Source organism: Pedobacter caeni, assembly GCF_900129215.1.
Taxonomy (GTDB): domain Bacteria; phylum Bacteroidota; class Bacteroidia; order Sphingobacteriales; family Sphingobacteriaceae; genus Pedobacter; species Pedobacter caeni.
The window spans coordinates 1-57,671 of sequence record NZ_FQUQ01000009.1; the positions used below are offsets into that span (position 1 = coordinate 1).

At 41.3% G+C, this 57,671-nt stretch carries 47 protein-coding genes and 2 tRNA genes (1 of these 49 running past the window's edge); 35 read left to right on the forward strand and 14 right to left on the reverse strand.

Annotation, left to right across the window (positions count from 1 at the left end; all coding sequences use genetic code 11):
- Nucleotides 1–616 precede the first annotated feature (616 nt).
- Nucleotides 617–1,108, forward strand: a complete 492-nt coding sequence (locus tag BUC20_RS31955) for a hypothetical protein (RefSeq protein WP_073238464.1) — start codon at nucleotides 617–619, stop codon at nucleotides 1,106–1,108.
- A gap of 224 nt (nucleotides 1,109–1,332) precedes the next feature.
- Here the strand turns inward: BUC20_RS31955 and amaB are convergent, their stop codons facing one another.
- Nucleotides 1,333–2,871 carry an L-piperidine-6-carboxylate dehydrogenase gene (gene amaB, locus BUC20_RS31960; RefSeq protein ID WP_073238467.1) on the reverse strand — a complete coding sequence of 513 codons (1,539 nt, stop codon included), beginning with the start codon at nucleotides 2,869–2,871 and terminating at the stop codon, nucleotides 1,333–1,335.
- A 379-nt stretch (nucleotides 2,872–3,250) separates the two neighbouring features.
- Between amaB and BUC20_RS31965 the strand changes: the two genes are divergently transcribed.
- From BUC20_RS31965 to BUC20_RS31995, 7 genes are all read left to right on the forward strand, one after another.
- Nucleotides 3,251–4,654, forward strand: coding sequence for a tetratricopeptide repeat protein (locus tag BUC20_RS31965; RefSeq protein ID WP_073238470.1), 1,404 nt, complete (start codon nucleotides 3,251–3,253; stop codon nucleotides 4,652–4,654).
- A 67-nt stretch (nucleotides 4,655–4,721) separates the two neighbouring features.
- Nucleotides 4,722–5,492 (forward strand): phosphosulfolactate synthase, encoded by a 771-nt coding sequence (locus BUC20_RS31970; RefSeq protein ID WP_073238473.1) that lies wholly within the window; start codon nucleotides 4,722–4,724, stop codon nucleotides 5,490–5,492.
- Nucleotides 5,493–5,551: 59 nt separating this feature from the next.
- Complete coding sequence (locus BUC20_RS31975) at nucleotides 5,552–6,295, forward strand: shikimate dehydrogenase family protein (RefSeq protein ID WP_073238476.1); 744 nt, start codon at nucleotides 5,552–5,554, stop codon at nucleotides 6,293–6,295.
- A gap of 3 nt (nucleotides 6,296–6,298) precedes the next feature.
- Entirely contained in the window at nucleotides 6,299–6,883 is a 585-nt protein-coding gene (gldD, locus tag BUC20_RS31980) for a gliding motility lipoprotein GldD (RefSeq protein WP_073238479.1), read from the forward strand.
- A gap of 22 nt (nucleotides 6,884–6,905) precedes the next feature.
- Nucleotides 6,906–7,547 carry an MBL fold metallo-hydrolase gene (locus tag BUC20_RS31985; protein ID WP_073238481.1) on the forward strand — a complete coding sequence of 214 codons (642 nt, stop codon included), beginning with the start codon at nucleotides 6,906–6,908 and terminating at the stop codon, nucleotides 7,545–7,547.
- 14 nt (nucleotides 7,548–7,561) lie between these two features.
- The gene (locus BUC20_RS31990; protein ID WP_073238484.1) at nucleotides 7,562–8,794 is read left to right on the forward strand and encodes an ABC transporter permease; all 1,233 of its coding nucleotides are present in this window, start codon (nucleotides 7,562–7,564) and stop codon (nucleotides 8,792–8,794) included.
- 4 nt (nucleotides 8,795–8,798) lie between these two features.
- A complete protein-coding gene (locus BUC20_RS31995; RefSeq protein WP_073238487.1) occupies nucleotides 8,799–9,176 on the forward strand; it encodes a hypothetical protein in 378 nt (125 codons plus the stop codon).
- A gap of 5 nt (nucleotides 9,177–9,181) precedes the next feature.
- Here BUC20_RS31995 and BUC20_RS32000 read toward each other — a convergent pair whose 3' ends face one another.
- Together BUC20_RS32000 and mqnB are read right to left on the reverse strand one after the other, a co-directional pair.
- Nucleotides 9,182–10,027, reverse strand: a complete 846-nt coding sequence (locus tag BUC20_RS32000; protein WP_073238490.1) for a menaquinone biosynthesis family protein — start codon at nucleotides 10,025–10,027, stop codon at nucleotides 9,182–9,184.
- 51 nt (nucleotides 10,028–10,078) lie between these two features.
- Nucleotides 10,079–10,711, reverse strand: coding sequence for a futalosine hydrolase (gene mqnB / locus BUC20_RS32005; RefSeq protein ID WP_073238493.1), 633 nt, complete (start codon nucleotides 10,709–10,711; stop codon nucleotides 10,079–10,081).
- Nucleotides 10,712–10,783: 72 nt separating this feature from the next.
- On the opposite strand from mqnB, the gene BUC20_RS32010 reads away from it, so the two are divergent.
- The 4 genes from BUC20_RS32010 to BUC20_RS32025 are packed head-to-tail and all read left to right on the forward strand — an operon-like array spanning nucleotide 10,784 to nucleotide 16,484.
- Entirely contained in the window at nucleotides 10,784–11,194 is a 411-nt protein-coding gene (locus BUC20_RS32010) for a 6-pyruvoyl trahydropterin synthase family protein (RefSeq protein WP_073238496.1), read from the forward strand.
- 12 nt (nucleotides 11,195–11,206) lie between these two features.
- Complete coding sequence (gene folE, locus BUC20_RS32015) at nucleotides 11,207–11,845, forward strand: GTP cyclohydrolase I FolE (protein ID WP_073238499.1); 639 nt, start codon at nucleotides 11,207–11,209, stop codon at nucleotides 11,843–11,845.
- Nucleotides 11,846–11,863: 18 nt separating this feature from the next.
- Nucleotides 11,864–12,760: an ACP S-malonyltransferase gene (gene fabD, locus BUC20_RS32020; RefSeq protein ID WP_073238502.1), complete on the forward strand. Its 897-nt coding sequence runs from the start codon at nucleotides 11,864–11,866 to the stop codon at nucleotides 12,758–12,760.
- A gap of 7 nt (nucleotides 12,761–12,767) precedes the next feature.
- Nucleotides 12,768–16,484 carry a sensor histidine kinase gene (locus BUC20_RS32025; RefSeq protein WP_234994637.1) on the forward strand — a complete coding sequence of 1,239 codons (3,717 nt, stop codon included), beginning with the start codon at nucleotides 12,768–12,770 and terminating at the stop codon, nucleotides 16,482–16,484.
- Here BUC20_RS32025 and BUC20_RS32030 read toward each other — a convergent pair.
- A complete protein-coding gene (locus BUC20_RS32030; protein ID WP_073238505.1) occupies nucleotides 16,476–17,384 on the reverse strand; it encodes a hypothetical protein in 909 nt (302 codons plus the stop codon). The genes BUC20_RS32025 and BUC20_RS32030 overlap by 9 nt on opposite strands.
- A gap of 186 nt (nucleotides 17,385–17,570) precedes the next feature.
- Between BUC20_RS32030 and BUC20_RS32035 the strand changes: the two genes are divergently transcribed.
- Nucleotides 17,571–19,127 carry a glycoside hydrolase family 10-like protein gene (locus BUC20_RS32035; RefSeq protein ID WP_073238508.1) on the forward strand — a complete coding sequence of 519 codons (1,557 nt, stop codon included), beginning with the start codon at nucleotides 17,571–17,573 and terminating at the stop codon, nucleotides 19,125–19,127.
- Nucleotides 19,128–19,213: 86 nt separating this feature from the next.
- On the opposite strand, the gene BUC20_RS32040 is transcribed toward BUC20_RS32035, so the two are convergent.
- From BUC20_RS32040 to nagB, 3 genes are all read right to left on the reverse strand, one after another.
- A complete protein-coding gene (locus BUC20_RS32040; RefSeq protein WP_073238511.1) occupies nucleotides 19,214–22,072 on the reverse strand; it encodes a M16 family metallopeptidase in 2,859 nt (952 codons plus the stop codon).
- A 175-nt stretch (nucleotides 22,073–22,247) separates the two neighbouring features.
- Nucleotides 22,248–23,405, reverse strand: coding sequence for an acyltransferase family protein (locus BUC20_RS32045; RefSeq protein ID WP_073238514.1), 1,158 nt, complete (start codon nucleotides 23,403–23,405; stop codon nucleotides 22,248–22,250).
- A gap of 62 nt (nucleotides 23,406–23,467) precedes the next feature.
- The gene (nagB, locus tag BUC20_RS32050) at nucleotides 23,468–25,387 is read right to left on the reverse strand and encodes a glucosamine-6-phosphate deaminase (RefSeq protein ID WP_073238517.1); all 1,920 of its coding nucleotides are present in this window, start codon (nucleotides 25,385–25,387) and stop codon (nucleotides 23,468–23,470) included.
- 309 nt (nucleotides 25,388–25,696) lie between these two features.
- Between nagB and BUC20_RS32055 the strand changes: the two genes are divergently transcribed.
- The 3 genes from BUC20_RS32055 to BUC20_RS32065 all read left to right on the forward strand — a co-directional run bounded on the left by BUC20_RS32055 (nucleotide 25,697) and on the right by BUC20_RS32065 (nucleotide 31,458).
- On the forward strand, nucleotides 25,697–26,896 hold the full coding sequence (locus tag BUC20_RS32055; RefSeq protein WP_073238520.1) for an anhydro-N-acetylmuramic acid kinase: 1,200 nt from the start codon (nucleotides 25,697–25,699) through the stop codon (nucleotides 26,894–26,896).
- Nucleotides 26,897–26,974: 78 nt separating this feature from the next.
- Nucleotides 26,975–30,133: a SusC/RagA family TonB-linked outer membrane protein gene (locus BUC20_RS32060; RefSeq protein ID WP_073238523.1), complete on the forward strand. Its 3,159-nt coding sequence runs from the start codon at nucleotides 26,975–26,977 to the stop codon at nucleotides 30,131–30,133.
- A gap of 17 nt (nucleotides 30,134–30,150) precedes the next feature.
- Nucleotides 30,151–31,458 (forward strand): RagB/SusD family nutrient uptake outer membrane protein, encoded by a 1,308-nt coding sequence (locus BUC20_RS32065; RefSeq protein ID WP_073238526.1) that lies wholly within the window; start codon nucleotides 30,151–30,153, stop codon nucleotides 31,456–31,458.
- 72 nt (nucleotides 31,459–31,530) lie between these two features.
- On the opposite strand, the gene BUC20_RS32070 is transcribed toward BUC20_RS32065, so the two are convergent.
- A complete protein-coding gene (locus BUC20_RS32070) occupies nucleotides 31,531–32,277 on the reverse strand; it encodes a DeoR/GlpR family DNA-binding transcription regulator (protein ID WP_073238529.1) in 747 nt (248 codons plus the stop codon).
- A gap of 233 nt (nucleotides 32,278–32,510) precedes the next feature.
- Between BUC20_RS32070 and BUC20_RS32075 the strand changes: the two genes are divergently transcribed.
- From BUC20_RS32075 to BUC20_RS32095, 5 genes are all read left to right on the forward strand, one after another.
- Nucleotides 32,511–35,606, forward strand: a complete 3,096-nt coding sequence (locus tag BUC20_RS32075) for a SusC/RagA family TonB-linked outer membrane protein (protein ID WP_073238532.1) — start codon at nucleotides 32,511–32,513, stop codon at nucleotides 35,604–35,606.
- Nucleotides 35,607–35,617: 11 nt separating this feature from the next.
- A complete protein-coding gene (locus BUC20_RS32080; protein WP_073238535.1) occupies nucleotides 35,618–37,189 on the forward strand; it encodes a SusD/RagB family nutrient-binding outer membrane lipoprotein in 1,572 nt (523 codons plus the stop codon).
- A gap of 4 nt (nucleotides 37,190–37,193) precedes the next feature.
- Complete coding sequence (locus BUC20_RS32085; protein WP_073238538.1) at nucleotides 37,194–37,976, forward strand: DUF4397 domain-containing protein; 783 nt, start codon at nucleotides 37,194–37,196, stop codon at nucleotides 37,974–37,976.
- Between the two features lie 139 nt (nucleotides 37,977–38,115).
- Nucleotides 38,116–38,331: a hypothetical protein gene (locus tag BUC20_RS32090; protein WP_073238541.1), complete on the forward strand. Its 216-nt coding sequence runs from the start codon at nucleotides 38,116–38,118 to the stop codon at nucleotides 38,329–38,331.
- 64 nt (nucleotides 38,332–38,395) lie between these two features.
- Nucleotides 38,396–40,096, forward strand: a complete 1,701-nt coding sequence (locus BUC20_RS32095; RefSeq protein WP_073238867.1) for a S41 family peptidase — start codon at nucleotides 38,396–38,398, stop codon at nucleotides 40,094–40,096.
- A 3-nt stretch (nucleotides 40,097–40,099) separates the two neighbouring features.
- Here the strand turns inward: BUC20_RS32095 and BUC20_RS32100 are convergent, their stop codons facing one another.
- Nucleotides 40,100–40,429: a 2Fe-2S iron-sulfur cluster-binding protein gene (locus tag BUC20_RS32100; protein WP_073238544.1), complete on the reverse strand. Its 330-nt coding sequence runs from the start codon at nucleotides 40,427–40,429 to the stop codon at nucleotides 40,100–40,102.
- A gap of 1 nt (nucleotide 40,430) precedes the next feature.
- Entirely contained in the window at nucleotides 40,431–41,441 is a 1,011-nt protein-coding gene (locus BUC20_RS32105) for an NAD(P)/FAD-dependent oxidoreductase (protein WP_073238547.1), read from the reverse strand.
- 129 nt (nucleotides 41,442–41,570) lie between these two features.
- Here BUC20_RS32105 and BUC20_RS32110 point away from each other — a divergent pair, with 129 nt between their 5' ends.
- From BUC20_RS32110 to BUC20_RS32125, 4 genes are all read left to right on the forward strand, one after another.
- On the forward strand, nucleotides 41,571–42,314 hold the full coding sequence (locus tag BUC20_RS32110) for a UDP-2,3-diacylglucosamine diphosphatase (RefSeq protein ID WP_073238550.1): 744 nt from the start codon (nucleotides 41,571–41,573) through the stop codon (nucleotides 42,312–42,314).
- 160 nt (nucleotides 42,315–42,474) lie between these two features.
- Complete coding sequence (gene prfA / locus BUC20_RS32115; protein WP_073238553.1) at nucleotides 42,475–43,548, forward strand: peptide chain release factor 1; 1,074 nt, start codon at nucleotides 42,475–42,477, stop codon at nucleotides 43,546–43,548.
- A gap of 77 nt (nucleotides 43,549–43,625) precedes the next feature.
- A tRNA-Asp gene (locus BUC20_RS32120) sits at nucleotides 43,626–43,699 on the forward strand.
- Between the two features lie 76 nt (nucleotides 43,700–43,775).
- Nucleotides 43,776–43,849: transfer RNA gene (locus BUC20_RS32125), tRNA-Asp, on the forward strand.
- A 241-nt stretch (nucleotides 43,850–44,090) separates the two neighbouring features.
- Here the strand turns inward: BUC20_RS32125 and BUC20_RS32130 are convergent.
- Together BUC20_RS32130 and BUC20_RS32135 are read right to left on the reverse strand one after the other, a co-directional pair.
- Entirely contained in the window at nucleotides 44,091–44,600 is a 510-nt protein-coding gene (locus BUC20_RS32130) for a hypothetical protein (RefSeq protein WP_073238556.1), read from the reverse strand.
- A gap of 66 nt (nucleotides 44,601–44,666) precedes the next feature.
- Nucleotides 44,667–45,236 carry a GNAT family N-acetyltransferase gene (locus tag BUC20_RS32135; RefSeq protein ID WP_073238559.1) on the reverse strand — a complete coding sequence of 190 codons (570 nt, stop codon included), beginning with the start codon at nucleotides 45,234–45,236 and terminating at the stop codon, nucleotides 44,667–44,669.
- A 302-nt stretch (nucleotides 45,237–45,538) separates the two neighbouring features.
- Here BUC20_RS32135 and BUC20_RS32140 point away from each other — a divergent pair, with 302 nt between their 5' ends.
- The 3 genes from BUC20_RS32140 to BUC20_RS34140 all read left to right on the forward strand — a co-directional run bounded on the left by BUC20_RS32140 (nucleotide 45,539) and on the right by BUC20_RS34140 (nucleotide 47,438).
- Nucleotides 45,539–46,042: a hypothetical protein gene (locus tag BUC20_RS32140; RefSeq protein WP_073238562.1), complete on the forward strand. Its 504-nt coding sequence runs from the start codon at nucleotides 45,539–45,541 to the stop codon at nucleotides 46,040–46,042.
- An 11-nt stretch (nucleotides 46,043–46,053) separates the two neighbouring features.
- Nucleotides 46,054–46,779: a hypothetical protein gene (locus tag BUC20_RS32145; protein WP_073238565.1), complete on the forward strand. Its 726-nt coding sequence runs from the start codon at nucleotides 46,054–46,056 to the stop codon at nucleotides 46,777–46,779.
- 296 nt (nucleotides 46,780–47,075) lie between these two features.
- Nucleotides 47,076–47,438 (forward strand): hypothetical protein, encoded by a 363-nt coding sequence (locus tag BUC20_RS34140; protein ID WP_200801114.1) that lies wholly within the window; start codon nucleotides 47,076–47,078, stop codon nucleotides 47,436–47,438.
- Here BUC20_RS34140 and BUC20_RS32155 read toward each other — a convergent pair.
- Together BUC20_RS32155 and BUC20_RS32160 are read right to left on the reverse strand one after the other, a co-directional pair.
- Nucleotides 47,435–47,824 carry a hypothetical protein gene (locus BUC20_RS32155; RefSeq protein WP_073238571.1) on the reverse strand — a complete coding sequence of 130 codons (390 nt, stop codon included), beginning with the start codon at nucleotides 47,822–47,824 and terminating at the stop codon, nucleotides 47,435–47,437. The genes BUC20_RS34140 and BUC20_RS32155 overlap by 4 nt on opposite strands.
- 17 nt (nucleotides 47,825–47,841) lie before the next feature.
- Nucleotides 47,842–48,564 carry a hypothetical protein gene (locus BUC20_RS32160; protein WP_073238574.1) on the reverse strand — a complete coding sequence of 241 codons (723 nt, stop codon included), beginning with the start codon at nucleotides 48,562–48,564 and terminating at the stop codon, nucleotides 47,842–47,844.
- A gap of 158 nt (nucleotides 48,565–48,722) precedes the next feature.
- Here BUC20_RS32160 and BUC20_RS32165 point away from each other — a divergent pair, with 158 nt between their 5' ends.
- From BUC20_RS32165 to BUC20_RS32200, 7 genes are all read left to right on the forward strand, one after another.
- A complete protein-coding gene (locus tag BUC20_RS32165; RefSeq protein ID WP_073238577.1) occupies nucleotides 48,723–49,112 on the forward strand; it encodes a DoxX-like family protein in 390 nt (129 codons plus the stop codon).
- A 1-nt stretch (nucleotide 49,113) separates the two neighbouring features.
- A complete protein-coding gene (locus BUC20_RS32170) occupies nucleotides 49,114–49,854 on the forward strand; it encodes a DUF2071 domain-containing protein (protein ID WP_073238579.1) in 741 nt (246 codons plus the stop codon).
- Nucleotides 49,842–50,600, forward strand: coding sequence for a methyltransferase domain-containing protein (locus BUC20_RS32175; protein WP_073238870.1), 759 nt, complete (start codon nucleotides 49,842–49,844; stop codon nucleotides 50,598–50,600). Before BUC20_RS32170 ends, BUC20_RS32175 begins: the two co-directional genes overlap by 13 nt.
- Before the next feature lie 1,561 nt (nucleotides 50,601–52,161).
- Nucleotides 52,162–55,152, forward strand: coding sequence for a SusC/RagA family TonB-linked outer membrane protein (locus BUC20_RS32185; RefSeq protein WP_073238873.1), 2,991 nt, complete (start codon nucleotides 52,162–52,164; stop codon nucleotides 55,150–55,152).
- An 18-nt stretch (nucleotides 55,153–55,170) separates the two neighbouring features.
- The gene (locus BUC20_RS32190; RefSeq protein WP_073238585.1) at nucleotides 55,171–56,736 is read left to right on the forward strand and encodes a RagB/SusD family nutrient uptake outer membrane protein; all 1,566 of its coding nucleotides are present in this window, start codon (nucleotides 55,171–55,173) and stop codon (nucleotides 56,734–56,736) included.
- A 23-nt stretch (nucleotides 56,737–56,759) separates the two neighbouring features.
- Nucleotides 56,760–57,440 (forward strand): fasciclin domain-containing protein, encoded by a 681-nt coding sequence (locus tag BUC20_RS32195; protein ID WP_084529480.1) that lies wholly within the window; start codon nucleotides 56,760–56,762, stop codon nucleotides 57,438–57,440.
- 11 nt (nucleotides 57,441–57,451) lie between these two features.
- Nucleotides 57,452–57,671: the 5' end (the start) of a DUF5007 domain-containing protein gene (locus BUC20_RS32200; RefSeq protein ID WP_073238588.1), read on the forward strand. 815 nt of this gene lie beyond the right edge of the window; only the first 220 of its 1,035 coding nucleotides appear in the window; its start codon is at nucleotides 57,452–57,454; the stop codon falls past the right edge of the window.

A 57,671-nucleotide genomic window follows, 5' to 3' on the forward strand; every position in this document is an offset into this window, starting at 1 on the left:
AAAAAGAAATATGCTGAAGTAAAACAGCGGTTTGACGTAGTAGAAGCTGATTATTTACAGCAAATGAAGAACAACAGGGGGAATCCCGTCGATAGCAAAGCTTTCCGAACCCTGGAAAAAGAATATCAGGTATTGAAGAATAAACTGGAACATTTGCCAGGGAAGCCTGGTTGAAAACAGATGTTAAACTAGTTTTTTGCTCCTTGATGATGCTGAAATTTCAGCATCAGTAGTGAATTCTTGTGTCAGAATTTTGGTAACTATTCTAAGATTCTTATAAATGCAATTCGGGATAACAATAAATTGTGAATTTGTTAATAAAAATTGTACACTGATAAGCCTGGAATTTGCTTAAATTAGTATAAGAAAAATATTAACATCCATTTGATAAAAAAGTCCTGTGAACGGGTGATCCGTGTAGGGCAGGCACACCATAAGCATGCTTATAAAAAACAGAAAGTCCTGGCTTGTCGGGACTTTCTGTTTTTTATAAGAATTGGGACAACCATTGCTCTTCTTAACAGACTCATTGATGAATAAAAATATAAACACATCCCTATTCATTCTTTTTTTTGTTTTTCTGACAAGTTGTTTAAATGGACAAAATCGTATAAAAATGTTTGAAGGGCAACTCGAAGAAATGAAAGGCACGAAGACTTATAAAGATGTACAAAATGTTGCTAATGAACAGCTGGAAAAATGGCTTTCAGAGGGGTTTGAAGAAGTCCAGGTTTTGAAGGACTGTAATTGGAAAGTCGATGACGCGGTTTTTTTCAATACAAAGAAAGATCGTGGGTATTTGTTGCTGTTACTTCAGGATAAGGCCCAGGATGCAAAACTGGACTATGTATATGTAATGTATGCCGCTTTGGAAAAGGATAACTGGAACATTTATTTCCTGTCGCTCCCCAACCTGGTGTTTCCAAGAGAAAGACTGGGGAATGATAAAAACAGCCCTGTTCCATTGTATTTACTTTCCAGTCTGGCGAGGGAAGAAATCTTAAAAGGATATTATAAAGGGAATGCAATCAATGATCAGTATGTAGAAAAGGCTTATACCGAAGAACTCAGAAGCAGGCATGCCAAATTTTTGAACCAAAAAAAATAAAGAATATCTTCATGTCTGGCTCTACATGGCTTCTATCCTTAACGCAAGATCAAATCAAATTCACAAACTAATTATTGCTTCAGGAATAATCTTATTTTTAGGTTCTTGCCAAATGAAACCTGCCACAGTAAAACATTTCTACCAACTGGGGGATAAAAAACTAATCCTAAAAAAGGCCGGTCTTAATCTGAAGACCGGCCTTTTTTAGGATTAAGATCTTCGGGTTACAGGTCAAACTTGATTCCTTGTGCTAAAGGAAGGGTATTTGCGTAGTTGATGGTATTCGTTTGTCTGCGCATATAAGCTTTCCATGCATCAGAACCGCTTTCTCTACCACCACCAGTTTCTTTTTCACCACCAAAAGCACCACCAATTTCGGCTCCTGAGGTGCCGATATTGACATTGGCAATTCCGCAATCAGATCCCGCTGCTGATAAGAACTGCTCTGCTTCTCTCAGGTTAAGTGTCATGATTGCTGATGATAATCCCTGAGGAACACCATTTTGCAAAGCAATTGCTTCTTCCAGTGTTTTATATTTGATCAGATACAAGATCGGAGCGAAAGTTTCTTCCTGCACGATCTCATAATGATTTTCGACTTCTGCCACACATGGTTTTACATAACAACCTGAGCTGTATTGATCACCACTAAGCACTCCTCCGTCAACAACAAATTTAGCACCTTCTTTCTTGCCTTTTTCGATCGCTTCCGTATACATATCTGCTGCGGCAACGTCAATTAGTGGGCCTACATGGTTGTGCTGATCTAAAGGATCACCTATTCTTAGCTGACCATAAGCTTTTACCAGTCTGTTTTTGAAGTCCTCATAAATGTCTTCGTGAATGATCAGACGACGGGTAGAGGTACAACGTTGTCCGGCTGTTCCTACAGCGCCAAATACAGCACCGATAATGGACATGTCCAGATCTGCATCTTTAGAAATAATGATCGCATTGTTTCCTCCTAATTCCAGAATGCTTCTTCCAAATCTGCCGGCAACTGCGGTAGAGACCATACGGCCGATTCTGGTAGATCCTGTAAAGGAAACCAATGGGATGCGTTTATCGTTGTTCATCATGTCGCCAACTGCATTTCCAATCAGTAGGCTGCTGATTCCCTCAGGCATATCGTTGGCTTTTAATACTTTCGCAATGATGTGTTGACAGGCAACGGCACATAAAGGAGTTTTTGAAGATGGTTTCCACACACATACGTTTCCACATACCCAGGCTAAAGCTGTATTCCAGCTCCATACCGCTACAGGGAAGTTGAACGCAGAAATGATGCCCACGATACCCATTGGGTGCCATTGCTCATACATACGGTGGTTTGGTCTTTCAGAATGCATGGTTAATCCGTAAAGCTGACGGGAAAGGCCAACTGCAAAATCGCAGATGTCAATCATTTCCTGTACTTCACCAAATCCTTCCTGTAAACTTTTACCCATTTCATAAGATACCAGTGTACCCAGGTCTTCTTTACTTTCTCTTAATGCATCGCCAAACTGACGTACGATATCACCACGCTTTGGTGCCGGTAAGTTGCGCCAGAAAACAAATGCCTCTTCCGCTTTTTTCATTACGGTTTCATAGTCATCTGCAGTAGCGACCTGTACACTTGCGATTTTTTTTCCGTCAACCGGAGAATAGCTGTCTATAGTTTTTGCATTTGATGAAGCAGCCCAGTGATTACCTGTGCTGTACGCAGGATTTAATTCCTGAATCCCTAAGTTTTTTAAAACGGAACTGATGTTTGTTTTCATTAATATTTGGTTTTTTAATGATAATAAAGCTGTTGAGCGCTATATGTAATATTACAAATCAACAAAAAAATAATGGAACGAATGTCAGCTTAAGCTCCGTAATTTTCTTTTCTGCCTTCCCCACCATTTCATGACCTGAATTTTACCTGTTTTCAATTAAAGTTCCGTTATTTTGCATTATAATTCAGATCATGAATCTCTATTGCAAAAAATAAGTCAGCTAATTTCTCCCGACGCCTTTTGCTAAAATTAATACTATCAGTCATTTAGGAGCTCGGGTGTGTGTATGTTGAAAATTATTTCGTTTATGCTATTCATAAATGTTGTAAACTTATAATGTGTTTTAAAATATGGGATCTGTTCTTTAATTATTCGCGACATGGAAGAGGAGTTTTTATTTGATTTTAGTGATGATGCGCAACGTTCGGTAGAACGTTACGAAGAGATGATACGTAACGAGGATCAGTACTTTTTTGATGCCCAGGCTTTTGAAAATATTATTGATTATTACATTGAGAAGAGTGATCCTGTAAAGGCCCTTCAGGTAATAGAGTACGCCGTAAACCAACACCCTTATGCAGCAGTCTTTCTGGTAAAACAAGCACAGTTGTTCTTTGTGACCGACCAGATCGAAAGGGCATTTCTCGCCTTGCAAAAGGCCGAGATGCTGGAAGCTTCAGAGGCAGAGATCTATATTTTACGTGGAAACATTTATAACAGTCTGGAACGTTATTCAGAAGCTTTGGATAATTTTCAGATCGCATTGGGTTTCGCCGAAACGACCGATGAAATTCTGTTACAGATTGCCTATGTATACCAGAATATGCTGGATTATGAACAGGCCATCGTTTATATCAAGCAAAGTCTGGAACAGAATATGGAAAACAAAGACGGCCTATATGAGCTGGCATTTTGTTATGACATCCTGGACAAACAGGAAGAAAGCATTCAGTTTTATCAGGAATACATCGACAACGATCCTTATTCGTATGCCGCATGGTATAACCTGGCCAATTCTTACCATAAGCTCGATCTCTTTGAAAAAGCGATTGATGCCTATGATTATGCCATCCTGATCAAGGATAACTTTGCTTCCGCTTACTATAACAAAGGAAATGCATTGGTTCAGCTGGACCGTTTTGCAGAAGCCATAGAGGTCTATAAACAGACTTTTGAATACGAACCACCTAATGCGGATACGTATTGTGCCATCGGTGAGTGTTATGAAAAACTGGAACATATGGACGAAGCCCGTGCTTATTACAAGAAATCGGTGAAGATGGACCATAAGATGGCTGATGCCTGGTTTGGGATTGGTGTGACCCTTAATTTTGAGGAACGCTATTTTGAATCCCTTCATTTTTACCGCAAAGCTTTAGAGCTGGACGGCGAAAATCCGGATTTCTGGTTTGCGATGGCAGATGCTTATTATAAACTCGGACAGATAGAACAATCTATTGAAGCTTATTATAAGGTGCTGGAATTTAATCCGGTAGACATCGAGGCATGGCTGGACTTTTCTACGGTATTGTATGAACAAGGTAGATTGTTGGAAGCTTCAGAGACGATTTTAGATGGGATCAAGAACAATCCGGATGCAGCAGAACTGTATTACCGGATGGTGGCTTACCTGTTTGCTTTGGGTGAAAAGAATGATGCACTGGCTTATTTGGAAACCGCTTTGGTAACCGATCCGGATAAGCATTATATTTTATTTGAATATTTGCCACAATTACAGGACAACGGCTCAATAATCGAAGTAATTAACCGTTATGTTAAATAATTGTACCATTTTTTATTAGAAATAGCTGATAAAAACTGTCCGTTTTTTTTCCACCTTTGTGAGCAATATGAACTACCCATTAAATAATATACCCGAAAGATCGGTAAAGCCAAGAAGTAAAGGCATTACAATGGTCATGGATAAAGGACTAAGCTTAAGGCAAACTGAAGATTTTATAGAAGTTGCCGGAGTACATACTGATATCGTAAAACTAGGCTGGGCAACCTCATTTGTTACCCCTAATCTAAAAGAAAAGCTGGCAATTTACAGAGATGCAGGAATTCCTACCTATTTTGGAGGGACATTATTCGAAGCATTTGCCATCCGTAATCAGTTTGATGACTACCGCAGAGTACTGGATCAGTTCAATATGGAATATGCCGAGGTTTCAGATGGTTCGATTACCATTGAGCACGACCTTAAATGTGAATTCATCCGTAAATTGTCAACGCAGGTTACTGTAATTTCGGAAGTTGGATCTAAAGATGCAGCCAAGATTTTCGCGCCTTACAAATGGATTAAATTGATGAATGCGGAAATTGAAGCCGGTTCATGGAAAGTAATTGCCGAAGCGCGCGAAGGTGGTAATGTAGGTATTTACAGAGGTTCAGGAGAGGTGAGAGAAGGTTTAGTTGATGAGATTCTGACGCAAATTCCTGAAGAAACCATTATCTGGGAAGCTCCGCAAAAGGAACAACAAGTATGGTTCATCAAGCTTTTAGGTGCAAATGTAAACCTTGGAAATATTGCTCCGGCGGAAACTATTCCTTTGGAAACCATTCGTTTGGGTTTAAGAGGTGATACTTTTGATCATTTTTTAAATTTGGATAAATTGTAATCCTAAGCATGAAGATGCTTATGGTTGCGTCATAGCCAATAAAAGACACATAAACCCTAATGAAAAAATACGGCTTAATTGGTTACCCTTTATCACATTCCTTTTCAAAGAAACACTTTACAGAGAAATTCGTACAGGAACATATTGACAACTGTGAATATGAGTTGTATCCTATAGAGAATATTGAACTTTTTCCTCAGCTGATTTCCTCTGATGAGGAGATTTGCGGGATTAACGTCACCATTCCCTATAAGGTAAGTGTTTTGGCCTATGTAAAGGATCTTGACGATGCTGCGGCAAAAATCGGAGCGGTCAATTGTATTGATATCCGCAGAGAAAATGGAAAAGCGGTGTTCAAAGGATACAATACTGATGCTTATGGATTTGAAGAGTCTCTGAAACCCTTTTTAAAGGAACACCATACCAAGGCCCTGATTTTTGGAGACGGAGGAGCGGCTAAGGCCATTAAATATGTGCTGAATAAGCTGGGCATCTCTTTTGTAATTGTGACAAGGAAGCCATCGGATAATAGTATTCTATACGAAGAAGTATCGGAACAAATCCTGAAGGAACATACCTTACTGGTCAATACCACGCCATTGGGCATGTCGCCGAATGCAGATACTTATCCGGAAATTCCTTATGAGTTTGTATCAGAAAGACACCTTGCCTACGATCTGGTTTATAATCCTGAAGTAACCCGATTTCTGGCCCAATGCAGTTCCCGCGGAGCAGCAATTAAAAACGGACTGGAAATGTTATACCTTCAGGCGGAACGTTCCTGGTATATTTGGAATTCTTAACATATGAAAACATACTTTCCAGTTTGCCTTTTTGCCATCATATTGGCTTTCTCTGCTTGTCATAGCAATGACTATGCGCCAAAACCAAGGGGGTATTTTCATATTGATTTTCCAAAGAAAGCCTACAAAAATTATGATGGGGGATGTGCTTTCACTTTTGATTACCCCCTGTATGCTACTTTAAACCCGGACAGCAGTAAAGGCACTCAACCTTGTTGGAACAACCTTTCCTTTCCTCAGTTTAATGCACGGTTGCACCTCACTTACTACGATGTTTCTTCAAAAAAGGAATACGAAGGACTGATAGAAGATGCGCGGACTTTTGCATTTAAACATACCGTAAAAGCCAATGCGATCGATCAGAAGCTGATCAATTACCCTGAAAAGAAAGTATATGGAATCTATTATGCCATAGAAGGAAATACCGCTTCCTCAGTACAGTTTTTTCTGACTGATAGTGCGAAACATTACTTCCGTGGCGCTTTATATTTTAATGAACGGCCACAGTACGACTCTATTCAGCCTGTGGTTACTTTTATAAAGAAGGACATTGACCGAATGATCGAGTCCTTCAAATGGAAAAATTAATACCTTTTAATATCTAACTATTATGATTAGTATTCAGCAGTTTGCTTTTAATCCGTACCGGGAAAATACTTATGTTTTATTCGATGAAACAAAGGAATGTGTGATCATCGATCCGGGAATGTATGATGCTGATGAGCAAAATGAACTGGTTCGATTCATCAAAGAAAATAACCTGAAACCGGTATTGCTCTTAAATACACATTGCCATATCGACCATGTATTGGGGAATAAATTCGTTTTTGACAACTGGAGCCTGAAACCTCAGTTTCATCCCGGTGAACTACCGATTTTACATGCTGTTCCGGGATATGCGCCTCAAATGGGCTTCCATTATGAGCTTTCTCCGGAGCCGGAAGTGTTTTTGGGGGAGAGTGGAACGATTAAATTTGGTCAGAGTCAGCTGGAGATCATCTATGCACCGGGACATTCCCCTGCACATTTGTGTTTCTATGCCGCGGCAGACAATTTTCTGATCGGTGGGGATGTCCTTTTCTATACCAGTATCGGGCGTACAGACCTTCCGGGTGGAAATCATTCACAATTGATCAATAGCATAAGGAATAACTTGTTTATATTGCCCGATGATTGCACAGTTTATCCGGGACATGGTCAGTCTACGACCATCGGCTTTGAGAAACAACACAATCCTTTTTTACAGTCATAATTACCTGAATAGATTTGAATACAGCCTTTTACATAGCCCGCAGGTATCTTTTTGCAAAGAAATCTACCAATGCGATCAACATCATCTCCGCGATTTCCGTGTTAGGGGTGTTTGTGGGAAGTGCTGCGTTGATCATCATATTATCTGCATTTAACGGTTTGGAAGACCTGGTCTTGAAAATGTTCAATACCATGACACCACAATTGGTCATCACTCCGGTAAAAGGGAAGACTTTTGAGCCCAATACGGTTTACTTTAACCAGTTGAAGAAAGCTGAAGGTATTTATTCCTATGTGGAGGTCCTTTCTGAAAATGCATTGCTCAGGTATAATGATCAGCAATCTGTTGGCCTGGTTAAAGGGGTAAGCCCTGATTACCTGAAAAATAAGAGTCTGGACAGTACCATCATCGATGGCCATTTTGTATTGGATGGCCCCGGGAATCATTTTGCGGTGATCGGTTCTGCACTTCAGAATTTTTTGATGGTAAATACCACAGATCCTTTTCTTCCTTTACAGGTGTATTCCCCTAAGAAGGGGAGGAAAACAGGGTCTTTAAACCCGGGCGATGATTTTACGGTGCTCTCTATTCCTGTCTCAGGAGTTTTTGAAGTACAGCAGGATTTTGACAATGTGGCGATTGTACCTTTGGCATTTGCGAGGAAACTGCTGGATGAACCTCAGAAAGTCTCTTCTATAGAGATCCTTTTGAATAAGGGGGTAAATGCAGACAAGTTTAAATCGGAGGTGGAAAAAGGAATCGGGGAAGGCTTTCAGGTGAAGGACCGGATAGAGCAAAATACTGCCCTTCATAACATTCTTGGTTCCGAGAAATGGGCGGTTTACATCATCCTGACTTTTGTTTTAATTATTGCTATCTTTAATATTATCGGATCACTGACCATGCTGGTGATCGATAAATTGAAAGATATTGCCGTTCTCAGTAGTCTTGGAGCAGGTAAAGGCCTGATCAAAAGGATCTTTCTATTCGAGGGGATGATGATCACCATGACCGGCTGTGTGCTGGGGTTGATCGTTGGCCTGATCTTCTGTCTGCTGCAACAGGAATTCGGCTTTGTCAAAATGGCGCAAGACAATCCAATCCTGACCAATGGCTACCCAATCGGACTGAAATGGACGGATTTTTTATTAGTATTTTTAACAGTAACGGTATTTTCTTTTATGGCATCAGCTTTGTCAGCTAATCTGAGCGTGAAGAAAATAGACCATTTAAATCAAGATCTCTAACATCATGAATATATCTATAAAACCATTACCCCTATTGATTTTGCTGGCTATGATCGTTGTAGCCTGTAATACCAAACCTGTATCTGTTGAAAAACATGCAAAGAGGGTAATTAAGGGGCTATATACCTATGGTCCTGAGATGAAGTCCTTTACGGATTGCGAAGAAGGGAATGAATACTGGGTGGCCGATAGTGCAAAAACCCTGGAACTGGCCTATAGCAATTTCAATTTTGAAAAACCTTATGAGCCGGTATATATTGAAGTAGAATGTAATGTGATCAAGTCTGACAGCCTGATGGTATCTGCAGACTTTGACTCTACCATGGTGGTCACGAAGCTATTGAAGATCAGTAAAGAAATTCCGGACGGGCCTTGTAATTAAGGCCTTTAAGGGATGAGGTACAGGTCTTTCTGAATCGGTTGAATTAGTCCTTTTTCCTGTGCCATGGTAAACAAGACATCTATTGCCTTTCTGCCTTCAACGCCAAGATCAATGGAGTATTTGTTGACATAGAGTTCAATGTGCTTATACATGACCTCTTCACTCATTTCCTGAGCATGTTGCCTGATGAACTCAATTCCCGATTTGGGATTGGCAAAAGCATATTCCACAGACCTGCGCAATATCCTGTTCACTTTTTCCTTGGTTTCCTGATCCAGTTTTCTGTTGATCACGATTCCACCCAAAGGAATGGCACACCCGGTAAGTTGCTCCCAGTAGTTGCCAAGGTCCATCACTTTGTGCAGCCCTTTGTCCATGTAGGTGAAACGGTTCTCATGGATAATCAATCCAAGGTCAATCTCATTGTCCAGAACTGCCTGTTCGATCGCCGAAAAAGTCATTTCCTGCTTTTGTACTAAATGAGGGAAAGCAATGCCCAATAAGAAATTGGCGGTGGTATATTTTCCCGGAATCCCGACTCTTAAATCTTTGTTCAGGTTATCCGGGTGATTGGCCAGGTATTCGTTTTTAGAGATCAATAAAGGGCCTACACCAAAACCTAAGGCACTGCCTGCATCTAACAATGCATATTGTTCATATACATAAGCAAAGGCATGGAAACTTAATTTGGTGATGTCCAGATCTCCTTTAATTGCCTTTTGATTGAGGGTCTCCACGTCATCGAATGATACTTTGAAATCTAACCCTTCGGTATCAATTTTATGATGAATAAGGGCATCGAAGATAAAGGTGTCATTCGGGCAGGGGGAAAATCCAAGGCTTAAAGTCATTTTTCTCTGTTTTATCGGTTTCAAAGGTAGCAACTATCCAAAGCGACTTGGTTAGCTGTTTGTCAAAAATCCAATCGCCCATTCATTTAAGTTTTTGATGGCGGGTCCGATTTTCCAGCTTTCCTTATTTCTTGGTTCCACATAATTGGAGATGCTTCGGATTTGTAGACATGGGATGCCTTCGTTTTCACAGCAGTAGAGTACTGCGGCGCCTTCCATGCTTTCTGTGACGGGTTTCAGTCGGTTTTTAATGTCATCGATGCTATGCTGAGTCCCATGGACGGTGTTTACTGTGATGCCCTTTACTTTTGACAATCCGGATAATGAGGAGTGAAGCAGGTTGTTGTGGGCCCGGTAGCTGCTCTTTCCGAAGCCCAGTGTTTCAATGGAAAGAAAAGCGTCTTTATCTTCTGCTCCCAGTTCAGAAAATTCGTCAGTAACGATATTGAGAACGGTGCCCAGAGGAATAGTGGGGTCAAAGCTCCCTGCAATCCCCAGATTCAACACCAGGTTGTAAATGCCGGACAGGTGTTTGCCCAATGCGAAAGCGGTGGCAGTCATTCCTACCCCGGTAATGAGGATATCAAACTTCTCCGTTTGCTGGAATGCAGCATCCCTCAATTTAAAATGATCCGTTAAGATGGATATTTCTGCACTTGTTGCCGCGACTAAAAGAATCTTCATAAGGTCTAAGTTAGATATTAAACCTTTCTACTTTAAGCTTTCTGCGTATATTTGTCAACAATATAACAGAGAATGATATACATAACAAGAAAAGCATCATTTAACGCTGCGCATAAATTGTCGAGACCAGACTGGTCTGAAGATAAAAACACAGAAGTTTACGGAAAATGTGCCAATCCAAATTGGCATGGACACAACTATCAGTTGTATGTGACTGTTAAGGGAGAAATCAATCCTGAAACAGGATTTCTTGTAGACCTGAAATGGTTGAAAGACATCACCAATACTTACGTAGTAGATAAAATTGACCACAGGAACCTGAATCTTGATGTGGATTTCATGAAGGGTAAACTGGCTTCTACAGAGAACTTAGCGATTGCGATATGGGATGAATTGCTGCCTTTTATCGAAGAATCAGGCGCAAAACTTCATTGCATAAAAATTTACGAAACTGAAAACAACTTTGTGGAGTACTTCGGTTAATAACCTTTAGACATGAATAATCATACAGATCATTTAGATGATAATGAAACAGAAAACGGCTACATCAAAATAGACCGTTATAACGAAGGTAAAATTGCTTCAGTAGCACACCATTATTCAGATATCTTAACCCAGCTTGGTGAGGATCCTTCACGTGAGGGATTGATCAAAACGCCTGAGCGTGTGGCTAAGGCATTACAATACCTGACTCATGGTTACGACCTTGATCCGGCAGCGATCCTTAAAGGAGCGATGTTCAAAGAAGATTACAGCCAAATGGTAGTGGTTAAAGATATTGAGGTATTCTCTATGTGTGAGCACCATATGCTGCCATTCTTTGGAAAAGCGCATGTGGCCTATATTCCAAACGGTCATATTGTAGGTCTGAGCAAGATCCCGAGAATTGTGGATGCTTTCGCCCGCCGTTTACAGGTACAGGAGCGTTTAACCAATGAAATCAGAGATTGTATTCAGGAAACTTTAAACCCGGCAGGAGTAGCCGTAGTAATTGAGTGTAAGCACTTATGCATGGCGATGCGTGGAATTCAGAAGCAAAATTCGGTAACCACCACCTCTGCTTTTACAGGAGAATTTGCAAAAGATAAAACTAGGGCAGAGTTTTTGAGGTTAATCACTGCCAACTTACACTAACCAATCACAAATTAAAAAATGAAAGCATATATATTTCCAGGACAAGGCGCTCAGTTTTCGGGCATGGGTAAAGAATTGTACGAAAATGAAGTCGCCAAAGAACTGTTTGAAAAAGCAAATGAGATCATCGGTTTCCGGATCAGTGACATCATGTTCTCCGGAACGGATGAAGAATTAAAAGAAACCAAGGTGACTCAACCGGCTATTTTCCTTCATTCTGTGATCCTGGCTAAGACATTGGGTGATAATTTTAAACCGGATATGGTTGCAGGTCACTCTTTAGGTGAATTTTCTGCATTGGTAGCGGCTTCTGCTTTATCTTTTGAAGACGGTTTGAGACTGGTGATTACCAGGGCTAATGCGATGCAGAAAGCCTGCGAGTTACAACCTTCTACGATGGCTGCTATTTTAGGCCTTGCCGATGAGGTGGTAGAACAGATCTGCGGAGAGATTGACGAAGTTGTTGTGGCTGCAAATTACAATTGCCCGGGACAGATCGTAATTTCCGGAAGCATTGAAGGGGTAGACATCGCTTGTCAGAAATTAACAGAAGCAGGTGCAAAACGTGCTTTGAAACTGAATGTAGGTGGTGCTTTCCACTCTCCACTGATGGAGCCGGCAAGAGTCGAGCTACAGGAAGCCATTGAAAATGTAACGGTTCTTTCTCCGGTATGTCCGATCTATCAGAATGTAGATCCGGTTCCGAATACAGACCCTGCAAAGATAAAAGCCAATCTGATTACTCAGTTAACAGGAGCGGTGAAATGGACGCAAACGATCGAACGCATGATTGCTGACGGTGCTGCTGAATTTGTTGAAGTTGGTCCGGGTAATGTATTACAAGGCCTGGTTAAAAAGGTGAACAGGGCAATTCCAACCAGTTCTGCAACAACTTCGGCAACTACTACAGCTTAAGATTAACGTGAGCATCGCGGGTAAAATCAGATTTTTATTATTGATACTGGGGGCCTGCTGTATTGGTACGGCCCTTTCTTTAAAAAACACGATCAGTAAAAAAGATTTACTTACCCACGAAGCGGCCGAGCTTCAGGACAATCTGCATCAAAAGGAAAACATTGTCAATGAATTCCTGTCGGACCCCCAGAAAATTGAACAGGCAAAACAGTTCCACCTGAATGAAAGGTACGGACTTGATTTTATCAATTTCTACCGCAATATAGGGATCAACCTGCTGACTTATGAGAACTCCGAACTCAAGTTCTGGAGTTCTTTTACCGCCTTTCCAACCGGACTGGATGGCATCAGGGAAGGTTCTACCTTTTTGCAGCTCCCCAATGGCTGGTATGAGGTGATCCGGAAAACCAAGGGCAATTATTCCCTGGTATTTCTGATTGAGGTGAAGAGCCAATACGGGATTCAGAACCAGTTTCTGAGTAACGACATTTCCCCATACCTGCTCCCTTCCCAATCTTTATCCCTTGCTTCTTTTACTGATACAGAGGTTTACGGCATCAATAAGTTTGATGGAACCTTATTGTTTGAAGTGAAACTGAAACAAGGTTATACGAAGAGTATTTATGCAACTATAGAGGTCTGGTTATGGACGATTGGAATTTTCAGCTTCTGTTTATTCTTCAATTCCTTCTGTGTATGGCTGGCAAAAAGGGGGAACCTGATGCCGGCAACCTTGCTTTTAGCTTTGTTTTTTGTCACACTCAGGGTCACCGACCTGGAATATGGCTGGTTCAACCATCAGTTTAATTTGCTGATCTTCAGCCCCACCATTTACGGGGAAAGTTTCCTTTTACCTTCACTGGGTGATTTTCTGCTCAATGTGATTGTCCTGACCTGGCTGATTTATTTTGTATATAAACACAGGGATCAGTACAGGCTGCCCTCCTGGCTCGTCAGGAACAAACTTGCCGGATTGCTGCTTTATCTGGTATTGCTGGTGGTTTTTGGCTTAATGGCTTTTGTGATTGATCAGATTTTTTACGGACTGATCATCAACTCCAAGATCAACTTTGACATCACCAACATCATCAATCTGGGCTGGATCAGCTGGATCAGTATTGTGATCTTATGCCTGGTCTGGTTTAACATCTACCTGATCATTGTGATTCTCTTAGAGCAGACCAGGGTTTTAAATGTGACCAATAAGGAGCGTCTGATCCTCTTTCTTGCCGTATTTTCCTGCTATCTTGGCTATAGACTGGCCACGGGATTCAATATCTTTTTTATCGTTTACGCTTTCTTTATTTTTATCATTGGCTGGAACGTTTACCTTCGGAACAGCAGATTCTCTATAGGGGTGTTTACGGGGATTTTCTTTTGTCTGGCTTTTATTTCTTCGATCAAGTACCTGAATTTTATCGATTCCAAGGAAAAGAACAAGCGGGAAGCCATTGCCCAGAAGCTGGAATCTACCGATGATCCGAAAATCATCAGTTCTATCGAAAGCCTGGAAGTAGGGATCTATACAGACAGTTTTGTAGCGGATTATTTTAAACAGCCTGCTTTAAGGAGATCTGATATTTTACAGCGGCACATCAATAAACAATTCCTTGGCGGGTATCTGTCCAAGTTTGAATACAACCTTTACGAATACAATAGCCTGGACTCTTCCATCAATGGTCAGGGGGTTCCTTTAAGCTATTATAAACAATTGGTGCAATCAGGTTCGGTAAAGGCTTCTGAATCTAATTTCTTTTACCGCCTGAACGATACTTTTGGCTATCAGAATTATTTTGGGATCATTCCTATTTTTCAGGACAACCATATTTTGGGCACGCTGGTGATTGAGCTTAAATCACAACAATACAATTACAATAGCCAGTTACCGGATATACTGATCGACCGGAGGAATAAGAGTGAGGACGACTACAGTAATTATTCTTTTGCTTTTTACAATTATGGCAGGTTAGCCAATCAATCCGGAAAATATACCTATAAACTCTCGGGATCGGAGTTCAGGGCAGAACCTAAAAAGGCTCAGATCATCACAGACAGCATTGGATACACCCATCTGGTGTATATGCCCATCGCCTCCAAGATGATCGTTGTGAGCAAGGAAAAGGTGTCTTACGTGGTACGTTTAGCAACCTTATCCTTCTTCTTTCTGGTTTTTATCATCTTTTCTGTCGCTTTATATTCCTTAATCTGGGTTTTAAAGAACATTGATGAAAGCTGGGGTGGCTGGTTCAACATCAACCGCTCCCTGATGATCAATGCGAATAAGATCCTGTATAAGACGAGGATTCAGTTTTCAATTGTACTTTCCGTAGTGGCTACATTACTGATCGTTGGCTGGACCACTTATTTCTACATCAGAGATGAGTACCGCAGGCAACAGGAAGACTTTATTCAGGAAAAAATACGGAAAGTGCAGCTTTCTTATGAGAAAAGCATTTTCAATTCAGGCCTTCCAAAAGCGAGTGATGAATCTATTCGTGATTTCAATCAGTTTGCAGATGTGAATGCAGCCTATTTAAACCTCTTTGACGTCCGTGGAAACCTGTTGTATACTTCTTTGCCCAGGATTTATGATTTTGGGATCATAGGGCGTAAAATGGGGGCTGAGGCTTATATTTACCTTAGCCAAATGCAAAGGTCGGAGTATATTGACCCTAATGAACGGATCGGGGAATTTAAATATTCTTCTGCCTATGCACCGATCAGGAATTCCATGAACGAGACCGTAGCTTATATCGGATTGCCTTATTATGCAAATGAAGCGGATTATCAGCGGAAAATAGGGCTGTATATCAACACGCTGATCAACATTTATGCCCTTGTATTTGTGGCGATCGGAATCCTTGCCGTATTTCTGGCCAACCAGATCACCAGCCCGCTTACTTTTATTCAGGACAGCATCAGAAAGACGAAGCTGGGACAGAAAAATCAGCCGATTCAATGGTCCCGTCATGATGAGATCGGCTCTTTGATCAAGGAATACAATAAAATGATTGCTGCACTGGAAGAGAGTGCGAGCAAACTGGCCCGGTCTGAAAGGGAGATTGCCTGGCGTGAGATGGCCAAGCAGGTGGCACACGAGATTAAAAATCCGCTGACCCCTTTAAAACTAGGGGTACAATTGCTGGAAAAATCCTGGCGGGAGCAGGACCCTAATTTTGAGAAGAAATTTGAGCGGTTCAATAAATCATTTATAGAGCAGATTGATAGCCTGGCCTCGATAGCTTCAGAGTTTTCAAACTTTGCAAAGATGCCGGATACGAAGCTGGAGAAACTTGTTTTGTTGCCGATCATTCAACAGGCAAGGGATGTTTTTACCAATACCCAAAATGTAGAGATTTATATTTTTAACCATGCAACAGTAGAAGTGGTGGTATTGGGAGATAAAGATCAGCTGCTGCGTACCTTTAATAACCTGCTGAAGAATGCCATTGAGGCTGCCGATCCGGAAGCCAGATGTGTGATCAAGATCAACCTGATGAACGATGAGGAAAACGTGTTTGTAGAGGTTGCCGATAATGGCAAGGGGATCGATCCGGAACAGCAGGATAAGATCTTTGTGCCTAACTTTACGACAAAATCGTCAGGAACAGGTTTAGGACTTGCATTTGTGAAACAGGCAGTAGAAAATGCCGGTGGAACAGTTTCCTTCAAATCTTTTGCAGAGGTAGGAACGACCTTTTATCTGAGTTTCCCTTTATCTTAATGGGAGCGTGGCCTTCCCCATGGTAAAGCCGTCTGCATATAGAATAACCGAATAAATACCTTTAATGAAGGGATTAGGGTTGATCCAATCCATGGTATAAGCAGTATTGTCGTCGTTGTAAGAGATGGAAGTGGAAGAACTGTATTGCATTTGCTCTCCATCTGCTTCGAAGAGGTTCTCTCCATCGGCAATCAGGTTGCCTGCAGGATCAAAAACGCGTAAGTAAATCTTATGGTAATCTTTTTGTGCCAGTTGATTCGAAACGATGTTGAAGGTAATGCTGAGCTTCTTTGCGGTACCCGCTCTGGTTACTTCGACATTTTTGCCACTACTTTTAACTTTGTAGGCAATTACGGTCACATTACCGGCTTTAAGTGCAGCACCGGTCTTTACTTTTTCCCTTAATTCGGTGTTTTTCTTTTCCAGTTCCCTGGCTTTCTGGCCGGTGGTATATGCAAATTCCTTTAAGCTGTCTCTTTCCGTTCTGAGGGAAGTGTTTTCCTTCTCCAGACGAATGATTTCTTCATTATAGTTTTTTACAAATTCGCGCAGTTCCTTCACTTCTTTCTGAGCAGCGACGAGGTCTCCCTGTGTCAGTTTCCCATTTTGAAGGGCCTGCTTCAATTCGGCGATTTTTGCCCTTGCCAGTTTTTGTTCTTCCTGGAGTTTTTCGCTTAAAGTAACATTGATCGCATTTACTTTGTCCAGTTCTGCTTCAATTTTCTCTACTTCAAGTTTTAGCCTGTCCTTTTCCGTGTTCACTGTAACAAAACGTTGACTTTGATGTCTGTCTTTAAAGTACAGGTAAGCATTTGTACCAAGGAGAGCAAGAATAACCACAATCAGGAAATAAATCTTATTGCGATCGCCCTTATTCACCATCTCATTTTCGTCTGACATTTCTTCAATTCTTCTCTAAATGTGTTTAAACCGCGAACATAACATAAAAATGTAGGAAATAGCAAAAAAAAAGGCCTATTTGTATGAGACTTTAAAAAAAATCGTTTACTTGCTAGGATCTCAGATATCAGTGTATACTGAGGACCACAAATGAAACTAATTTAATAAAAGAACAAATTACATAAGATGTTTAAAACCACTATCTATGCGCTATTATCCCTATTCATAATAACTCCTCCTATTCTCTACGCTCAGAGCACATCAAAAATTGCTCCAAAAAGAGAGTTTCGCGGGGTCTGGGTTGCGACTGTAGCGAATATTGACTGGCCTTCGAAACCAGGCTTGAGTCCGGATCAGCAAAAACAGGAATTAATTGGTCTTCTGGAGATGCATAAAGCCAACGGAATGAATGCGATTTTATTACAGGTCAGGCCTGCAGCAGATGCGTTTTATGCGAAATCGAGAGAACCCTGGAGCCAATGGCTGACCGGCAGACAAGGGGTGTCTCCTGGTTCTGGTTACGATCCTCTGGCCTTTGCAATTAAGGAAGCACATCAAAGAGGAATGGAGCTTCATGCCTGGTTTAATCCTTATCGGGCAACGATGAGTGTGAATACTGTGGTGAGTTCTGACCATATGACGAGAAAACGCCCCGAATGGTTCTTTACTTATGGTGGCAAGAAACAATTCGATCCGGGAATTCCTGAGGTAAGAGAATACATTATCCAGGTGATTCTGGATGTGGTTAAAGGATACGATGTGGATGGAATTCATTTTGATGATTATTTCTATCCTTATAAAATTGCCGGTCAGCGCATCAATGATGAGGCAACGTTCAGCAAATATTCAAATGGCTTTACCGATATCAACGACTGGAGAAGGAATAATGTTGACTTATTGATCAAACAGCTGGATGACAGCATTCATCACCATAAAAAATATGTGAAATTTGGGATTAGTCCCTTCGGGATCTGGAAGAACGACAATGAAGATAGCCAGGGTTCTGCAACCAGAGGGCTTTCCAATTATCATGAGCTCTTTGCTGATTCCAGAAAATGGGTTAAAGAGGGGTGGGTAGATTACATCAATCCTCAGATTTATTTCAGCTTTACCCGCCGTGTAGCCCCTTTTGGCACTTTGGTAGACTGGTGGGGAAACAATACCTATGGACGGCACCTTTACATCGGGCAGGCTGCTTATCTGGTGAACCAGAAGATGGAAGCTGCATGGCGTTTGCCAAATCAGATTCCTTCACAGATCAGGTATATCCGCGACAATAACCGGGTTCAGGGCAGTGTCTTCTTCAGTTCAAAATCTTTTTCCACGGTAGCACGCGCGGTGGGGGATTCACTGAGAAACGATTTATACCGGTATCCGGCACTTCCTCCGCAGATGCCATGGCTGGATGAGATCGTACCGAATAAACCTCAGCAGCTGAGTGCAGAAGCTAAGGGTGATGGTGTTCATCTGAAATGGGAAAAACCATTTGTGGCAAGTGATGGAGAGACGGCCTCAGGGTATGTAGTTTACCGTTTTAACGAAGGGGAAAAGATCGATGTGCTGGATGCGAAGAACATTCTTAAAATCAGTTTTGAAGATTTCACCTTTTTTATCGACACAACCACAGAAAAAGGAAAAAGATATAACTACCTTGTTACTGCACTGGATCGTTTGAAAAACGAGAGCGAACCTAGCGGCCCTGTGGGAATCCAGACAAAGGAGCTGGCGAGTCAGGAAGAATAACATTTTTGGAATAGGAAACCCGAACATAAAAAACGGCCAGCCATCATTTGATTGATGAGCTGGCCGTTTTTGTATTGAAGATTTATTTATTTTTGTGGTACCAATACAAAACGAATGTAATTGTCTTCGTTCAGGTATTTTCCTGCAGTTGCTTTGGTGCTTTCTACAGTTACTTTCTCTATCATTTGTTTTTCCTTTTGGAACAAGTCAAGATCCTCTCCGTTTTGCAAACAGCTGGTGATGTAACTCAACCAGTAGTTGTTGTTTCTAAGGCTCAGCTCCATCTGACGTTGTTCTTCAGATTTGAACTTTTTAATGTCGTCGGCTGTTGCACCGCTGCCTTTGATCTTACTTACCTCATCCAGAGCAGCAGCAATTAGCTTCTCTACATTGGCCGTTGCACAGCTGAAGGAGATGGTGAAGTAATAATGTGATTTAGGCAGTTTATTGACACTCAGGCCAACGTTAGGGCTATAGACACCGCTTTCTTTTTCGCGTAAACGTTCCAGGATTTTAATTTCCAGGGCAGCTTTAAGGGCTTCCAGCTGAATGTTGTTTTCCGGAGTATATTCGTAATCACCATGCAGGTACAATTCTACTGCGGCTTTATCTTCCAATCCTTTGTATACGGTCTTGCTGATCTTTCCTACCGGAGGATTCACGCCGTTGTCTACGAAGTTTTGTTTTTTGTTTTGTGTAGGAAGGCTGGCAATATAAGTTTCAATGAAAGGCTTCAGTTTATCTGCCTCGAAGTTCCCTACAAATACGAAGGTTTGTTCGCCCAGGTCCGCAAAACGGTCTTTATAGAAAGCAAATGCTTTATCCAGTGAGATCTTATCCAGATCGGATAGGGTGGTTGGCATTCCGCGCTTATTGTAAGAAGCCAGGACAGCCTGTACCGTATCTGCGAATACACTGGAAGGGTTGGCATTTTTGTTGGCCAGGACCACTTTGTAATCGCTGATGTTTTTGTTGAAGATCTCTACATCTTTCCTTGGGTTGGTGGCATAGGCATAAACCATTTGGAAAGCGGTTTCGATATCTTTTGGAGCGGCACTGCCACTAAAGCCCTGGTAAAGTTCGCTAACATAGGAACCTGCGCTGCCTGTATTTCCGGCAAGGAGTTTATTGAGCTGCGAAGGATTAAAATCTCCAACTCCGCTTTGGCTGATCAGGCTCACCATTTCGGCCGATTGATAATCGTCATTGCCGGCTAAGGAAGTACCTCCTTTAGAGAAGGAACTGAAAATAATCTGATCGTTTTTGAAATCAGTGGGCTTTAATAACACTTTTATTCCATTGCTCAGCGTCAATTCGGTGGCGCCTATGGCATCAACTTTCTTTTCACTAAGGATTTTACCCGCAACAGGTTTTTTCTCTAAGAGGGGCTTATTTACGGAGTTGTCTACATAAGCAGTAACGCCATTGCCTGCGCTCTTCAGTGCTGCAATAAGTTGTGCTTCTGTAGGCAGGCTTGCTTTATCTTTTTCAGGAGCCTGAACTACAATGATCTGGTTCTCTTTTGTGATCAGTGTTTTTGCCAGTGCGTTTACTTCTGCAAGTGTAATTTGTGCCAGTGTTTTGTTTGTTAATTCATACGCATATTCTGTGGAGGCAATGCTGCTTCCTTCCAGGAAATTATTCAGGTACTTCTGTACAAAGCTGGAAGATGCGGTTTTGTCTTTTTCTTTCAGGCGTTTTTCATTTCCGGCGGCTATATTTTTCTTGGTCACCTCAAGTTCTGATTGCAGGAATCCGAATTTATTGGCACGTTCACTTTCTGCAAGACCGGCAATCAGCGCTTTTTCCAGGGTTGCTCCTGTGGCAGATACTACGGTTGTCTGAAAAGCATTCAGGTCAGGTACCAAACCACCCTGATATGCACCGTAGCTCGTTTGGGCAAACAGGAATGGGGCATTACCCTTCTGAAGGATTTCCTGGAACCTGGCACCAAGCATACTATTGATCATGGAATACATCATGCTTTTTTTGAAATCTGCTGTGGTTTTAGTTACGCCACCACGTTGTTTGTACATCACCATCGCTACATTATAAGCTTGCTCCGGATCTGTGATCACTTTAACCAATGGTTCCTTGTTGTCCGGAAGGTCATAAGCTAAACGTGGTCTTGGATTTGCAGGATTGGTCAGTTCAGAGAAGTTCTGTTTGATCAGTTGTTCTACCTCATTGACATCAAAATCACCTACTGCAATTACTGCCTGAAGGTTAGGTCTGTACCAGTCTTTGTAGAAATTCCTGATTTTATCATGTTTAAAGGTTTGAAGAAGGGCAATTTTACCAATTGGCAGGCGGTTTTCATAACGGGAACCTTTCAATAGCAAGGGTAGCAATTGCTTGCTCATTCTTTCCTGTGCGTTCTTTCCGCGCTGACGGTCTTCTTCGATGATTACACCACGCTCTTTGTCGATTTCTTCGCCTTCCATGATGATTTTTCCTGCCCAGTTGGCCAGAATTTTAAAACCGGATTTGAATACGTCAACACTGTCTGTAGGGATAGGCAGCTGATAAACCGTCTGGTTAAAGCTCGTATAAGCATTCAGGTCTGCACCAAAACGCACACCCGCTCTCTGCAGGTAATTGATCATTTCATTTTTAGGGAAATCTTTAGAGCCATTAAAAGCCATGTGCTCTGTAAAGTGCGCCAGTCCCTGCTGATCGTCGTCTTCCATTAATGAACCAATACGGGTTGCCAGATAAAGTTCTGCTCTTTTTTTGGGCTCAGTATTCTTCCTGATATAGTAGGTAAGCCCGTTAGAGAGTTTGCCAATTTTTACATCGGGGTCATTGGGGATGAGCGTGCCGTTTATTTTTGTTACTGTGGTTGATGCTTTTTTGGCAACAGGTTTCTTTTGTGCATAACCCGGACTGTAAACAGCCAGATGAGCAACAAGACCTATGGCCAGAATTTTAAGGTTTCTTTTCATTGGTAATGGTTTGTTTTTTTATGTTTATGAAGCATGATGAGCACATAAGTTGTTACAAATATGGTGGATAGCCTCTGGGATGGGTAGGTAATAGGTTTGCTAAATTAAGAAAGAATAGGGATATCTGTTACTTAAAAAGAGTTAACAAGAGTTAATGAGTGTTAATGATGAGAATTTAAACCTTTATAATGATCTTTTTGTTATACATCACCCAAAGAATAACGAGCCAGAAAAGGATAAAAGTAACCGCCCAGGCCAGAGAGGCATTGATAGGGGAGAAACTGGCTGTAAAGCCGGAGTATAACCAGGACTGAAGGTTGATCTTGCTTCCGTCGGGCTGATCCAGCTTAATCATTTGCAGGATACGTGGAATGAGGCCGGAAAGGAAGAATACCGTGATTGCGTTTACGCCATAAACCACAAAGGGTTTGGTAAAACGGTTGTATTGCTGGATGTCAATGATCCAGTAGGAGAGGGCGAGAATGACGGTTGCCAATCCTCCGGTATAGAGTACAAATGAGCTGGTCCACAATTGCTTGTTGATGGGGAATTGCAGGTCCCATACCAATCCCAGGACTACAGCGAAGCAGCCTGCAGAAAATAACCAGGCAATTTTTGTCGGCGCATCAAGGTCCTTACGTTTCAGGTAAACACCCACCAGTACACCAAACAGACCAGTTGCGATTGCCGGAATGGTACTTAGAAGTCCTTCAGGATCCCATGTTTTTGAGGATTTCCAAAGGTGGGCTTCTGTGAGGATGCCCCGGTCTATCCATGCCCCTAAATTGGTTTCTTTTTCCAGGTTGGCATAACCTACACCCGGTACAGGGACAAAAGTCATGATTGCCCAGTATCCGGCCAGAAGGATGATCATGATTCTGAAGATGTTTTTTTCTGAATTTTTAAGGAAGATGACCGAAGAAATCAGGAAAACGATGGCAATCCGTTGTAATACGCCCGGGATACGGACATGTTGGAAAGCACCTATAGGATCTGTAAATACTTTTGGAAATAGGGAAAGGAATAAGCCTAGTGCAAATAAAGTCAATGCTCTTTTTACGGCTTTTCCGATTGTTTTCTGATGTGTTGCCGGATCTGTTTTCTTGCTGCCCATGGCATACGCGATGGAAACGCCTACGATAAAGAGGAAAAAAGGAAAGATCAGGTCTGTTGGTGTACATCCATTCCAGTTGGCATGCTCGAGGGGAGCGTAAATATTCCCCCAGTCGCCCGGATTATTTACCAGGATCATAGCGGCAACGGTTGCGCCCCTGAAAAAATCAAGAGATAATAATCTGGCAGGAGCATCCTGCAGGTTTGGAGAAGCGGTCATATCAACAGGGTTTAAAAACAAAAAAGCCGCGACTGTGATCAGTCGCGGCTATAAATATAAATTTAAAACTTGTAACGAACAAAGGCTTCCATCGCCTCATATTCCGCAAGTCCCAGGCTGTCATAAGATTGGGCAGTTTCTCTGTTTCTGTCTTCGGCTCTTTCCCAGAACTCTCTTGCATCATCACCAGGGAATACAGCACGGTCTTTTTGCGACTGGTGTTTGAAGATTGCGAATTTTTTACGCTCTACTTCCTGAGGGCTCAATGGCACTGCCATTTCAATCTCATAGGTTTCGAACTCCAACCATGCGCCACGGTACAACCATAGCCAGCAGTCTTTAACCCAGCTTTCTGTCTTTGCCAATCTTTGTAAAGCGGATAAGATGATGTTAAAACATACGATATGGGTACCATGTGGATCTTCAAAATCTCCTGCAGCAAATACCTGCTCCGGTTTGATTTTTTGTAAAAGTTCCATGGTCAGTTCGATGTCTTTCTCTGTAACCGGATTTTTCTGGTTTTTACCGCTTTCATAGAAAGGAAGCGCCATGAAATGGATATGGTCATCTTCTAAACCGCAATATCTTGCACCAGCAATGGCTTCTCCTTTTCTGATCAGTCCTTTTACCGATTGAATTTCAGGGGTATCTACCTGATTTGGTTGTTTTTTCTCGATAAACTTACGCATGTTCTGGTACAGGTCTTTCATACCCTGTTGTCCCATGCCCATTTTTTCAGAGAAGTCAATGTTGAATTCTACGAAACGCAGTGCATCATCATCCCATACTGCTGTATTTCCGGAAGTCTGATAAGCCACATGTACATCATGTTGCTGATCTACCAGACGGATAAAAGTACCGCCCATAGAGATCACATCATCATCAGGGTGCGGTGAGAAGATCACCACGCGTTTTTTAGCAGGTTCCGCACGCTCAGGTCTTTGAGAATCATCTGCGTTTGGTTTACCTCCCGGCCATCCGGTGATGGTGTGTTGTAGTTTATTGAAGATATGAATGTTAATGTTGTATACCGGTCCTTTTTCAACAGCCAGCTGCGCCATACCGTTGTTATTGAAGTCGTCTTCAGTAAGTTTAAGGATTGGTTTATTTAAAGTATTTGCCAGCCAGATTACTGCTTTTCTGGTCAACACGTCATCCCATACGCAGTCTTTTACCAACCATGGGGTATCAAAACGGGTCAATTGAGAAGCTGCATCCTGATCCAGAATAAATTCTACATGATCAGAAAGTTGCAGATAAGTAGCCGGAACCTCACTTGAGATTTCTCCTTCTACTGCTTTTTTGATGATAGATGCTTTCTTTTTGTTCCATGCCATCAGGATGATTTCACGGGCTTTGAAAATGGTGCCGATACCCATGGTAATGGCTTTTGTAGGTACAAAAGACTTACCACCGAAATCTCTGGCTGCATCTCTTCTGGTCAGGTCATCAAGGGTTACTAAACGTGTACCCGAGTTAGGTGCAGAACCCGGCTCATTGAAACCAATGTGACCGGTACGACCGATACCCAGGATCTGGATGTCCAGTCCGCCTACTTCAGTAATTTTCTTTTCGTAATTCAGACAGAAAGCAGGGATGTCTTCCAGCTTTAATGTTCCATCAGGAATGTTTACATTGTTTTTGTCAATATCGATATGATCAAACAGGTGATCATTCATGAAAGAGACATAGCTCTGTGCAGCATCTGGCTGCATAGGATAGTACTCGTCGAGATTGAACGTGATTACGTTTTTAAAGCTCAAACCTTCTTCCTTATGCATTCTAACTAATTCCGCGTACACCGCTATTGGTGTAGCTCCGGTAGCTAGGCCTAAGACAGCCTTGGAATTGTTCTTTTGTTTTTCTTTAATAAGGTCCCCGATGCGGTGAGCAACACTTAAAGATGCTGCTTTAGGATTTTCAAAGACAGAAACGGGCAGTTTTTCAAAGCGCGTTTCTTCCAGAAGATTTAATCTTGCCATTTAATTGTTCTTAAATTTTGTACGGAGCAGTAAATATAGTGACTCTATTGACTTAATCAAAGTTTTTTAACCTGAAGCGGTTTTTTGTTTAAAATCGTTAATTTGGGGAGGTGTTTTTTGTGAATTTGGTACTTTTTATCGCGATTTTGACTAATTTTTTATGAAATCTGCTGAAGCCCTGGTTTTGTGGTTTATGGGCGTTGATTTTCGCTATTTGTAAATCATCGGCTTTGCCCTGATTTCGTTACGAGATCTCTTATAGGGATTGTTTACTTTTGTTTATCGTGTTACATCACATCAATTGCGGATATGAATTCAAACTGGAAGAGAATATTTCAAATACTGGAAAAGGAGGAACGCCTGATCATCGGGTTAATGTCGGGAACATCATTAGATGGTCTGGATATCGCACTCTGTGCGATTAAAGGGAGCGGTGCCGAAACGAAGGTGAGGGTATTGGAATTCAATACGATTTCTTATGAGCCTGCTTTCAAAGCAGAAGTGAAATCTATTTTTTCCAGAAGAGATGCAGATTTACAGATGGTCTGTCTGATGAATGAAAAGATCGGATTACTGCATGCAGCATTGATTTTGGAAGCGCTGGGCTCCTGGGGTAGAAAACCTGAAGAGGTGGATGTGATTGCCAGTCATGGGCAAACGATTTTTCATGCTCCTGCTTCACTACATGGACTTTCAGCCTATCCAAATGCAACCCTGCAAATTGGGGATGGGGATCATATCGCGGTGAAAACCGGGATTATTACCATCAGTGATTTCCGGCAAAAACATATTGCTGCGGGTGGGGAAGGTGCCCCTCTGGCGGTTTATGGAGATTATTTATTGTTCTCCAAAAAGGGGGAAGACCGGATCATGTTGAATATCGGCGGGATCGCCAACTTTACTTATCTTCCGGCAGATAATGATGCTTCAAAAGTGTTTTCCACAGATGTTGGTCCAGGAAATACCCTGATGGACCAGTTTATTCAAAAACATTATGAAGGGTTGTATTTTGATGAAAACGCCTCAATTGCAAGTACAGGGACGGTCAATAGCGATTTGTTAGCTGCCTTGATGCAAGAGGAATTTTTAAAGGCAGATTTCCCTAAAACGACAGGGCCGGAGCTTTTTAATCTTCCTTATCTGGAGCAGGCGCAGCAAGCATCCGGAACTGAAGGACTGGGCAAGGGAGATATTTTAGCTACTTTATGTCGTTTCTCCGCTCTGGTGATCATTGCGGCTGTTGAGAAATGTTTTGGCAAGTCACAAACACCTTTTATCTATATGAGCGGTGGAGGAATGCATAATCCTTTATTGGTGGCTGCCTTAAAGGAAGGTTTGCCAAATGCGACATTTTATACCACCGAAGATCTGGATATTAATCCAGATGCAAAAGAGGCGGTGCTCTTTGCAGTTTTGGCAAATGAAACCCTTGTGGGCGAGCAAACTAACTTCGGAGACAGGGAAGGAGTACCTTCGATTACCATGGGGAAAATCTGTTTGCCCGAGTAAATTTCGAAGTAACATATTTGGTTTTTTGTATAAATAACTTGCGTAAAGGCTATATTTATCCAAACTAAACCAAATATTATGAAAAAACTTTACGTTTTTGGTTATTCCAGAAACCTGTTGGCTTTCTGGTTGCCGATTTTTCTAATCCTGTTTAGCCAGGCGGCATTTGCGCAAAATAAGCGTTATGTTTTGACCGGCAAAGTAACAGAAGGGCCCGCGGGTCAGGGTATTCCCGGAGTAGTAGTTAAGATTCAAAATACAAAATTTGCAGCTGCGACAAACGGGGACGGTAAATTCAGTGTCTCTGCGGAACTTCCTGCGGGAACCTATCAGGTTAACTTTTCTTCTATAGGCTATCGGTCACAACAAAAAAGCATCACCTTAGGGGATAAGCTGGAGTTGGTGCTCAATGGAGAGCTGGCAACAGATAACATTGGGCTTGATGAGGTGATTGTGACCGGAACTTCTCAGGGAACAACGCGGAAGCAGATGGGAAGTTATGTCAGCACAGTGAAAGGGGATGACCTGAATAAGGCGCCAAGTGGAAATGTGCTTTCTTCTTTACAAGGGAAAACTGCCGGTGCGCAGATCAGCCAGAATTCCGGTGATCCTGCAGGGGGTATGTCTGTACGATTGAGGGGTGTAAGTTCGATCAACTCTTCTTCAGAGCCATTGTACATCATTGATGGGGTGATTGTGAACAACTCCACTACGAGGGTAACCAATACCTCTGCCAACTATGATGGAGGTAACAATTCAGGAAGTGCTGTAGGGCAAAACGGAAATTTTGTAGGTAGCATCGGTCAGAACAGAATGGTAGACATTAGTCCGAATGACATTGAGCGGATTGAGGTCTTAAACGGTGCAGCTGCGGCGGCTATTTATGGCTCCCGCGCGAATTCAGGCGTGGTACAGATTTTTACAAAGAGAGGAAAGAGTGGTACTCCGGTAGTGAGTTTTTCTACCAGCATCACCTCGAGTAAGTTGCGTAAGCAATTGGAGGTAAACCAGTCGCCGGTTAAGTTTGGCGGCTCTGTAGATGCCTTTACCCAGGATGTGATTCAGCTGGTGGGTGTTCCTCCAAAGTTAGATACGACCAGATCTGCGGTAACGAGGTACAATTATCAGGATTATATTTTCCAGTCAGCCCTGGGTACCGATAATGCCTTGTCTTTATCCGGAGGTAACGACAATACTAAGTTTTACACTTCTGCGGGTTATTTTTCTAACCAGGGGATCATCAAGAATACCAATTTTAAGCGTTACAATTTCCGCGCTAACGTAGATCAGAAGATTACGGATTGGGCAAAATTAACGGTAGGTTTTAATTATGTGCATAGTGATGCCGATGAGAAACCGGACGGCAATTCCTTTTTCTCTCCGATGAACTCGGTTACCATTATCGGAAACTTCCATGACCTGTTTACCAGGGATGTTTTTGGGAATATAAAGTCTGTTGGTGAACGGGGAAGGGTGAATCCTGTTTCTGTAATCGAAGACATCAAACAGCGGCAGTTTACAAACCGTATCATGGCGAATACAGGATTAAAGCTGACTCCGGTAAAAAATCTGAGTATTGACTACACCATGGGTGTCGACAATACCATTCAAAACGGAACGACATTGATTCCGCCATTTGCTTATAATGTGAGTTCTGGATTTTACGGGGGTGGACCATCGTTAAATGGTTATGCAAGTGCTGCAAATGCGACTACAACCATGTTTAACAATGAATTGAACTTTACCTATGATTCGAAAATTTCTGAAGGTTTGTTGTCTACGACTCAGCTTGGCGGATCTTTTCAATATCAAAAAGACCTGTATTCCTTATTAAATGGCCGTGGTCTGGCACCTTTTATTGAAACAGTGAATGCAGCAAGTACGGTTCTTCCTAATGCTGACCGTCGGTCTGAATTCAGTATTATGGGCGCTTATTTACAACAGAACTTCAAATATAAAGATCACTTGTTTGTAACAGGAGCATTAAGGGTAGATCAGTCTTCGGTATTTGGATCGAAACACAGAACTCAGGAGTACCTGAAAGGAAATGTGAGTTATGTCCTCTCTTCTGCTGATTACTGGAAGAACCTGGGCGTATCAAAATGGTGGACCGCTTTTAAAGTAAGAGCTGCTTATGGAGAATCCGGGAACTTAACCGGAATTGGCGCTTATGACCGATTTAACGAATACTCTTCTAACCCATTGTTGCAACAAGGAGCATTTTTATCCAGTCTTACACTGGCCAATGAAAACGTAAAGCCAGAGCGCCAAAGGGAACTGGAGATTGGTACAGATCTGGCCTTCTTTAATAACCGTTTAGGCCTGACTTTTAACTGGTACAATAAGAAAGTAAAGGACCTGTTGATTCCGGTGGTGATTTCTCCAACAGAGGGTTATTCCAGCTTATTGGATAACAATGGCGGATTAGAGAATAAAGGGATTGAGTTGATGCTGACTGCTATGCCTGTTTCGGGAGAAGATTTTAAATGGAATACGACCTTTATCTTCAACAGAAATAGAAATAAAGCAGTGGGAACAGGTGGATTAAGGCTGATTTCTACCAATCCTGGTGCGCCTGTTGCGATTATTAACGGACAGCCGATCGGTGTTTTCTACGGTACTTTTTTTGCCAGAAATCCGGATGGGAGTGTGCTGACAAATAAAGCAGGTATTCCTCAGCAAGAGGCTGGAATTCAGACTTCTGCAACAACTTTCACTCCGCTCAGGGATGAAAACGGGATGCCTAAAGGAGATGTCGTTCGGAAGGTGATCGGAGATCCAAATCCGGATTATACTTTGTCGTTTGTGAATGACTTTACTTATAAAAAACTGAGCCTTCATGTTCAGGTCGATGCTGTTCAGGGTTCAGATGTCTGGAATGCAGATTGGCGGACACGTCAGGGTGTAGGTAGTGGTAAGGTGGCAGAACAGGAACAAATGGGATTAGTGCCAAGGGGATTTGTTGCCGGACAGTATGCAATTGAAGAATGGAGGATCGATAATGGTTCATTTGTTAAACTGAGAGAAGTTGCGATCAGCTATAATGTAGGCAAAGTGAAATTCATCCAGGATATGACGATTAATCTGAGTGGCAGGAATTTGGTTTCATGGGATAATTACAAAGGTTATGATCCTGAGTTGAACTCCGGCGGTCAGTCGACTATTCTGCGTAACATTGACTTTGGCTCAGTGCCGATTCCACGCAGTTTTACTTTAGGTGTACAGGTTAAGTTTTAATTTCAAAAAGATCAGACATGAAGAATTATATAAATAAATTTTATGCCCTAAAAATGGGAGTTGCCCTGAGCATGGTGCTGGCAATGACTTCCTGTAAGAAGGATTTTAAAGATCCAAATGGGGCCCTTGTAGCAGATGTATTAAAATCTGAAAGAGGATTGACCGGAGTAGCTGTAGGTTTGCAAAGGGTATACACGGTTGGACGTCCAGGGGTGTTTTTCAGCTCCATTACTGCAAATGGTTTTGTGACCAATGAGTTGTTGCTTTCCAATGCAGGAAATATTCCGGAATTGCAATTGTTTACTGGTGGCAGTAAGGTGGATGGAACCAACTCCATCCTGACTAATTTATGGGCAAGCTCCAATAAAATCATTTATGAGGCAGATCTTGTGATCAGTAATGCCGCAAATTTGCCGGATAAATCCTACGCTTCAGGATTGATTGCTTATTCCAGTGTTTTTAAAGCATTAGCGATGGGTAATTTAGCTCAATATTGGGAACAAGTTCCTGCAGGCACAGGCAAACAGGTTTCTTTTATCAGCAGGAAAGCGGGTTTTACAAAGGCCATTGCTGTGATCGATAATGCTTTGTCTGTGATGACAGCAGACAAGATTAGTGATAAATTTCTGGGGAATGTTCCTAAAGGCATTGATATTAAAAACACCCTTTATGCTTTAAAGGCACGTTATGCATTGTTTTCGGAAGATTATCCGCTTGCTTTAGCTGCTGCAGGGAATGTCGATTTAACGGTGAAGTCGTCCTTTGACTTTGATGGAAATGCTCCAAATCCGATCTTTGATATCGCGACTTCCACAAACAATGTGTTCCAGCCTTTGAATGAGAAATTAGGGTTGACAGGTGCTGATGTGCCGGATGCTAATGACCAGCGGATTCCTTTTTATATTTTATTTTCAACAAAGGCCCCATTGATCAGTTTGAAAGGGTTTGGCGTAGCCACAGCGACTTCCATTCCGGTGTATTTACCCGGAGAAATGATGCTGATCAAAGCAGAAGTTCTTGCAAGGCAACCGGACCCTGGGAATGCACTGATTGAATTGAATAAGGTGGTAACGAAGACTGCTGAGAAGGATCTTTTTAAATTGGGTGCAGCTTTGCCTGAATTAACAGGGAATTATTCACAAGCCCAGTTGTTGGATTTAATTTATAAGCACCGTTGTATTGAGCTTTATCTGTCTGGTTTAAAAATCGAAGACATGAGAAGGTTTGGTAAGCCGATGGCGGATCGGAAAAGAAACTTTTTCCCTTATCCTCTTGTAGAGGCAGATGGAGGAAATCCAAATGTTCCTGCTAATCCTGCATTTTAACAGGATTAACGGAATTATTCGTGAAGCAGCCTTTCTGAATTAGTTCAGAAAGGCTGTTTGGCTTAAAGCACTTTATAATATCTGCAGGCTTTTTATCTGGTAGTCATCCAGCTGTGGATCATTTGCAGGAAGTTCTGTGATCAGGTATTGGATATTTGTAATCGGGGCTACTTTTAGCCGCAATGAAATGCCTAATTTTTCTGAGATACACAATACTGCAGTTTTCTTGGAGCAGTTGAGCATTGTTTTTTTCAATTGATTGATCTCCCAATCGGTATCCGTAAGGCCATCATCAGGATGAAGGGCACTGGTTCCCAATAAACAAAGGTCCGGATTAATTTCTGATAGCTGGTTGATCACATGGCCACCATAAGTAACCTGAGAGTTTTTAGAAAACAAGCCTCCGATCAGGATCACTTCCACCCTTGGGTAGTTGGCCAGTTCGATGGCTACAAAGGGGCTGATGGTAAAAAAGGTGGCATGAAGATTTTCCGGAAGTTGTTTAACCATTTCGATGATTGTGGTGCCTCCTCCGGTCAAAATCACCATACCGTCTTTGATCAGGCTGATCGCCTTTTTTGCAATGATGATTTTCGCATCCTTGGCATAGACGGTACTATCATCAAAAGAGGATTGATAAGATTTGGAAAGGGCACCTCCATGTACTTTGTACAGTTGGTCCCGTTCTGCAAGCTCCTGCAGGTCTCTGCGGATGGTATCTTCAGAAACACTTAACAACTGGACCAAATCAGAGGTCAGCACCCGGTTGTGCAGATTGATTTGTCGCATAATGGAGTCGTGTCTTTCTTTTTTTAACATTTGGGTGTTTTTTGGGCTAAAGTACTGAAAAAAAGGAAAATTAAGCTTGCGGCTTTATGCGTGTTTGTGCGGTATTGTGTGTAACAAAATAATGACAAATCTTAATTAGTTCTGTAAATAATGAAAAACATTTGTGATATTTACTAATGTACTGACTTATTTTGCGTTTACTTGCGTGTTTATTTCAGGGGGACCAATCAACCAACTAAAAATTTTTAACCAAATAAGCTTTTATGAAAAGAAAACTACTTTTACTTTTTATGGGCCTTTCTGTTTTTGTTACGCAAACGTTTGCGCAGCAGATAACAGTGACAGGTACCGTCAGATCTGCTGACGGGGTGCCCGTTCCGGGTGTTTCTGTAAAGTCCAAAACAACAGCTGCTGTGACCCAAACCTCCTCGAACGGGGTTTACAGCATCAAGGTCAGCAGTGGGGATGTACTTGCCTTTTCTTATATCGGAATGATCACGCAAAGTAAGCTGGTTACCGGTGCAGGGGCAATAAATGTCACTTTGCTGGATGACGCACAGTCGCTCAATGAAATTGTGGTTACTGCTTTGGGGCAAAAGTCTTCGAAACGGTCTATCGGTACCGCTCAGCAACAAGTGAGTGGAGCGGCCATTGCCGAAACACAAAGAGAGAACTTTATTAATGCACTTCAGGGGCGTGTTGCCGGGGTAGAGGTGACCAGTTCTTCCGGTGTGCCAGGAGCTTCATCCTCAATTACCATCCGGGGGATCAGCTCAATCAGTGGAAGTAATCAGCCCTTGTTTGTAGTTGATGGATTGCCGATTGACAATAAAACCCTGAATACCAGTGCATTTTATTCGGATAACAGTGCGAATACTGCGCTTTTCAACAGAAGTGTTGATTTTACCAACAGGGCTGCGGATATCAATCCAGAAGATATTGAAACTCTGGTTGTCTTAAAAGGGCCAGAAGCGGCGGCTTTGTATGGAATTGATGCAGCAAACGGGGCGATTGTAATTACCACAAAAAGAGGAAAGGCAGGTGCTGGTGCGATCAATTACAATAATAGTTTCCGTATAGAAAAAACAACTACAGTTCCGGAGCTGCAGAAGGAGTTTGATTTGGGTTCATTTGGCACTCCTGTTAGTGATCGTTTGAGATATTTCGGGCCAAGGTATGCAGATGGCACAAAATTCTATGATAATGTGGATGGTTTTTTTCAAACTGCATTCACTCAAAAGCACAATTTGTCTGTCGAAGGTGGTTCCGAGGTAGTTAACTACCGTGTTTCATCCTCCATCACTAACCAGAAAGGAGTGGTTCCAGGTTCTGATTATGATCGGTTTACACTGACGGGGTCTACCGGAGGGAAAGTTAACAAGTGGCTCAGCATGGATCTATCGATGAATTATTCCTATGCAAACAATAATCAGTCATTTAAAGGGGATGGTGGCCCATTGATGGGACTGCTGGTTTGGCCCCAGGATGACGATGCAAAGGATTACCTGACGGCTTCCGGAACGAGAAGGAGGCTGCTTAATGGTGGTGATCAGACTCTGGAAATTGAAAATCCTTATTTCAATGTGAATAAAAACAGGTCCAGCACGAAGAATAACAGGATCATTTCTAATCTGGGGTTTACGATTACTCCTGTGGGGTGGCTGAATATTAAAACTAATGTTGGAATAGATGCTTATAATAATAACGCATTGGTGTTAAGTCACCCGGAAAGTAAAAGAGGTTTTCTTAAAGGAGGGCTTATGGATGTCGCGAACGACAATACCCGTAACATCAATTCACAAACCCTGATTAATTTAACCAGACAGAAGATTACGAAGGACATTACTATTGATGCCACATTCGGTAACGCCATAAAAGCACTGAAGTCTAAAACTGAAAGTCAGTATGGGGAAAATTTTCTTGATCCTAATTTCATTTCTATCAACAATACGACCAGTACTTTACGGAATGGGAAGTCGCTGGAAGCACAACAGCGTGTGTTTAGTTTATTTGCCCGGACTACACTGGGTTATAAGGATTACCTATATGTTACCGTTACCGGTAGAAATGACTGGACATCGACCATTCCTACAGGAGCCAATTCCTTCTTTTACCCTTCTGTGTCGGGAAGTTTTGTGTTTACTGAGGTGCCGGCATTTAAGAATAGTTTGAGTAAAATATTTACTTCAGGTAAGTTGAGGGCTGCTTTTGCGAATGTTGGTAAAGATGCCAGACCTTATGCTTATACCCCAGCGCTGGAAAGCAAAACCACTGTGGGTGGTGGATATGGATATGGTTTTACAGGGCCTAATCCAGGGCTTGTTCCTGAGTTTGCCAGTTCTTATGAGTTGGGAACAGAGCTTGCCTTTTTCCAGGACAGATTAGGGCTTGACCTGACCGTTTACCGTAAAAAAACCACAGACCAGATTGTGAATGATGTGAGGGGAAGCTATGCTACAGGATATATTTTGTTTAACCTCAATGGAGCGGAAACCAGAAATCAGGGATTGGAGATTAGTTTAAGAGGAACACCTGTAAAGAGCAAAAATTTCAGCTGGGATATCATGACTAATTTCGATATGGCCAGAAGTAAAGTTCTTGCATTGCCAGGTAATCTTCCTGAGTCCTATGTATCCGATACCTGGTTATTTGGGAATGTTAGGAATGGAGTGACTGTTGGACTTTCGACCCGAACACTTACCGGACTTTATTACCTGCGAAACAATCAGGGAGAAATTTTGATTAACCCTGCTGATGGTTTGCCGGCTAGGTCTACCATCTTTGTTGAAGGAGGTTATGATCGTCAGCCTGATTTTTCTTTGGGGATCACAAATACGTTCAGGTATAAAGATTTTTCATTGTCATTCTTACTGGACATCAGAAAGGGGGGCGATATCTTAAATGCAACACAAAGCGCACTGACTCAACTGGGCTTGTCGCCAATGACACTAGACAGGCTGGAGCCAAGAATTGTTAAAGGGGTATTGAGAGATGGTCTGGAAAATTCGGCAAATCCTACACAAAATAATATTAGCGTGGTTCCATTTTATCAGAACCGATACTACACTGAAATGAGTGAGGAGCTGTTTATTGAAAAGGACATCAACTGGATCAGGCTGAAAGATGTTACACTTCAGTATAGGTTGCCGGCCTCTTTATTGAAGAAACAAGGGTTTATCAAGAATGCAAGTGTATTCTTTACTGGGACCGACCTGTTTCTGATTACGAATTATACCGGTCTTGATCCTGTGGTGAATGGTAACACGGCAGCAGTTGGTGGTTCAGGCTCTCAGGGGATCGATTATGGAAATTTCCCTATTCCGAAAGGATTTAATTTTGGTATTAAGGTTGGCTTTTAAAGAAGATTAAGATGAAAAAGATATATATATTACTGGTCATGGCCGGGATGGTGACTCTTGGTGGTTGCAAAAAGTTTCTGGACGTAAATGACAATCCGAATGCTCCACAGGTAGTGTCAGCAAATTTATACCTGTCGCCCATGCTTCATTGGATGGTGACTTCTCCGACCTATGATGCCCGTTTTATAGGACGTTATACTCAAAACTGGACCATTACCACTACCGCTACTTCGTGGGATAGACAGGGTTATGATCCTGCTTCGGACAATGCGGGACAACTATTCAGGGATGTTTATTGGAGCCTTGGGCAGAACCTGGTCACGATGAATGCACTTGCTGAAAAAGAGCAGCGCTGGGACTTACTTGGTGTAGGGCAGATTCTGAAAGCCTGGGGTTGGCTAACATTGACTGATATTCATGGAGAAATCCCGATCAAGCAAGCTTTTGAAGGAAAAACGGCATTTGACTATGATACTCAGGAATTTGCTTATCAGGAGTCTTTTCGACTGTTGGATCTTGCTATTGCCAACTTAAAGAGAACGGATGGTGCTGTTGACAATAATTATTTAGCGAAAACAGACATTATCTACAAGGGAAAAACCGCTATGTGGATCAAATTCGCCAATGGTTTGAAAGCGATGGCACTGAATCATTTTTCCAATAAAGCGGGTTTGTATAAGCCTGACGAGGTAATTGCTGCGGTAGATGCTTCAATAGGTGCAGCTGATTCGGAGCAGCCTTTGCTGGCTTATACTGGTACAGCCAATGATGACATTAATTTTTATGCGAGCAATAGGGATAACTTAACCAATTACCGCCAAACAAGGTTTATTCTTGGTTTAGTGAATGGAGTTATACAATATCCAGGTGTAGTTGACCCAAGAATGAGCAGGATGTTATCTCCATCGCCAGATGGTCAATACCGGGGTCTGGAAATTGCACAGGGTATCGGTGCATTGCCTGCAGCTCAGCAGCCGAAAAATTTCTGGGGATACGAGACATTGGCACTTTCTCTGAGAAATCCGTCCAGGTATATTTTTTCGGCGAAGTCTAAGCTTCCCCTGTTTACTTATTCCCAACTTCAGTTTGTGAAGGCTGAGGCTGCTTTTAAAAAGGGAGATAAAGGACTGGCTTTGGATGCTTACAAAAAAGGGATTTCGGCACATTTTGATTTTGTAAATGCAAGAAACTCAGATGACGGGCAGTCACCTACCCAGATCTCTGGTCCAGAGAAAGATGCTTATATGGCTTCTCCTTTGGTTATTCCGGCTGCAGCAAACGATCTTACGCTAACCAATATTATGCTTCAGAAATATATTGCCCAGTGGGGCTATGGTCATCTGGAGCAATGGATGGATTTACGAAGGTATCATTACAGAGATCTTGATAATGCAACCGGGGCTCAGGTTTTTGCAGGATTTAATCCCCCGAACAGTTTATATCCGGATAATGGAGGTAAACTGGTTTACCGCATTCGTCCGCGTTACAATTCTGAGTATATCTGGAACAGAGAAGCCTTAGATAAAATAGGTGGACTAACAACTGATTATCATACCAAAGAAATGTGGATTACCTTACCTTAATCATATGAAAAGAAATTTCTTATTATCAGCAGTACTTCTGCTGTCTATCTTTATATATTCCTGCGATAAGACCGACATTCAGACGATCGACGGTCCGGCAAAAGGAACTTCTGTGAAATTCTTTAATTTTGCAGTCAATAGTCCTGTGGTTAACTATTATGCCAATGACACTAAGGTTACTGCTGCGGTGTCTACGACAGGTGCAGAGAGTGGGACAACGGGACTTGGTTATGCAGCAGTTTATCCTGCTACTAACGCTTATGCGATATTGCCCGGCGGATCTTATGATTTGAAAGCTACGCGACCTTCTACTGCGGCTGCCGATCCAAAACTGGTGATCAATAAGCTGACTGCAAATCTGGAAGAAGGTAAAAACTATTCTTTGTACATGTGTGGTTTCTATAATACTACAGCTAAGAGCAGTGATGCCTTTATTCTTGAGGATATTTTGCCTCCGATAGATTCTTCAGCGGCATATGTGCGGTTTGTTCACACTTCTCCAAATGCAAATCCGGTAGATATGATTATGCAGGACAGGACAAGTAAGGCTGAAATTGTTATTGGTACTAATCGCTCCTATAAATCAGCAACAACCTTTGTTAAGGTGCCTCAGGCTGTTTATGATCTGATTTTACGTTATCCCGGCAGTCCCACTAATGTATACAGCAGAACGGAGGTGTCTGTCACCAAATCCAATACCTATACTTTTACATTGAGGGGTGATATTAACGTTGGGGGGACTACTGCTACAAACAGAACATTTATAGACAGTACGCCAAACCGCTAGATACGACTTAAAACCAGGAATGTCCCTATAATTCAGGGGCATTCTTATTATGGTTCCTTCTTGTTCTCTGTGTTTAATAGTTGTTTTAAAGCACACGCTATATTAGTTATTTTCCTATTTTTGCCTCAAAGTATATATTATGGCAAGTTTTACACTTACTCCTGAAACCTGGAAAAAGGTTAAAATCAAATTTCTTAGAAAATATCGTGAGCTGGCAAACGTAGATATCTCTTTTGTTCCCGGACAGGAGGATCAGCTGGTACAGCAATTGATGACTTTGGTGAAAAGAGACCGGGAGTATGTTGAGTTTACCATCGAGAAGGCATTGGCCGATCCTGATGGAAACAGGCTATAAATCTTTAATAGCCTATTGAGTTACAAGGCTTTTTTGTAAATTTACCTTTCAACAGATGGGTAAAATGAAAAAATACAGACTTGCCGCAGCCTTCTTCCTTATTGCTTTTGCTTCTTTTAGCTGGTCTTTTAAGGAAGACTTGTTCCAGGTTTCCAAGAACCTGGATATCTTCGCTTCTCTTTATAAGGAGGTCAATATCAACTATGTTGAGGAAACCAATCCATCGGATCTGATGCGCAATAGCATTGATGCGATGCTGGGGAACCTTGATCCTTACACAGAATATATTCCGGAGTCTGAAATAGAAGACTATAAATTAAAATATGTAAGCACTCAATATGGGGGCATTGGGGCAACTACGCTTTTTATTGAAGGCAAATTGTTCGTAAACGAAGTTTCTGAAGGTTATCCGGCAGACAAGCAGGACCTGAAGCCAGGTGATCAGGTGGTAAAGATCAATAATGTGGAGGTGAAAGGAAAAGAACGGGCACAGGTGAGTCAGCTGTTGAGAGGCCCAAAAGGCTCCACTGTAGAGTTGTTGCTGATCAGGAATGGTGCGGTGATTACCAAAAGCCTCACCAGAGATGAGATTAAACAACCAAATGTGCCTTATTCCGGAATGACCGATGATCAGATTGGTTATATCCGTCTGGACAAATTCCTGGAAAATGCAGCTCAAGAAGTAAAAGATGCAGCATTGAATCTAAGCAAGCAGCAGCCAAAAGGTTTAATCATTGATTTGAGGTATAACGGGGGGGGGATTTTACAGGAAGCAGTGAAGATCGTGAACCTGTTTGTGAATAAAGATATTCTGGTGGTTACCCAGAAGGGCAGAAACCCTCAGAAAACCATTACTTATAAAACATTAGCTGAGCCTATCCTTCCTCAGATCCCTTTGGTGATCCTTGTTGGCGGTTCTTCGGCATCTGCCTCGGAAATCGTTGCAGGTGCATTACAAGACCTGGACAGAGCGATTATCGTTGGTCAGCGCAGTTACGGTAAGGGGTTGGTTCAACAGACCTTTAACCTGCCTTATAACAGCCTGGTGAAGGTAACGGTGGCCAAATACTTTACCCCTTCAGGAAGATGCATTCAGGCGCTGGATTATGCCCATAAAGATGCGAATGGAAAGACGCCTAAGGTGGCCGATTCTGTGATGACCAGATTTAGTACCCGTACCGGCAGAAGCGTCTATGATGGAAATGGAGTTTTTCCTGATGTGGTGGTGGAGGCCTCTAAGCTAAGCCCGATTACGATCTCCTTATTGAACAAGAGCCTGTTCTTTGATTACGCCAATAATTACAAAAAGAGCAATAAAACGATTGCACCTGCTGCAAGTTTCCAGCTGACCGACAATGATTATGCAGCTTTTGTAAGTTCATTAGACGGGAAAGATTATTCTTATACTTCGCGTACAGAGCGACTTTTGTCTGATTTGCGTACTGAAGCAGAAAAAGAAAATAAGCTCCCTGCGGTAAAAGCAGATTTGGAAGACCTTAAGGCTAAAATGCTGGGTGCGAAGAAGACAGACCTGACTACTTTTAAATCTGAGATCAAAAAAGTATTGGAAACCCAGATTGTGAGCCGCTATTATTATGAAAAGGGGAAAGTGATTCAGGCTTTTCAGTACGATAAGGAATTGAATGCGGCTAAAGCTGTTTTAAACAACAATACCAAGATGCTGGCGATATTGAAAGGGGAGGGCGAATATAAAACTATAGGCAGCCCAATCAAGACAATTGCGGCTGCACCTATAGAAAATTAGTTGTTAGTTTACGCCATGGAGTTTAACCACAAGGCCATCCATTTCATGGTTTAACTGAAGCTGGCAGGCCAGTCTTGAATTTGGAAGCAAATCCGGGAGGGTATCGAGCATGGCATATTCGTCATCACTCATCTCTTTTAATTTGTCTTCTCCCTCCAGTACATCTACGCAGCAGGTTGCGCAGAGTGCCATTCCACCACAAGTGGCCAGAATGTCGTATTCACAAGCTTTTAAGTATTCCATTAAGCTGAGGCCCATATCAACAGGGGCCTCAAGCGTTGTTCTGCTACCGTCCGGATTCTCTACGTGCAGGGTAATGTTGTTTTCTTCCATTTTAGAATTCTGATACTCCGTTAACGGTAGTGTATTTCATGGTATATTTAACTCCAGGGTTCATGTATTGATAGGCACTATGGCTCATCAAAGCTGCTTCATGGAAACCGCAAAGGATTAATTTTAATTTATTCGTGTAAGTATTGATATCGCCAATTGCGTAAATGCCCGGAATATTGGTCGAATAATCATCGGTGTTTACTTCGATTGCACTTTTGTTGATGTTCAGGTTCCATTGTTCGATAGGACCTAATTTAGGGCTTAAACCAAACAGAGGGATCAGGTGATCAGCAGCGATATTGCTTTTTTCCAGGCTGCGGTTGTGTACCAATTCTACATTTTCCAGTTTTCCGTTTCCGGTTACGGAGCTCAGGTTACTGTTTAATACCAGATTGATTTTTCCGCTTTCTGCTAAAGCCATAACTTTATTTACAGAGTCTGGTGCACCACGGAAGCTTTCGCTGCGGTGAACAAGGGTTAGTTCCTCAACAATATCGGCTAAGAAAATGGTCCAGTCCAGGGCAGAATCTCCACCACCTGCAATTACCATTTTTTGTCCACGGTATTGTTCAGGATCAAGGATCATATAGTTGACACCTCTTCCGTTTTCAAATTGCTCTAATCCTGCCACTGCTGGTTTACGAGGTTCGAAACATCCCAGTCCACCGGCAATAACTACCACTTTAGATTCTATGATTGTGCCCATGTTGGTGGTCAATACAAAATCTCCTTCTCCACGTTTCTCTAAACCTTCGATTCTCTCTCCTAAAGTGAAACCCGGGTGGAAAGGTTTTCCCTGTTCCATCAGGTTGTCTATGAGTTCCTGTGCCAATACTGTTGGATAACCAGGGATATCATAAATAGGTTTCTTAGGATATATTTCAGACAATTGACCACCTACCTGAGGTAAGTAATCGATCAGATGACAACGCATTTTAAGGAGTCCTGCTTCAAAAATTGCAAATAAACCAACGGGTCCGGCGCCAATAATGGCTATATCAGTAGAAATCATGTGTTTAAATTTTTGGCGAATTTACGAACTTTTGTTTTAATAACAGCGGTTGTTTAGATATATTCTAGATAATTGGTAGAACTTCTGACAAAACTCCGATAATTTTTTTACTTATCTTTGTTCATACTGATGACAAAAAACATATATTTTGCTTCTGATTTCCATCTGGGCTCTCCCAGTCATCCCGAAAGCAGAAAGCGTGAAGATCGGATCATTCGCTGGTTAAATGCTATAGAGAGCACTTGCAGTGAGCTTTTTTTGATGGGAGATATCTTTGATTTCTGGTTTGAATACCGCGAGGTGGTTCCCAAAGGTTTTGTTCGTTTACAGGGGAAGCTGGGCATGATGAGCGATGCGGGAATAAAAATTTATTTTTTCAAGGGGAACCATGACATGTGGGTGAATGACTATTTCACAAAAGAAATGGGTATAGCAATCATTAGTGATGAATTGGTGATGGAAAGGGCCGGAAAACGTTTTTATCTTCATCATGGAGATGGGCTTGGTCCTGGCGACCAGAAATATAAAGTGCTGCGGAAGATTTTTCGAAATCCGCTTTGTCAGTGGTTGTTTTCTATTATTCCTCCCAGAATCGGATTGGGGATTGCAAATTGGTGGTCGGGGAGCAGCAGGCTGGCCAACAGTAAAGAAGAGGTTTTTAGCGGTGTAGAAAATGAATGGCTGGCAGTTTATGCAAAAGAACAATTGCAAAAACAGCATTTCGATTATTTTATTTTCGGACACAGGCACCTTCCTTTGGATATTCAGCTGACAGACAAAAGCAGGTATGTAAACATCGGGGAATGGATTAATTTTAATTCTTATGCGGTATTTGACGGCAAAGATTTAACACTGAACTATTTCGAAAAGTAATAAACAGGGAGAAAAGAATCCGGCAAGGAATAAATTTTTAGTATCATTCACTGAAAAAGCCGTATTTTTGCTGCCCAAATAAATCAATTGCCAGGATAGATCTCCGCAGGACGGATTTTAATTGAAAAGGCAACAAGTTTTAATTTTCTGAAAAAAGAATATGTTAGAGAAATTAGAAGCAATTAAGCTGCGCTGGGAAGATGTAGAAGAGCAGTTGAGTAATCCTGATACGATGCAGGATATGAAGCGTTTTGCGGCTTTAAATAAAGAGTATAAAGATTTAGGCAAGATTGTAGATGAATATAAGATCTACAAGAATGTAATGAGCAATATCGATGCAAATAAAGAAATCCTGACCACAGAGAAGGATGCTGAAATGCGTGAGATGGCCAAAGAAGAACTGGACCTGCTATTGAAGCAACAGGAAGAACTGGAAGAAAAAGTACGTTTGATGCTGATTCCTGTAGATCCTGAAGATGCTAAAAACGCAGTGTTTGAGATCAGAGGTGGTACTGGTGGTGATGAGGCGGCTTTATTTGCCGGCGATTTATACCGTATGTACAGCCGTTTCTTTGAGCAAAAAGGCTGGAAGGTGGAAACTGTAGATGTAACTGAAGGTACTGCCGGTGGTTATAAAGAGGTGATCCTGAAGGTAAGCGGAGAAGATGTTTACGGACAATTGAAATACGAATCAGGTGTTCACCGCGTACAACGTGTACCAGACACAGAAACTCAGGGGCGTGTACATACTTCGGCAGCTTCAGTGGCAGTATTGCCGGAAGCAGAAGAGATTGACCTTTATGTGAACCCTGCGGATATTGATTTGCAGACTTCCCGTTCAGGTGGAGCTGGTGGTCAGAATGTGAACAAGGTGGAAACAAAAGTACAGTTGACACACAGACCTTCGGGGATTGTAGTGGTATGTCAGCAGGAACGTTCTCAGCTTGGTAACAGGGTGATTGCAATGGAGATGTTGCGTAGTAAATTGTATGATATTGAATTGCAGAAGAAAAATGGAGACATTGCTGCAAGACGTAAGACTATGGTTTCTACCGGTGACCGTTCAGCAAAGATCAGAACTTACAATTATCCACAGGGTAGGGTAACAGATCACCGTATCGGATTGACACTTTACAACCTAAGTGGCGTGATGGATGGTGGTGTTCAGGAGCTGATTGACGCGTTACAGTTTGCAGAAAACGCAGAGAAAATGAAAGAAGGTTCTGTAGCTTAGGGACTTACGATTATTTTAAAAAATAGTTTGTGAATATAAATAAAGGCTCTATATTTGCAATCCCGAAAGGGAACAACGGACCGGTAGTTCAGCTGGTTAGAATGCCGCCCTGTCACGGCGGAGGTCGCGGGTTCGAGTCCCGTCCGGTCCGCAAAAGCACTCAGAAGGGTGCTTTTATTTTTAATAAGTAGAGGCTCTACTATAAAAGCCACCCGAGAGGGAAACACGGACCGGTAGTTCAGCTGGTTAGAATGCCGCCCTGTCACGGCGGAGGTCGCGGGTTCGAGTCCCGTCCGGTCCGCAAATCTTTCAAAATATTAAAAGGCCTGTTATCATACGATAGCATGCCTTTTCGTTTTCCGGACACCCCGGAGTATTCATTTTTTTGAGCTATTACTGGTTTCTATGTTTGAACCCGGAAATGAAGCCAAAAAATCTTAAGGTACCAAAAAGGCACCTTAAAACAAGGAGCAGCCGAGCCCTCCTGGAATAAGAATCGGGTTTAAACCGGATAGCCTTTGATCAGGCAGAAAACATATTACCTACTGTATTTTTCCTTTTTTAAAACGGATAACGGGGGCGGAAAAGGCAGATTCTTTTGCCTCATCATCTGGTCGTTTTGCATGTTGTTTTATAATTTGTTGTTCTCCAAAAGGAGAATACCTCCCCTTCTGTTTTTTCCAGTTATCGTAAAGAACAGCATGATAGACGTTGCTATCCGCTTTTTCGTAAACGATTTGAAGGCAGAGATTCTTTGTTACCTCAGGTAGTTTTTTATCTTTCTTATACTTCAGATAAACTGTTTCTGTAGCCGGTTCATAATGGTAAGTTCCTTTATATTGGTGTCTCCAATAAGCCCCGCCCGAATACCAATGTGTAGCCATGAATGTATGGTCACTGAAAAATTGCCAGATTGAACCTTTGCCAAACCCTTGCGTCAACTGTGATTGGGTTAGCATCCATTCTTCATTATCTAAAAATGGCTGATGTTGTTGTGCGCTGTTGCGACCGTATAACATGGTTAAGATTAAGATGATGAGAAAATGTTTCATTCTTTAAGGTAGTTTAAAATCTTGCGCTTCCAAAATGGAATAGCAAGAAACAATTGGTATTGTTTATCAATGTTTTTTAAACAAGAAGAGCGTATAACCAAAATCAAGCTTGTTGTAATTGGAAAAGCCAAATTTTTTATACCAGGATAAATTTTTCTCTGTACTTGTTTCTAAATAAACAGACCGTCCTTTTTGGTTTGCATCTTCCATAAGTTCTTCAAGTAATTTAGAACCTATTCCTTTATGCTGATCAGGAACCGAAACACCAATAAACCACAAGTAATAAAATGGCTGATTGGGGTAATTGCTTTTAATTACCTTTTCCCTGCTCATGGCTTTGAAAATATTTCGAATACCCAGGGTTCCCACGATCAGCTTAACATCAAGGAATATTGATTTTAAGGTTGTTCTTTTCTGGTCGGGATAAAGCACCAGTGCGCATGCCTTATGGTCATCAGATAAAAAAACTTCTCCGAAAGCATGGCAAACCTCGAAGGAATAATCCATTAAGTTTTTAAGCCTTTTGGTTTTATCTCCGGATTGATTTAGTATATAATTTACACTCAGATTGTTTCTGAATGATTCGCATAGTATATCAACTATTAAATTCTTATCTCCGATACCTGCTCTCTTCATTTCAATGTTTTATGTAATAAAGGACTCATAGAACGTTCTTGACCCAACCGTAATTTTTTTTCTACCATTAGTAATTTCTCGTTATGATCACTGACTTGTTTAATTCAATCTTGCTGAAAGGCTGAGTTAGAAAATCAGGTAAAAATCGTCGACTGTAAACTACTTTCTGTCGATGATAACTACTTGTCTGGCTGTCAACTGAATTTTACGTGCAAATATAATTTAGTTTTAGGGTAAAGGATGAGCTTCTTTAAGCAAAATATTAGCTTTAATATCCCTATAATTCTAAATTCAGATAGAAGATGAAAACCAAGGCCTTTTTAACCATGCTTGCCGTTATGTCTCTTATGGTCACCTTTGCTGCTTATTCGCAGGGAAAGAAGGTGAAAATCAATAAAGAGATGCAGGAAGCTTTGGAGATGCGTTACTCAACAGATCAGCAAACAGCTAAGACACAAAGATTCATCTTCGACAAGATGGAGTGGAAAAAATCATGGATTGGCGTAAAGTATACTGATTTACTTAAAGCCTGGGGTGCACCCGCAAAAGCTTTCCCCAATGGGGATGGAGGACAGGTTGTCGTATATGAAAAGGTAAGCAATTATGCAGGTGGGAGTTACAAGCCGGGATATTTTACTACTGGGGTTAATGGATTCGGACAAACTGTTTTAACCGGGAGCAAACAGGCGGAAGATACCAGATGGGCCAGTCAGTATGTAGAAGTAACGACAGTACATATTGGTAAAGACAATTTAATCCAAAGCATAGACCAAAAAACGACACATAGCCAATCCGGTACTCAATAAAAAAAGACAAAATGAAATTTCACAAAATAATATTTGCACTGGTATTAGCCTTTTTTGTGCAGTTCTCCTATGCGCAGGGAAGATATTTTGAGGTGGTCTGCGAAAAATCAAATAACAGCATGTTTGGGGATGCTTTTTACGGTTTTGTGCGTCCTTTGGGTAATAAACCTGAGATCATTTTTCAACTTACCAACAAAAGTAAAAGCAAGGCGGAGCTGATGAAGCTTTTGCAAAGCTATCTTAAAAGTCGTCCGGCCCTTAAAGTTGACAAAGTCGTAGCCGGTCAGGGCGCCTATATTTGCTATAGGGATTTTGCCAGCATAGGAGATAAAAATCAGTGTTATTCTGATATCACGGCCCTTACTTATATCTACGCTGTTCCTTTAGATGACATGATCAAAATACGCATTGGCCTTGATTCGAAAATTTTTGCGACACTCAATGATGCTAAACTTCAAATCAGTCCTTCAGATGCAGTTGTGTCTGAAGGTGATGTTCCTTTTGGAGATTACAGATATGTTCAGCCCAGTGGCTATAAAACGGGCAATACCGGTGGATTACTTGGCAAAATGAAGGAGAAAGTAAAAAGACCAGGACTGGCATATCCGGACAGTGTTTTTGATGCCGAAGGTAAGGTCGTGAATGCGGTCAACAAGCAGATCATCGAAGCTTTTTACGATGGTTATGTTACAGATCTAAAAAAGTTTCTGGACGAAAATTTCAGCAAAAATAAGTAGCGCCGGCTACAGGTATAATGCATTAATGACAGGAGATGAATTTAAAACAGTGGTTACAGAAGCTCAATGTTAAAAAAATACATTATATATCCGGGTTGATTTTATCGGTCTTCATCGCCTTTCATCTGGTGAACCAGCTACTTTCACTTTTAGGACCCTCTGTACATATAGAATGGATGAATCAATTCAGGAAAGTCTATCGTCAGCCTGTTTTCGAATTCATATTGTTATTAGCTGTTTTTTTTCAGGTGATTACAGGGATTAAACTATTGTTTAATAAAAACAAAAAAACAGGAGTGGAAAAAGTTCAGCTTTATTCAGGTTTATACCTGTCTGTTTTTCTCATTGTTCATGTGGGGGCAGTTATGTTTGGCAGACAAATTCAATTAGACACTAACTTTTATTTTGCAGCAGCCGGAATGAATTTGTCACCTGCAATTTTTGTGTTTATTCCCTATTATTTTTTGGCTGTAACTGCGATCACTCTGCATGTTGCATCACTACACTACCTAAAGACGAAATCGAAAATGGTTTCTTATGGTATTGCGATTATCGGAATAATTGCTGCTGCATTGATCATTTTAGGCTATACCAATAGTTTTGAATGGCGGGAGATGCCAGTTGAATATCAGCATTTCATCAAGATGTTTTTTGGTTAAAAATTGTAACCGTAGCCATTCGCCTGTGCCTTAAACCATTCATGGAGGATAATCATTGCTACGATGAAGATCCCGATAAAAATATACAACCATTTTTTATCCCGGGGAGATTGCGCATTGAGATCACTGGGGCGGACCAGCACATAGTAAAGACCAAATATCAACAATACCGGGCCAAGCATCATCGTTTTTACTGAGTAAGAAACGGAAGGGGCGTGTTCTGCCATTTGCTGTAACTTTTGATAAATAAAAAAATAACTACTGAGCAGACCTGCTGCGATGAATAACACACCTATTAATAAGGGAGATATGGCTTTTTTTGGTTTTCTGGAGTTGTGATTTACAAATTCATAATCCTCATTTGGGTTGTTTGCCGGTATTTGCATGCTATCGTTTGTTGTGTTTAATTTTTATTTATGATCTGGTCAGCTCGCTCCAACCCCTTAAAGAAGATGTGGATGGTTTCTTCTCCCATAAGCTGAAAATCCTGATTCTTCTTAAAAACAGCATATTTCAGTGCGATTTTTTTGCCTTCAAAAGCATTTGCCTCTTTTGTGTTGAGCTGATCCCAATCGCCATATATGTCTGATCCTTTTTTTAGTTTTTCTACGAATAGGGTATCCGCTGAAAGGGACATATAGCGGAAATAGGTATAGTTATAAGAAGGTGATGGTTCGGTGATCAATAATGCGACCCGGTACAGATCACCTGTCTTAGGTGCTGTTATGTATTCAGATAACAGGGCTTTGTTTTCAATCTGGCTTCGTTTATTTCCTTTAGCAAGTAGAAAAACAATTCCAGCAATAAGTCCAATAAAGGCAGCAAACAAAAGTGGGTTGATCAACAGACCTCTCCATAAGCTTAGTGGTGTTTTAATCTCTTTCTTCAGTCGGTAATAACTCTGTTCCAGTTCATCTGTCCATTTAAGATTGGGTATTTTCTGATCACATCTTAAGCAGCATGCCATTCCATATTTATGTTCTGGCCACATAGGCATGAGAAACCAGGCATATTTTTGAAATATTGCCAATTCTATTCCTCCTCTTGCTCCACATAACGGACAGTTTAACTCAGGACAAGGGACGACTTTATGTGGTAAGGTTCTGACCTGATAAATGAATATCATTGTATTGTTTTACAGTAATTGTTACAATTTGGAAAGATAAAGTTTTATTGACTTGAATTCTGTTCGGGCTCATAAATAAAAGAGTAAAAATTTATCCAGGTAACAGATCCAGTCATCAGTAGAAAAAGTATCTTGGCATTAAGAAATAATCTTTATACATGAGACTTATAAAACTACATCATCTCATAAACTATTGTATTGCTACAGTCTGGTTCATAAATGGTCTTTTTTGTAAAGTACTGAACCTTGTTCCGCGGCATGAGCTGATTGTTTCCAGCATTTTAGGAGATGAATATTCAAGGCCTTTAACCCTTTTGATTGGCCTTTCCGAGATCGGAATGTCGATCTGGGTTTTAACAGGCTTAAGATCCCGTCTGAATGCCATTGCTCAGATGATCATCGTTGGTGTCATGAACCTGTTGGAGTTTTTCCTTGTTCCTGATCTGCTTTTATGGGGGAAAATGAATTCGATATTTGCTGCTTCGTTTATTCTTTTGGTTTATTTTAACGAGTTTTATCTGAATAAAAAATCGCTTTCCCACACCTGATATGAACTCATTTCTTAAGAACCATCCATTTCCTGTTGAGGCCTTTTTTGAAAGTTCTGTAGTGTTGACCTTTGCTGTAGCAAAAGAACAACTGGAGAAACTTATACCGGAATGTCTGGAGCTTGATACTTTTGATGAAAAATGGGCATTTATAGCATTGGCTATGGTCCAGACAAAAGGATTACGTCCTAAAGGCTTTCCAAAGATTCTTGGAAATGATTTCTTTTTAATCGGGTATCGGGTATTTGTCAGATATACCAATGCTGCAGGGAAAAAATTAAGAGGTCTTTACATCCTTAAGTCCGAAACAGACAAAAAGAAGATGGAGTTTCTGGGCAATATTTTTACCCACTATAATTATACGACTACTGATATCATCCATGTCAAGGAGGGGAATACCACTGAAATTAAATCGTTAGGTTCTCGTTTTTCTGTGAAAATTGAAGCACCTGATGGAACCGTTTCACTACCACCGCAGTCCCCATTTCCGGATTGGAAGACCGCAAGAAGATTTGCCGGCCCTTTACCTTTTACATTTACTTACAGTAAGGACACTAAAGAAGTTTTAATTATTGAAGGAGTCAGGGAGAACTGGATCCCGGAACCCATAAATGTGATGGAACATCAGGTTTCATTTGTTGATGATTTAGGGCTAAAAAACGTAGTCCTGGCTAATGCTTTTATCATTAGAGATATCCCATATCATTGGAAGAAAGGAAAAACAGAAATATGGAACAAATAAGAAGGCCATTTCAGGGAGTTTTAAATATCCTTCGCTTTAACTGGCATTTTTATTTATTGTCACTGGGCGTCCTGTTTTTGTTGTTTTTTCTGGCAGGTTTTCTTCCAGGGTATAACCAAAGGTATTTTTATGGGCTTTGTTTCCTCATCCTGGGGATGAGTGTCATTTCCCTTTTAGTTTCTTATTATGTATATGATTTATCCGGACTGTACGATTTTAGTTGGTTGAAGGTATTAGAAACGGATCGCCGGATTGTGAATATAAGTGCCGGCTTTGATGAAACCAGTCATTTGCTGAGAAATAGATTTAGAGAAGGAGAGCTGATCGTCCTTGATTTTTATGATCCACAGAAACACACTGAAGTTTCCATAAAGCGGGCCAGAAAAGCTTATCCCGTGTTTGAGGGGACCAGACAAGTGAACACCACTGAGCTGGGGCTGGAAGATGATTCTGCGGATAAGATATTTGTCATCCTGTCTGCACATGAAATCAGAGATGAAAGTGAGCGGATCATCTTTTTTAAGGCACTAAAGAAAGCACTAAAACCAAACGGACAGGTTTTCATTATTGAACACCTGAGAGACTGGACGAACTTCCTGGCCTATAACATTGGGTTTTTCCATTTTTATTCAAAATCTACCTGGTGTAAAACCTTTCGGGAGGCTGGGCTTAAAGTTCAGTGCGAAATCAGGCAGACGCCATTTATTTCAACATTTATACTGCAAAAGAATGGAGATACATTTTAGAATTATTGGTGTCCTGTTAATTATATTGTCTTTTGCTCACCTGGTTTTTCCAAAGTATTTTAATTGGAACAAGGAGTTTGAATCGTTGAGTCTGATCAATCGGCAAATGATGTATGTGCATACTTTTTTTATCGCATTTGTTGTGCTTTTAATTGGGGTATTATGTCTTAGTTCTTCAACAGAGTTGATTTATACCCCTCTTGGCCGGAGGGTTGATTTGGGAATCGGTCTCTTTTGGTTGGCAAGGTTGTTTATACAATTCTTTGGATATTCGCCGAAACTCTGGAAAGGTAAGCGACTGGAAACCATCATACATATCCTGTTTTCGTTATTGTGGACTTACCTAAGTGTCATATTTTTAGTTTGTTACTGGGGATAATGAGGAAAAAAAGGATGTAGCTTTTTTTTGCAGGTATTCGATCTTCTGCATTTAAATTCTGAATGAACACTAAAAAACAGGAAAAAAGCATGAAAAATTGTGGGTTTTAGTGGTGATTATCCTTCAAATTATAAAATTTTAACATTTGAGGACGCTGGATCCTTAGCATTCAACTTTTTGGATACGATCTCAATATGTTGCTGGTTTTTCAGAATGTCTATTTAATTGGTGGATAAAATGCCTTCTTAATAGAAAAAAACAGGTTTTATCAATCATAACGAGATGAGCAGGAAGCTAATAGGGATTGGTCAAAAGAGGATATGCAAACGTTTGTGTTGATTTAACGTCATAATTTAATTTAAGAGTCTGGCAGGAAAATAATATCATAAAACCTTTAGAGGCTGGGGGAAAAGGGAGCTGGAAGGTCTGATTATTCAAACAAATGTTTGTATGTTAAGTGTCAGTATTTCAGTGTTTTGTGGTTTGTTTTTTGTTTGTGCTTGCCTGATCTTAAATCAGATGTTCCGGCAAGTGAAGCGGATCAGATGAATAAGTGCAGAAAGCAAGGTTCGTGTCTTATTCTTGTTGTCTATTCTGTTAATCCCAGCTTTAAATCAATAGTTGATTTTTGGTTAATGTTTTGTCTGTAATTAAGTGACAATATTTTAGTTATTGTGAAATAAAATATACATAAGAATACTTGCAGGGATATCAAACGTTTGCGCTATAAATTGAAATAAAGAGCTGATTGAAATGACCTAAATTAGATTTAATAATTAGAACCAATCTTCATTGTTGACCGACCATCAGAGTAATTTATTCTGCAACAATAAGATAAAGCGACCAAATATAGACCAGGAGAGCAATCTCTTTTAAACCATAACCGACCCAACAACCTAAACAAACCGACCATGACCAAAATCTCTACTTTTTATCAAAATTCAGATCTCAATCGTTCTATCAGGAATTAAAATATATTCCAATCCATAGAACCATTAGGTTATTCAATTATTCATTCTTAGGTACTAAAAATATAACTGCATTTTCTGTGGTTTAGTATCTATCTGCATGTTTTTTAATTAAATAATCCAATCGCAACTACGAGTAGTTGTCGTCATGGGAATGCTATGTCCCGGGCTCAATCTAAGCTAACAATCTAATAATTAATTAATACGAATGAAAATGGTCCGAATTATTGCGAGTACGATTTATACGGTCTTGCTTTTTATGCTTTGTTTATCAAAGGCAGAAGCAAAATCGTATACTGCTCCACTGAACTATCACAGTATTCTTTTAAGACAGGATACGGTACCCCAAGACTCTGTTGAGCTAAAGAAGATAGATATGGCGATATCCAAGAAAATCAGCAGTATAGCCATATTAAAAGGTACGAGAGACTCTGTTAACGTTAAAATGTCTGCCCTGAGTCCTAATCTTTCCCTGCAACAAATATTGAAGGGAAATACCAGCGGATTATATGTTCAGGAAATCACAGGAGAGCCTGGAACTGAGCAAAGCATGCTGATCAGGGGGCTTTCTGCTCCGATTTTTAGTCGTAAAGATGTGTATGCTGTGCAACCAGTAGTTTATTTAAATGGAATTCCTCTTGCACAGGATAATCCCTTTGCCTTTGAAGTACAAAAATACGACTACAACCGCATTGGTCCGGCAACGAATCTTCTGTCTGCTATTGACATTAATAACATCAATTCCATTGAGGTGATTAAAGATCCGGTGACCTTAGCTAAACTGGGTCCCAATGCAGCAAATGGTGCGATCTGGATCACAACGAAGAATGCAAAATCGGGTAGCAGACAAATTAGTGTCAACAGTTATTTTGGGATGGTTCAGGCTACTAATGTCAATACTGTAAACGGGGCATTTGAGAATAAGTTCCGCCAGCCGTTCTATCAGAAATATGCAACTACTGCCGATCGGGCGAATTATGCGAGTTACCTAAGGGACTCTACCAGTAACGATTATTATGGCCCCTCCAACTGGAATGACCTTTATTTTAAAACAGCGCCGATCCATTCTATCGATTTGAGTTTAACTGGTGGATCAGAACGCGCCAATTTCCGGTTTTTCGGAGGAAATACCCGTAGTGCAGGAAATGCAGATCAAACTGCATTGAACAGATATACTGCTGCATTTCAGATTAATATGGCCCCATTTACCTGGTTTACCTTATCTACCAAAATTAATGCAACCAGGTTAGACCGGGACAGAAACCGGAGTGTGAGGGATCATTTCGGGGAAACGACCTATCTGACTGACTTCAGTACCCCCCTTGCACCAAATAAAGGACTTTATCAAAGTTTCTTAAATGAGTATGATAAGGTGATCGACGACAATACCAATACCCTTTTACAGGGAGCGGTATCGATGAATATCAAGTTGAATAAGGTTAATTTCACCACAAGCCTGCTTTTTGACTATATGGAGGGTGTAAGAGATGTCTTTTATCCTTCAACTTTAATGGAAGACAATAATTATGTGTCCAACTATTTTGGGTTCAATCAGCGTATGATTCTTAACAATGCATTTACTTATGCGCTGGATCTGAATAAAAATAATCATTTTGATTTTGAACTTGGACAGTCTTTGCAAGATGATACCTATAAGTATAACTATGCAAAAGCCTATAACGGACCAAGTGATTTTATCAAGATCAATGAAGTAGACGGGAATAAAGATCATGATGATTATCTGGAATCTCCTTATGGGGGTTTTTATATTTTCCGTTTCAATGATCGTGAAAAAAGTAAACTGCTTTCTTTTTACGGAAGCGTAAAATATAAGTATAAAGACCTTCTGACTTTAAGAGGAAGCCTGAGAAACGATGGAACTTCTAATGGTCAGCCCGACAGCCGTTGGATGATTACCCCCGCTATTGGCGCAGAGTTTAACCTAAAAAGTCAGTTCCTCAAAGAAAACACCCTTTTTGATGCATTAAACCTAACAGCCTCCTGGTCACGGATGATGAAGCCCTTTAATGATGACCGCTTTGCCGGTGGGCCTCAGTACCGTGTGCAAATGGGCTGGAATGAGGAACCTACTTTACCTACTTATGGTGGGCGTGGGGGAATCATGAGACCTTATACCTCCGGATGGGTAGGGTATGGGATTGGACTACCTTATGTTGATCAGCTGAATGTTGGTGTTGATGCAGCTTTCTTAAAAGGGCGCCTGAATGCGGGATTAACCTTTTATAAAAAAGACGATAAAAGAATGGTCCTGAATTTACCACTGGTTACAGAAAGCGGGTATGCCAGCATCAATTCCAGTGGAATGGACGTTAGCAACACCGGGATTGAGCTTAACCTGAATGCCGCTGTTCTTCAGAATAACAAAGGTTTAAGCTGGACTTCAGGAATCAACCTGAGCTTTAACCGCAATAAACTGACAGCCCTGCCTGGTGGCCTTGATGAGTTGATCATCGGGGACCGAAAACTAAAGGTAGGTAAGGCAATTGATGCCTTCTGGTTGTATGAGAACAATGGAATATTTAATTCTACGGCCGAAATTCCTGTTAATCCCGCGACCAATAAACCGCTTACTTTCGACGGAAATGCTTTAAAAGCAGGTGATCCAAGTTGGAAAGATCAGAATGGAGATTATGTGATTAACGATGCGGATAAAGTATTGAAAGGTAATCGCCTTCCTAAAATAACAGGAGGATGGTCAAATGAATTCAACTATGCGGGATTTAATCTGAACATTCAGCTTTTTGCCGCAATCGGGCAAAAAGCACTGAACCAGTACGATGCTAACCGCTATGATTTTATCAATAGAGAGACTTCCAATAATATTGGCTCTATCAGAGAGGTGAACTCCTGGCAAACGAGCAGCAAGGTGAAAAGTTATCCGATTTATAATCCATGGAGTGATGTGATTCCTTATCGCGTGGATCAGGATATCTTTCTGGAAAATGCTTCTTATGTGAAACTGAGAACAGTTTCTCTGGGTTATGACCTTTCTAAAACACGGTTGTTCAGTAAAATGAAAGCTGATTTTAAAAGGATCTATGTCTATGTGACTGCAAATAACCTGCTAACGATTACCTCCTTTTCCGGAAGTGATCCGGAGTTGATCGATTATACCGGAATGTACAATGGTTATGGAATGGCTATTCCTAAGACCTACACCCTGGGGATAAAGTTTGATTTATAGTTTAAACAGAATAATAAGATGATATATTTTATAAACAGGAACACGATTTTTAATAAAGCAGTAATTACTGTATTATTAATTGCTGTTATTTCCATGAACTTTTCTTGTAAAAAGGCACTTGACGTTCAATCGACAAGGTTGTCTACTGAAAAGACGCAGTGGACAACCCTTGAGGATGGTTTATCGGGTTTGTTGGGCATGTATGCACTCATGCGTACAGCTATGGCAAGTAACAATACCCATTGGCTGATGGGGGAATTAAGATTAGGGGATTTTCAGGCCACGAGCAGATCAGATCTGAAAGCGATCATCAGAGGGGATTTGAAAGCTTCTTATCCCATCATGAATGAGATCACCAACTGGCGCAGATTTTATTCTGTGATCAATTCAACCAGTTTATTCATTGAGCGATCTGGTGAGATTCTGGCAAAAGACAAGCGTTATACAAAAGTCAACAATGATGTTGATATTGCTCAGGCAAGAGCACTCAGGGCTTTTGCTTATTTTTATATGGTACGCATCTGGGGGGATGTACCATTGATCACTTCTTCGCATGACGGCCAATTTGAGGAGCATGCGAAGACTGATCAGAAAAAAGTACTTGCATTCGCAGAAGCAGAGTTACTGGCAGCTGCAAAAGTATTGCCTATCTATTATGGTTTAAATGATCCTCAGCTTCCGGGAGATTATTATGGTAGAAACCGTGATTCCTGGAATGGGGTTTTACTGACTAAAATCTCTGCCTATTCTATTTTGTCTCATCTGTCTGCATGGCAGGGACGCTATGTAGACACGGAGGTCTATACCAAATTTGTGATGGACAACTATCAGAAAGACGGCTCACAATCTTCGCCGAGGTATATTTCTATGGATGACCTGACTGAAAATGGGTTTTATAGTCCTTTTGCGTTTAAAAGAGGGGTTCAGATCGTTGGTTTTGCTTTTGAATATGGAAATGGTGAAGCCACTGCAAACGGACATATTGAGCAACTCACCCTGGCCGCTCCACTGATCAGAAAACCGGTTCCGGACATGTTCGTCCCGAAAGACACCATTCGCAGTGCTTTTAAAGACTTAAAAGATTTGCGTTTCGGATTGGACACGGTTACGAAGCTTTACCGGACCAACTATTTTCTAAACTACAATACCGAGATGCCGATTTTCAAAAAGATCAATGTGAGACAGAACGGGGATCTGGGGAATGACGGGACTTTTGCCGTATTCAGTTCCGCTGTGCTGTTTACCAGACTGGAAGAAATCACTTTGTTAAGAGCTGAGGCACTTGCCGTTCTGGGGGCGCGTAATGAAGCCATTGATGCCTTAAATACGGCCTCATCCAGACGTGGTGCTACCGGTTTCTCCAACACCTCTAACGCAGACGTGATCGATGCCATTTTTGCAGAACGCAGAAGGGAATTGATGGGAGAGGGATGGCGCTGGTATGACCTGGTGCGCTACAACAGAATCAAAAGGAATAATCCGGCATTCAATAGGTTACTTGATGAAAATGGCATTTACTGGCCTATTTCAAGAGATGTTTTAAATGCGAACAAATTAATTGTTCAGAATAGCTACTGGAACTAAGCTGATCACCACTTAAAAAAATAATGATGAAAAATATAAAACATCTTTTTTTCTTGCCTGGAGTAATGGCTATTGCTCTTTTTATGATCCTTCAGGGTTGTAAAAAGACCGATAAAACCTATTATGAATATGAGAATAAGATTCAGGAATTTGATGGTAATGCATTAAGTTACCTACAGGCACAAAACGGGATTTATGATTCTATGCTGGTTGTTCTGAAACGCTTGCCTCACCTGGAAGACTCACTAAAGACAAAAAATCTGACGGTATTTGCCGTGACGAACAAAAGCTTCGAAACAGCGGTTAAAAATCTCAATACGACAAGGAAGGCACAAAATAAAAAGCCAATCAGCCTTGCTGAAGCAGATCTGGCACAATTGGACACGATGATGTGTAAATACCTGGTCAGGGAGAAATTCAGGTCTGAGGATTTCCAGAATTATTCTGATGGTGCTTTCGTGAAGAGCCTGAAATTCGGATATCCCATGCACATTTTGTACACGAAAGCAAGTGCTTCAGGCTTGGTGAATGGCGGACCTCAGATTCTGACCTACAGCGATCCCAGGAACTCCATCTTCGTGAAATTCTGGCAACGCAGCCCAACTAATGCGGTCAATATTGCTACCCATAACTCCATTATCCATGTCGTAGCACCGGGACATGAGTTTGGTTTCAATGATTTTACAACAAGAATAAACAAATAAGGCGATAAGATATGAATCATAAATACTCATTAGCATCACTCTATATGCTCTTCATGGGATTGGCAGTAATGATGACTGCCGCCTGTAAAAAGAATCTTCCTGATGATCGTTTACCACTGGGGGCGGATGCAGTTTTTACCACCTTTACTTATAGTCCGGTATTGGGAAGAAACACACTTTTTACGAATAATTTCAATTCTGGACAAGGATCTGGTCTTCCCTTATCTTTTA

Excerpts from the sequence above, each read along its gene's own strand:
- BUC20_RS31955 (WP_073238464.1), top strand. The coding sequence starts at position 617 with ATGTTTGAAGGGCAACTCGAAGAAATGAAAGGCACGAAGACTTATAAA.
- amaB (WP_073238467.1), bottom strand. The coding sequence starts at position 2,871 with ATGAAAACAAACATCAGTTCCGTTTTAAAAAACTTAGGGATTCAGGAA.
- BUC20_RS31965 (WP_073238470.1), top strand. The coding sequence starts at position 3,251 with ATGGAAGAGGAGTTTTTATTTGATTTTAGTGATGATGCGCAACGTTCG.
- BUC20_RS31970 (WP_073238473.1), top strand. The coding sequence starts at position 4,722 with ATGAACTACCCATTAAATAATATACCCGAAAGATCGGTAAAGCCAAGA.
- BUC20_RS31975 (WP_073238476.1), top strand. The coding sequence starts at position 5,552 with ATGAAAAAATACGGCTTAATTGGTTACCCTTTATCACATTCCTTTTCA.
- gldD (WP_073238479.1), top strand. The coding sequence starts at position 6,299 with ATGAAAACATACTTTCCAGTTTGCCTTTTTGCCATCATATTGGCTTTC.
- BUC20_RS31985 (WP_073238481.1), top strand. The coding sequence starts at position 6,906 with ATGATTAGTATTCAGCAGTTTGCTTTTAATCCGTACCGGGAAAATACT.
- BUC20_RS31995 (WP_073238487.1), top strand. The coding sequence starts at position 8,799 with ATGAATATATCTATAAAACCATTACCCCTATTGATTTTGCTGGCTATG.
- BUC20_RS32000 (WP_073238490.1), bottom strand. The coding sequence starts at position 10,027 with ATGACTTTAAGCCTTGGATTTTCCCCCTGCCCGAATGACACCTTTATC.
- mqnB (WP_073238493.1), bottom strand. The coding sequence starts at position 10,711 with ATGAAGATTCTTTTAGTCGCGGCAACAAGTGCAGAAATATCCATCTTA.
- BUC20_RS32010 (WP_073238496.1), top strand. The coding sequence starts at position 10,784 with ATGATATACATAACAAGAAAAGCATCATTTAACGCTGCGCATAAATTG.
- folE (WP_073238499.1), top strand. The coding sequence starts at position 11,207 with ATGAATAATCATACAGATCATTTAGATGATAATGAAACAGAAAACGGC.
- fabD (WP_073238502.1), top strand. The coding sequence starts at position 11,864 with ATGAAAGCATATATATTTCCAGGACAAGGCGCTCAGTTTTCGGGCATG.
- BUC20_RS32030 (WP_073238505.1), bottom strand. The coding sequence starts at position 17,384 with ATGTCAGACGAAAATGAGATGGTGAATAAGGGCGATCGCAATAAGATT.
- BUC20_RS32035 (WP_073238508.1), top strand. The coding sequence starts at position 17,571 with ATGTTTAAAACCACTATCTATGCGCTATTATCCCTATTCATAATAACT.
- BUC20_RS32040 (WP_073238511.1), bottom strand. The coding sequence starts at position 22,072 with ATGAAAAGAAACCTTAAAATTCTGGCCATAGGTCTTGTTGCTCATCTG.
- BUC20_RS32045 (WP_073238514.1), bottom strand. The coding sequence starts at position 23,405 with ATGACCGCTTCTCCAAACCTGCAGGATGCTCCTGCCAGATTATTATCT.
- nagB (WP_073238517.1), bottom strand. The coding sequence starts at position 25,387 with ATGGCAAGATTAAATCTTCTGGAAGAAACGCGCTTTGAAAAACTGCCC.
- BUC20_RS32055 (WP_073238520.1), top strand. The coding sequence starts at position 25,697 with ATGAATTCAAACTGGAAGAGAATATTTCAAATACTGGAAAAGGAGGAA.
- BUC20_RS32060 (WP_073238523.1), top strand. The coding sequence starts at position 26,975 with ATGAAAAAACTTTACGTTTTTGGTTATTCCAGAAACCTGTTGGCTTTC.
- BUC20_RS32065 (WP_073238526.1), top strand. The coding sequence starts at position 30,151 with ATGAAGAATTATATAAATAAATTTTATGCCCTAAAAATGGGAGTTGCC.
- BUC20_RS32070 (WP_073238529.1), bottom strand. The coding sequence starts at position 32,277 with ATGTTAAAAAAAGAAAGACACGACTCCATTATGCGACAAATCAATCTG.
- BUC20_RS32075 (WP_073238532.1), top strand. The coding sequence starts at position 32,511 with ATGAAAAGAAAACTACTTTTACTTTTTATGGGCCTTTCTGTTTTTGTT.
- BUC20_RS32080 (WP_073238535.1), top strand. The coding sequence starts at position 35,618 with ATGAAAAAGATATATATATTACTGGTCATGGCCGGGATGGTGACTCTT.
- BUC20_RS32085 (WP_073238538.1), top strand. The coding sequence starts at position 37,194 with ATGAAAAGAAATTTCTTATTATCAGCAGTACTTCTGCTGTCTATCTTT.
- BUC20_RS32090 (WP_073238541.1), top strand. The coding sequence starts at position 38,116 with ATGGCAAGTTTTACACTTACTCCTGAAACCTGGAAAAAGGTTAAAATC.
- BUC20_RS32095 (WP_073238867.1), top strand. The coding sequence starts at position 38,396 with ATGAAAAAATACAGACTTGCCGCAGCCTTCTTCCTTATTGCTTTTGCT.
- BUC20_RS32100 (WP_073238544.1), bottom strand. The coding sequence starts at position 40,429 with ATGGAAGAAAACAACATTACCCTGCACGTAGAGAATCCGGACGGTAGC.
- BUC20_RS32105 (WP_073238547.1), bottom strand. The coding sequence starts at position 41,441 with ATGATTTCTACTGATATAGCCATTATTGGCGCCGGACCCGTTGGTTTA.
- BUC20_RS32110 (WP_073238550.1), top strand. The coding sequence starts at position 41,571 with ATGACAAAAAACATATATTTTGCTTCTGATTTCCATCTGGGCTCTCCC.
- prfA (WP_073238553.1), top strand. The coding sequence starts at position 42,475 with ATGTTAGAGAAATTAGAAGCAATTAAGCTGCGCTGGGAAGATGTAGAA.
- BUC20_RS32130 (WP_073238556.1), bottom strand. The coding sequence starts at position 44,600 with ATGAAACATTTTCTCATCATCTTAATCTTAACCATGTTATACGGTCGC.
- BUC20_RS32135 (WP_073238559.1), bottom strand. The coding sequence starts at position 45,236 with ATGAAGAGAGCAGGTATCGGAGATAAGAATTTAATAGTTGATATACTA.
- BUC20_RS32140 (WP_073238562.1), top strand. The coding sequence starts at position 45,539 with ATGAAAACCAAGGCCTTTTTAACCATGCTTGCCGTTATGTCTCTTATG.
- BUC20_RS32145 (WP_073238565.1), top strand. The coding sequence starts at position 46,054 with ATGAAATTTCACAAAATAATATTTGCACTGGTATTAGCCTTTTTTGTG.
- BUC20_RS32155 (WP_073238571.1), bottom strand. The coding sequence starts at position 47,824 with ATGCAAATACCGGCAAACAACCCAAATGAGGATTATGAATTTGTAAAT.
- BUC20_RS32160 (WP_073238574.1), bottom strand. The coding sequence starts at position 48,564 with ATGATATTCATTTATCAGGTCAGAACCTTACCACATAAAGTCGTCCCT.
- BUC20_RS32165 (WP_073238577.1), top strand. The coding sequence starts at position 48,723 with ATGAGACTTATAAAACTACATCATCTCATAAACTATTGTATTGCTACA.
- BUC20_RS32170 (WP_073238579.1), top strand. The coding sequence starts at position 49,114 with ATGAACTCATTTCTTAAGAACCATCCATTTCCTGTTGAGGCCTTTTTT.
- BUC20_RS32175 (WP_073238870.1), top strand. The coding sequence starts at position 49,842 with ATGGAACAAATAAGAAGGCCATTTCAGGGAGTTTTAAATATCCTTCGC.
- BUC20_RS32185 (WP_073238873.1), top strand. The coding sequence starts at position 52,162 with ATGGTCCGAATTATTGCGAGTACGATTTATACGGTCTTGCTTTTTATG.
- BUC20_RS32190 (WP_073238585.1), top strand. The coding sequence starts at position 55,171 with ATGATATATTTTATAAACAGGAACACGATTTTTAATAAAGCAGTAATT.
- BUC20_RS32195 (WP_084529480.1), top strand. The coding sequence starts at position 56,760 with ATGATGAAAAATATAAAACATCTTTTTTTCTTGCCTGGAGTAATGGCT.